Genomic DNA, 57,671 nt, shown 5'->3' with positions numbered 1-57,671 from the left:
GAAACGTCTTTACCGTATCTCTTTTCAACACGATCTTGAAGGTTTTTGGCAGCATCCACCTTAAAACTTATAGCTAAAATTTTTTTTGGATATTTACATACTCCCGTTTCAATTAGGTATCCAACCTTATGAGCTAAAAGCTCAGTTTTCCCAGCTCCCGGTCCAGCAACAATTGAAACATTATTAGGCTCTTTTATTGAAGCTAATGCATCATCCTCTAATCCTATGTTATCTGATGGCTTCCAATCTTGCTCAGATACTTTATTTTTCATCATTCCCCCCCTGTTCAATCTAATTTTTCTTTTATTTTATCTAAAAGTCTTAATAGTTCTTTGGGGGCATTCTCCAATAATGTAGTGTCTTCTTCATCCTTCAAGGCAGCAATATGTGTACTTGGTTTCCCTCTACCTAAAAATAATGAATTGTACCATATCATTAACTTTTTTTCCTCAAAAGAATATGTTTTGGCAACAGCCAGTTTATTTTTAAGAGAAGCTTGGATGGAGCCTTGCAATTTATTATGGTACTCTGTGGATTGTTCATCTGCTGGAATCCTCGGTCCATTAGTCATCGTGTTTTGGTATTTCTCTTGAAAATTTTTCAACATAGAGAAATCTATATCTAATGGATATGAAAAATATATATCTTCTCCTTCTAATTTGGTTATCCATGTGTTCATTGATTCTAATTCTTCTACATCTCTATTATGAAATTCTTTAATTTCTTCTAAGCTATAAATATGTCTTTCTTCTTCACCTCTATAAACTGTTCTAAGATCCTCGGAACATCTATTATTTTCGTTAAGTTGCTCTAATACATATTTGATTCTTCCCCAACCGCCTCCATTCCGCTCTCTGTCTAAATCTAACAAAGTAACATGAGGAATCGATAAATCATTTAGGAGCTTCCACATATGGTTAACATGTCTTCCACCTAGTGGCACTACTGAAATATTGAAATCGTCAAGATAAACATCAGAAGCACTTAATAACTTTGGCAATATAATCTCCTCACTATCACCTTCTCCTAAAACCACTAATTTTGAAAAGTACAAATCAGGATAAGATTTAACCGCCTCTTTAATATAAGTAAATGCTTCAGCATGTTTTTCAGGAAGTGAAATATTGTGGACCAGAGACTTTGAATCGCTTATTTGCACGTGTCTAATGTATTCGGGATCAATTTTTCCAATGATAGACGAATTATGGGAAGATAATATAACTTGTGAATTTTCTCTGTCAGATATTTCTTTTAAATTCCTAACTACTCTTCCTAATAAATGCTGTGATATATGATTCTCGGGCTCTTCTATAGCTAATATATTCAACAATGGTTTATCTTCTTTATCTAGTTTATTTTCAATTTCAAGCAGTGAAGAGACTAATGTTATATAAAATAATGATTTTAAACCATCACCCAACCCATCAACCCTCATAGAATTACCTTGAACAGCTGGACTAAACAAAATCTCGACGTTTTTTAAAAAATCATTCAAACTACTGCTATTAAACTTCAATTGACTTTTTGAATATCTTCGATCTTTATGATATTTATTCCATTGAATGTTTAAGATTTCTTGTACATTTTTAATTCCGTCAACACCACTAAACAACTCTTCAATTGGATTAGTTAATGATTCTATATCTTGGTTTATATTTTGCGGCCATTCAATTCCACCAAAAATACGCCAAAGTATTGTCCCAGAAGCATTTTTCAACTGATTAGCTGGATCTCTCATAGCAGGCACATACATCATTTGAATTAACTTTTTATGATGAACTGGCACCTTAACTAAAGCATCTTGTTCCTCATGTCCGTAAGGTACTTTTACATAAAATAATTCTTGATCAATATCACCTTCTGGAGTAGTACCCTGTACCCATTTCCCAACTAAACGTATTCTTAAATACGGCTCTTTTCCAGCCTCATCTACAACCAACTGTTTTATAAACTCAGGTATAGTTGTAATTTCCTGTGGTTCTTGAAAATTTAATTCTGGAAATGAAATTTTTGCTTCTATACTGAGATTTATTTCTTCGATATTAGATATATCTTCATCTTCAGAAACATGAAAATCCGTTTTAATCAGAGTTCTATCATTATTTCTCTGACCAAATAATCTTAACAAAGCGTAAATCATACTAGTTTTACCTGAGCTATTTGAGCCTATTAGAGCTGTTAAGTTATCAATTTTAACCGACTGAATATCTGCACCAAATGATCTAAAGTTACTTATGTGAAGTTCTGAAATTAACATTTATAAAATCCTCCTTTAAATTTACTCTTCAAGAAGTAAGTAGGCATACATTCCATCACGGTATACTCTTTCTTTGTAAAAACTTGTTTTGATACATGAAATATGAGCTTTAATATGTATTACATTCCCTTTTAAAAAATGTCAGCCATGTTTATAAAAGAAGTTTAACTACTTTTAAAGGGATGACTGACATTAGTTAAGTTAATCTATTTTTATTTCTGCTGTGGTTTCCAGTATATTTTCTCTCTATACTTCCGACCGCCATGTTTAAACATCCGCAGCTATATGCAAAGACAGTTTTAAAGTCTGAATCGCAAGTTCCAATTATTTTATGATTTCAGTTCCTTGAGAAACATCTTCTTTTTTCAATAGAATCAATTCTTCTTTAACAATACGTTCTTTTATTTTTGAAAGCCGTTTTGCTTGATTCATTGTGATATCATCAAATAAATTTCGAACTAGACGCCCATTAGAAAATTGTTCATTTTTTTCATCTAACTTTACTTTTAACAAGTCACGAACTTTTTCAATAGCTTCCTTTTCAGCTATATAATCATTATGCTTACAATTATAATTGAATATTTGAACAAGCTCCTCTAAAGAATAATCATTAAAGGAAATAAAAGTATTAAATCTAGACTTTAATCCAGGATTGGATTGAAAAAACTGTTCCATTAAATCTGCATACCCTGCCACTATTACTACTAGGTCATCACGATAATCTTCAAGTGCCTTTGTTAATTCAGTGAGGCTTTCTCTTCCGTAACTATCACTATGATCATTCTCTGTTAAGCTGTAAGCTTCATCAATAAACAGAACCCCACCTTTAGCACGATTAATTAGTCTTTTGACCTTAATTGCTGTCTGTCCTTGATATTCAGCAATTAAGTCAGTCCTACTAGCTTCAATAAAGTGACCTTTACTCAATAAACCAATAGCTTTATACATTCTTCCAACAATGCGTGCTACTGTAGTTTTTGCTGTCCCTGGATTCCCAAGGAAGGCGATATGATAAGTCTTATTGGATTTTTTTAATCCATTATCTACTCTCATCTGTTGTATTTTATTATAATCAATCAAATCACGGACTTGTTGCTTTACATTCTCGAGACCTATCAAATCTTCTAATTGAACTAATAAGTTTTCTAGTGAAACATACGATGAATCTTTTAAATCCTGGACAAGCCAATCAATCTTTTGAGCTCCTAGATACTTATATAATATCTCAACAATTTTTTCTTGCTTTTCCTCCATCTTAGGCAATGATTCTCTTTTTGTTAAAATACCTAAGTTTTTGATTAGCTCTAAAGCAGCTTTATCATTTTGTTCATCAGTTATTTCTTGAACTAGTTTTTGAAAGTCTGTATTTCGTCCTAAATAAACATCTAATTGCTTAGTCTCTTTAACAAGCAGGTGTTTATAATTTTCTGAAATCATCATATTACACCACTTATTATTAACGTTCCTAGAATACATGAGAAGGCAATACTAACATATGAAATAAGCTTAGTATTTTTTAATGATTTTGTTTGTGTCCTTAATAATTTATTAAGCTCTCTTACCTGTTCTTTTTCCTTTAACAACTTTGATTCAAAGTCAGCAGACATACTTTCATTTTGCTGTTTAAACATAACTTTGAAATCCTCAATAGCATTTTCAAAATCAGTCTTATTTTTAATGACTTCATTAGCTGTTGAATGGTGTTTCGTCTCAAACTCATTTCTTATTCGATCGATTTTATCATCTAGCGTTTGAATATCGTTTTGAAAAAGTTGTGTTACATCATTAAATTTCTCAACATGAATAGAAACTTTCTTATTCAAGGTTACAAAATCATCATAATTTTCCTTACTTAATTTCTCTATTTTTAATACATTTTTTTCTTGTTGTTTAGTCACCAACCTAAGTTCATTTATAACATTTTCGAAATCTGATTTGCACTTTAACACTTCGTTAGATATTGAATCAAATCTATAAATAAACTCAAGGTTCTTTTGATCAATTTTTTCAGTTAAAGATTGTAACTCATTCAGTATTAGGCTGTTTAGATTACTGATTTTCTCTCCTATAAAAGCAATTTCTTTACTTAAGCTTTCGATGTTACTCCTGTTATTTGTGATTATTAATTCTACTTTACTCAAACCTTCATGTTGATCTGAAGTTTGTTTGTTCAGTGTTTGAATTTGATCATTATAAATTTCTTTAAGAAGGTTCATTTCTTCTTGAAAAAATATAGACTTCGCTACTAATGATTTTATATCATCAGACAAGTTCGTTAACACTTCTTCCGTTAATTCAACTTCTTCTTCGACCACATCAAGATTGCTTTGGAGTTTTGAAAGTACATTAAACATTCTATCTACATCCGACAAGTGTTCTATCTTTTCAATTTTCAACTTAAATTTTTGCAAAACCTCAATTACCTGCTTTTGTTGATTAACAATTCCTTCAATCTTAATGTTATTTAAATGTACACCTTCTACTCCTTCTAACGCCTTTGTATTTGCTTTTTCAGCTGCTTTTACTGAGATCAAAATACCTTGTAAGTATTCTTTATCTAGTGCTGTAAACGTATCATAAATAGTATTAAACTCTTGAATTGTTCTAACGAGAACTTTATTCTGAGCGATCATCTTATTTTGTATACTTTCAGTTAGTCTATTTAAGTCTCCCCCCGTCACATCGTAATTAAATAAACCAAATAGCCCACCTGAATAAGGTACACTTGGTAACTCTCCTTGTTTAGGCAAGTCTTCGCTAAAAGCCTTTAACTTGTTTTTCTTCTCATTAAAATCATTTGAGTTAGTAGTAATAATTCCTTTATAATTGTTATTTTTAGGTACTTTAACACTCATTCATGACACTCCCTATTACTTCAAAGTAAATCTTCTAAATCCTTTTGCATTTGATCAAAGTCACTTTGATATTTACTTATACTATTTCTCTTTTTAATAGTATTAGTCTTATCTTCAGCAAAAATTTTATTTAGCGATTCTTCCATTTTCTTTTTTGCTTCTGCATGGTTATTACTAGTTTCTTTCATAGCATTTTCTTTTGATGCCGCTACTTGATTTTCAGATACAGAAAATTGAACCTGCTGAAAATTAATAATTTCATTTTTTTTGTTGATAATTTGTTTATGACTCTCATCATTTATCTTTTTAGATATGAATTTATCAATGAGATTTAAGACTATTGCACCGACTAATCCAGATACTAAACTTGATAAAAAAATGCCAGTTATATTAGCAAGAGTTCCCATCAGAGGGAATGTAATTTGCATTCCGGGAACTGTGAGCAAAAACTTTTCAAAAACTTCTCCCAAAAATATTGCACTACCTCCAAGTAGTCCAACTGTTATTATTTTCCCAACTTGAGCTATCAAGACAGTAAATGGTTTACCCTTATTCTCTTTATTTTTGAGATATTTAACTGCATCAACTATAGAAGATATTCCTTGTTTAATTAAACTTGATAATTTCTTAAAAAGGCTTACAATTGGTCCGAATATTTCAGACAAAATTGTACCAATGAGAGTCGTTGCTCCTGTCTGAACCACATTAAAAATTTTGGTAAAGAATGATTTTATCGACTCTTTCATTTCAGATAAAAACCCATTAAAAGACTTATGTTTTGATTTGAAAAACCGTACTAATCCATTCATAATTTCTTTCAATAGCGTAAAAAGTGCTGAGATAGCCATAGTTTTTAAAGCATCTTTCCCTGCTTTTTTGCCGACTTCTTTTGTTGCATTAATTCGAATATCTTTATCGATTGCTTTTCTTGCTTGCTTATCGGCTTGGACCATAAGTTTGTCATCAGCAGCAAGTTTATCCTTTAAACGGTTGTTATTTTTTTCTTTTTGCAAGCGTTTTTCAAGATCAGACTTATTTGATTCATCCACCTTTTTATTAGCTCTTTCATTTTGTTCAATAAGTGATTTTTCTCTAGTTTCACGACTTTTTATGTACTCTTTGTTACTCTTAGCACCTTTACTTTTATTTAAAGATTCGTTTGTAGGTTTTAGATTTTCTTCTTTGTTGGCAAGACCAGCTACATCTAAATTAGCTTGCTTTCTTCTTTGATTTTCAAATATCTCTTTTCTTGAGATTACATGATCTAAATTAGCTTTTTCATTAATTTTCATTTCTTTTCCTGTATATTCATCTATTAAATTTCCAGCTTGTTGTTGATCTTTCATCGCCTTATTAGTATCTTTATAACTTTTATCTTGCATAACTGTATTAGCAATATCTTTATATTGCTCAGGATGCTCTCTATCATATTTTTGAATTAGTGTCTCATTAGTCAAATCGAGACCTATCTGATTTCCGAACTGTTTCCAAACTTCATCTAATACAACTTTTCCTAATGAATCTGGATTAGACATTGTTTCTCTGTTGCTTTCAAGAAATTCTAAATTTAAAAAGCTTTCTTCTAACTGTTTTGATAACAGCCCCTCAACTTCTTCAAAATTAAAGTCATTATCAAGTATATCAATTTCAAGGTTTTGATTTGCATTATGATTAGCCATAGTATTAAGAAAACCTCCAATAAAATTTTCTAGTTTATTTGATTGTATTTTCATTACCAACATTTTAAATTTATTTTTCTAATTTATAGTATACTGGACCCTTTAAACAAATAGCACTATTTTCTCAATACTTTTCTTTAATATGTAAATTAAATTTGTTTTTCATCTCTATCTTTTTATAATTCATCCTATTCACAAATAAACAAAAAGAGTAACAGCACTTGGCCATCACTCTTATTTTTAACTACTTATTTTTTTAATGACTAGTACGAATCGTTTTCAGGAAAGGGAACTTTCGAGCCATGCCACACATTCAACGTGACTCGTCTGCGGAAACATATCCACTGGCTGCACCTCAACCGTGTGGTAGCCACCGTCTTCAAGCACCCGAAGATCGCGGGCAAGTGTACCGGGGTTGCAGGAGACATAAACGACGCGTTTTGGCTTCATTTCCAAAATCGTTTGAAGCAGGGCTTCATCACAGCCTTTACGGGGCGGATCCACCACGATGACGTCTGCTTTCTTCCCTTCTTTATGCCACGCCGGTATTACTTCTTCTGCCGGTCCTGCTTCGAATTCAGCATTGTGAATGCCGTTTAATTCGGCATTTTTCTTTGCATCTTCAATCGCCTGCTCCACAATTTCCACGCCGTACACTTTCTTGGCTTTTTGAGCTAAGAACAGGGAGATGGTTCCAATTCCGCAATAAGCATCGACAACCGATTCCTCCCCGGTCAATTCCGCGTATTCGAGTGCTTTTTTATATAACACTTCAGTCTGAACAGGGTTGATTTGATAAAAGCTGCGTGCTGAAATGGCAAAGCGGATATCGCCTATTGAATCATAGATGACTTCACTTCCCCACAGCACGTTGCTGCTCTCACCCATAATGACGTTTGTTTTCTCTGCATTGATGTTATGAATAATAGAAGCAAGTCCCTCAATCTGTTCCTTTAAAGCAGTAACTAATTCTGCTTCATATGGAATCTTCTTCGTTCTTGTGACAAGAACAACCATGACTTCACCTGACGTTCTGCCACGGCGTATGACCACATGCCGCAGCACGCCTTTATGGCTGGCTTCATCGTAGGGCTGAATTCCAAGTTCGTTCGCCTTTTCTTTTACAATCTGCATCACCTGGTCGCTCACCTGGTCCTGTATGATGCATTGATTCACATCGACAATTTCGTGGCTCCGTTTTGCATAAAAGCCGGTGATTACACGGCCTTCGCTTAAACCAACCGGAACCTGGCTTTTGTTGCGGTAACGCCAGGGTTCTTCCATCCCTATCGTTGGGTGAACCGGCACGTCAGGGAGCTTGCCGATCCTCGCCATCACATCCTGCACCTGTTTCTGTTTGGCGGCAAGCTGGCCTTCATAGCTTAAATGCTGAAGTTGGCAGCCTCCGCATCGGTCATACACTGGGCAGGGCGGCTCCACGCGGTCTGTACTTTTTTTATGCCAGTCCATCACGCGTCCAAATCCAAACTTTTTAGTTGTCTTAAGGACTTTTACTTGAACGCGCTCTCCTGTTAGGGCATTTGGAATAAAAAGTGGATAGCCATCCACTTTCCCCACCCCGTGGCCTTCATGGGTTAAATCTTCTATGTTAACGTCTATTACATCATTTTTTTTAACGGGCAAAGGGTTTACGCTTAATTTTTTTGACATTCTACTCTTCCTTTTCACTAGGATCTCGTTTATTCGTACCTTTCATTTTAGCACAACTTTAAAGCTGCTGCGATTTTCTAACAGGTTTACAGGTGACTGAACAAGGGTATAAATAATTCACAACATACGTGTATCGGAAAAACTAATTTGATTTTCGATTTAATATTGTGTAAAATAAATAAAATATTCAATTTATTCTAAAAATTATAAAAAGGAGAATGAGTATGAGACAGTCACCGATGGTAAAAAGAAAAGTACTTGCCTATATTACACGCGAACAGGGAGGCCATAAAGAATTGCTCGTCTTCACTCATCGCGATTACCCGGAGGCAGGTTTGCAGGTGCCTGGAGGGACGGTTGAGGATACAGAGCTGCTGATTGATGCCCTTTACCGTGAAGTGGAGGAAGAAACCGGTTTAAAGCGGGACGATCTCCAACTTCAAGGCAAGCTTCATAAATACATGTACTATGCAGAAGACAGGGAAAAATATTATGAACGAAACTTCTTTCATCTTGAAGTAACAGCGGAGACAAGCGACGAATGGGAATATGTTGTGGATGGAGACGGAGAAGATGGCGGTCTTCATTATCAATTTCAATGGACGCCGGTAAAAGAATGTGCACTTGCTGCAGATCAGGACAATGCAGTTGAATGGCTTTATCAATAAAACCAAAAAAAGACCTTTGCGGGGTCTTTTTTTTTGTGGAAATATACAAATAGTTCATTCGTACAAACTGTTTTTAAGGGTAACGGTTTTATCCGCATCAACGCGATCTTCCTTGCGCAGCTGATCTAAAGGAGCAAACACGGTTAAATGACGGTAAAGATTTTGAAATTCCGCAGGAAGCAAACCGCCATATTCTCCATCCAGATTTAACTGGACCTTTTCCTTTGCTGTTACTTTAATGTGGTTCGCTTTTACATACACAAGATGAGGATCATTGAGATGCTCTCCTCGTAAAGCAAGTGAAATGATGCGAATGGTTTCTGCCAGGTTTGTTTTCTTTAAAAACAGCAGCGTAAACAGTCCGTCGTTGATTGAAGAATCCGGCGCAAGCTTTTCAAATCCGCCTACAGAATTCGTCAAGCCCACGAGAAAGATCATAACCTCTCCTTCAAAAACCTTTCCGTCATATTCAATACGAACATCTGAAGGCTTAAAGGAAGGCAGCATTTCAATCCCTTTGAGGTAATACGCAAGCTGGCCCAGCATGGTCTTCAATTTGCTTGGTACTTCGTATGTTAATTCAGTGATACGTCCGCCCCCGGCGATATTAATAAAGTATCGATTGTTCATTCTGCCAAGATCAACGGGGATCGTCTCGCCTTTAATAATAATATCAACTGCTTTTTCAATATCGCGCGGGATATGAAGCGCGCGGGCAAAATCATTGGTTGTACCCATCGGTATCAGGCCGAGTTTGGGACGGTTCGGCTGCTCTGCTAAACCATTAACAACTTCATTTAACGTGCCGTCCCCGCCAGCTGCAATAACTAAGTCATATCCTCGTTTAACAGCGGTCTCTGCTGCAAGGGTTGCATCCCCTTCTGCCGTTGTCGCATGACAGGACGTTTCGTAGCCGGCTTGTTCAAGTTTCATCAGTACCTCAGGAAGATGCCGTTTAAACAGCTCTCTGCCTGATGTTGGATTATAAATAATACGGGCTCTTTTCATTAGGGTTCATCCTACTCTTTGTAAAATAAGGCGCTTAACGATCGTGGTGTGAAAGTCAGTTCTGCCTGAAATCACAGGATATACACATATTCTATGCTGCAGAAAGCTGAACTTTATTCCTTTATTTCGCCAAAAAAAGACAAGCTGGAATCCCAGCTCATCTCTATCATAACGCGAGGGGAAAAAGATTTCCACCTTCTTCTTGCATAAGCTTATGTCGTTTGAAGTGTGTGCTTTAATTCGGCGTACACTTCCATCCAAAAGTCTTTGCGTTCCACATAGGCTGAAGTAAGGTGTTTAATGAGAAGATCCTGACCATCTTTAAAAGCAGGGTCGTCCTTTGCAGGCAGTGAGCTTCTTGCTTCATCTACAAAGCTCTGCACTTTTTTGGCTCTTGGCCCCCATTTGGCTACTTCCCTGCCTTCTTCATCAATAAATATGAAAATGGGAATCGACCGCGCTCTTCCATTCGTTAAGTACTGGTCCATCAGTTCCAGATTTGAATCACGGAGAAGGAATCGGACCTCGACATCCGCAGCTTTTCCCAGTGCAATCAAAACCGGATTATTCATCATGGCATCTCCGCACCAATCTTCCGTTAACACAACGGCGCGTAAATGACGGGCAGCCAGCTCTGAGAAAAACTCCTGATCGTCAGGTAGAGAAAATTGTCTGCTCACTTCATCCATATTTTCTTTATGAGCAGTCATCTGATCTTTGTATTCCTCGACAGTTAATCCTTTTTGAAACCATTCATTTAATGCTGACATTTCAATCACCTCATCGACTGGATTTTCTTTTAAGAATGGCATACCCGTTGAATCTTTACCATTATTTTGCTCAAAAAAAGCCTGAGACACAAATATGTCTCAGGCTGTTTGACCGGTTCACTGCGCTTCAGACGGACGCTTTCCGCAGGGACGGCGCTGAGCCTCCTCAGGCTTAGCCCACAGCTCACCTTATACTATAAAAATTTTAGACTTTTTAGCTAGTTCCTATCTTTTCTGAATTTCCTGGTTTAAAAGCTTATTGACCTTTGGCGGATTTGCCTGCCCTTTTGAGGCTTTCATAATCTGACCTACTAAAAAGCCAATCGCACGGTCTTTTCCGTTTTTAAAGTCTTCAATGGATTGAGGATTTGCATCCAGTACTTCCGTTACGAATTTTAATAGTTCGCCTTCATCTGAAATTTGCACGAGCCCTTTTTCTTTAACAATTTTTTTCGGGTCTCCGCCTTTTTCGATCAGCTCTTTAAACACTTTTTTCGCAATCTTGGAAGAAATGGTTCCATCTTCAATCAATTTAATCATTCCAGCTAATCCTTGAGGGGTTAACGCGACATCCTTCAATTCCTTCTGGCCTGCATTTAAGTAGGCTGATACTTCTCCCATGAGCCAGTTTGAAGCAAGCTTCGCATCTGCTCCCTGTTCAAGCGTCAACTCAAAGAAATCAGACATTTCTTTTGTCATCGTAAGCACCATCGCATCATAGCCTGGCAGACCAAGTTCCTCAACATACCTTTTTTTACGGGCATCTGGAAGCTCAGGAATTGAAGCACGTACCGCCTCTCTCCATTCCTCATCAATCAACATCGACACAAGATCCGGCTCCGGGAAGTAGCGGTAATCATCTGATCCTTCTTTTACACGCATCAGCAGCGTTTTTCCTGTTGATTCATCAAAACGGCGTGATTCCTGCTGGATTTCTCCGCCGGACAGCAGCACTTCCTCCTGACGGATTTGTTCGTGCTCCAGACCTTTTTTTACAAAATTAAAGGAGTTCAGATTTTTAAGCTCTGCTTTTGTTCCAAACTCTTCCTGACCGATCGGACGAAGGGAAATGTTGGCATCACAGCGGAGCGAACCTTCTTCCATCTTACAGTCGGAAACTCCTGTATATTGAATGATTGATTTTATTTTCTCAAGATAGGCATAAGCTTCAGCAGGTGTTCGCAGATCGGGCTCCGAGACAATTTCAATCAGGGGCGTTCCCTGACGGTTATAGTCACAAAGCGAATAGCCTTTATCTGTGTGCGTCAGCTTGCCTGCGTCTTCTTCAAGGTGAAGGCGTGTGATGCCTATTTTCTTTTTGTAGCCATCCACTTCGATTTCCACCCAGCCGTGTTCTCCGATTGGCTGATCAAACTGAGAGATTTGATACGCCTTTGGATTATCCGGATAAAAGTAGTTTTTACGGTCGAATTTCGTGTGCTCGGCAATTTCACAGTTCAACGCCATCGCTGCTTTCATACCCCATTCAACTGCACGCTTGTTAATAACGGGAAGTACACCCGGATAGCCAAGGTCGATAACATTCGTGTTCGTGTTTGGTTCTGCACCAAAATGAGCAGGCGCAGGCGAGAACATTTTTGAATCTGTTTTTAATTCTACGTGGACTTCAAGTCCAATGATCGTTTCAAAGTTCGTCATGGTCGTTCTCCCTCCTACAGTCCCGGTTTTTGTTTATGATGATCTGTTGCTTGCTCATAGGCATGAGCTACCCTGTAAACAGTGCTCTCATCAAAATGCTTCCCGATGATTTGAAGGCCGAGAGGAAGACCCTGCGATGAAAACCCTGCAGGAACTGAAATTCCGGGAACGCCCGCAAGATTCACGGGGATTGTCAGAATATCGTTGGCATACATGGTCAGAGGATCATCTATTTTTTCACCAATCTTAAAGGATGGTGTAGGCGTTGTCGGACCAACCACTACATCATATTTCTCAAAGATCTGATCAAAGTCCTGCTTGATTAACGTCCGGACTTTCTGTGCTTTTTTATAGTACGCATCGTAATAACCGGAGCTTAACGCATACGTTCCAAGCATAATCCGGCGTTTCACTTCATCGCCAAACCCTTCAGAACGCGTTTTCTTATATAAATCAATGAGGTTTTCCGCATTTTCAGCACGATACCCGTAACGAATCCCGTCAAAACGGGCCAAATTCGCAGATGCTTCAGAAGAAGAAAGCAGGTAATACGTTGCTACACCATACTTGGAGTGAGGAAGGGATACTTCATCCACCTCAGCGCCAAGTCCTTCAAGAACGTCAAGCGCCTTTCGGACAGATGCTCTTACTTCTTCACTAACGCCTTCACCCAGGTACTCCTTCGGGACTGCCACTTTCAAGCCTTTAATATCGCCCGTTAACGCAGCACGGTAATTCGGCACGTTGACATTGGCAGACGTGGAATCATTCGGATCCAGTCCGGCAATTGCTTCTAATAAATAGGCATTGTCCTCGACATTACGCGTGATCGGGCCAATCTGATCCAGGGAAGAAGCGAATGCGATTAATCCAAAACGGGAAACACGTCCATATGTAGGCTTAAGACCAACAACGCCGCAAAAAGATGCCGGCTGCCGGATGGAACCGCCTGTATCAGACCCTAGAGAAAATGGAACCTCGCCAGCTGCCACGGCTGCAGCAGATCCTCCAGAAGAACCGCCGGGAACGGTTTCCAGATTCCAGGGATTTTTTGTTTTTGCCCAGTGTGAATTTTCAGTTGAAGATCCCATAGCAAACTCATCCATATTTAATTTCCCAATGGTGATCGCATCAGCTGCCTGCAGTTTATCTACCACTGTAGCATTATAAATCGGATCAAAGTTGCCAAGAATTTTACTGGCCGCTGTCGTCCGGAGACCTTTTGTGACAATATTGTCTTTTACGCCAATCGGCATTCCAAACAGCATGCCTTTGGAATCTGAGGAAAGCTTGGACTGAAGCTCTTCAGCCTGAAGAAGTGCACGCTCTTCATCCAGCGTGACAAAAGCCTGAACTTTGTCGTCCACCTCAGCAATTCTCTTGTATGATTCACGCACAAGATCAGTAACGGTAATTTCTTTTTTATTCAGCTGGCCTTGAATATCTGCCAGTTTATGATCAAATAATGACATCTGTTTCCCCTCCCTATTCCAGAATCGTCGGCACTTTTACTTGGCCATCCTGATGATCCGGTGCGTTTTTCAATACTTCTTCACGGGGAAGACCGCCTGTTGACTTGTCCTCACGCATGATATTTTTCATCTCAAGAACATGTGTCGTAGGCTCTACGTGATCTGTATCCAGTTCATTCAGTTGCTCAGCAAATGTAATAATGGATCCCAGCTGCTCAGCAAATTGTTCTGCTTCCTGTTCTGTAATAGCTAGACGCGCCAAGTGGGCTACGTGCTTCACTTCATCTGTTGTTATTTTTGTCATTGTGTCAGTCACCTCCGCGATTGTTCGAACACTCACAATACTGTTTATCATACCAAAAAGCCTCTTTAGAAGGCAAACTGCTTGGTGAAAAAATTCAACCCATATAATGCCTGATCTATTTATTAACTCTTTTTAACCAAATTATTTGCCCAATCTCTTATGGGCTACTATTTAAATAGAAGAAATTTTGTCATTTAACAGGACATCGAATCATATCTAGAAAACATCAAAAAAGGCCGTGACAAATATGTCACAACCTTCTGTAGACTGCCCTGCATGCTAACGCATTGGGTCCTCAATGCTTAAAATTTACTTCTGCCATTACTAAAAGAGCTCCCATCCTTCGCTCATTCATCCCAAAGCTTTTCGTGTGGCGGGAGTCCCCGCCTTCCGCTTCAATGAACCTATTCCTAAAATACGGTAGTAAAAAGCTTCTTCCAGGAAGGAGTTCCATACTGACGGGGTAGGCTATTTCTTTATATGACTTTGTTCTTGTTAGAAGCACTTACCCAAATAATCGTTTAAAGAAAGATGGCTTTTCTTTCTTCTTTTTTTCTTTTTTTCTTTTTGGCAGTTCGATTTCAGCTTTTTCTACTGCATCATGGTGCGCCAGGACGAGTCCATATTCAGCGTTATGCTCTTTATTTGAGACAACCGTATATGACAGCTTGTGCTCATCTGCCAGCTGAATGTATTTTGAATAAAAACGGTAGTTCATGTTCCCATTTATGAACATTTTAAGATTGGTGTGCTTCTTTGCAGCTTCTTTTATTTCCGGATAAACAGTTTCTTCTCTTACCTGATTTTGATACAGAACAAATTCGATTCGTTCCCTGATTGTACCAAGATATTTCCTGCGTTCATCGGGCAAGGTTTCTTTTGCTCCGTAAATGCCATCCTGAATATAGTCATCAACGCTTTTTTGCTGCTTGCTCATGTTGCCACCCCGCTTTGACTTGGTTCATTTTATACCATTTATTCTAACTCATATTATGCTACTATTCACGTCAAACAGCCGCATTAAACGTGACAGGTGATGCAACTTTTGACCCTGCTTCTATATTTGCTGAAATGGATGCATAAAAAACGGTTTATTTGTGACAATAGGTATAGGAGCATTTTTGATTATTTTTTGAAAAATCTTAAAATAGTCTGCTTTATTGCAGGTTTTAGTTAATTACATGATTTACCAAAAATCGTTCGAAAGTATTGTTAGAATTGTTAGAATAGTTTTATTTTAATTTTACAAAAAAACCGCGTTAACCCTTGATACCATAAGGAAGTAAGTCTAAATTACCATCCTTTACCTAGTTTAGCCTGCTTGAATAAAGGTTATTTGTTTGTTAGGTTATTCAACTGTAAGTGTCTAGAACGTGTATAGACAAAAATAAACCTATGAAAGGGGAGATATTGTGGAAGCCGTTACGATTGGATGGGAAGTTTACGTCTCACTAGCGCTTTACTTTATCGGAATGCTGGGCATTGGATTATATGCCTATAAAAAATCAACTGGGGATTTATCAGAGTATATGCTTGGGGGAAGAAAAGTCGGCCCTGCAGTCACGGCGCTATCTGCCGGAGCATCTGACATGAGTGGATGGATGCTGCTTGGTTTACCAGGCTCGATCTATGTTTCCGGACTTTCGGGCATGTGGATTGCGGTTGGTTTATCAATTGGTGCGTATTTAAATTACATTCTTGTTGCACCTCGCCTTCGAACCTATACGGAGGTGGCAAACGATTCGATTACAATTCCGGATTATTTTGAAAATCGATTTGTGGATAACACGAAAATTCTAAGATTTGTTTCTGCTATTGTCATCATCATTTTCTTTACCGTGTATACGTCTTCGGGCATGGTAGCCGGAGGTGTTCTTTTCCAAAGCGCATTTGGAATGGATTATTTAACCGGTTTAATTATTACTGCTGGCGTGGTTCTTGCTTACACATTGTTTGGAGGATTCCTTGCAGTTAGTATCACAGACTTTGTTCAGGGCTGTATTATGTTTCTTGCACTTATTCTTGTGCCAGTGGTTGCCTTTATGGAGCTTGGCGGAATAGGCCCTACTTTTGATACGCTTGAAGCTGTAGATCCTACACTTACATCATTTTTTGAAGGAACTACTGTTCTAGGAATGATTGGGCTGTTAGCATGGGGACTTGGTTATTTCGGACAGCCTCATATTATTGTCCGCTTTATGGCGATCCGGGATGTTAAATCTCTAACCGCTGCCCGCAGAATCGGAATGACCTGGATGGTTGTAGCCATCATTGGAGCACTTTTTACAGGTCTTACCGGTCTTGCCTACATTACAACAACCGGACAGGAATTAGCGGATCCGGAGACAATATTTGTCTTCTTCTCACAAGTCTTATTTCACCCAATTATCTCAGGGTTCCTGCTTGCTGCTATTTTAGCTGCAATTATGAGCACCATCTCTTCTCAGCTTCTTGTAACATCAAGTGCGCTGACAGAAGATTTTTATAACACGTTTCTAAAGCGTGGAGCTTCCGATAAGGAACTCGTATTGGTTGGTCGTATTGCTGTACTTCTCGTTGCGATTGTGGCGGTATTCCTGTCACTCGATTCAGACAGTACGATTCTTGATTTAGTAAGTAATGCATGGGCAGGATTTGGTTCTGCATTTGGACCTGCCATTCTGCTGAGCCTTTATTGGAAGAGAATGAACCGCTGGGGCGCTCTTGCAGGAATGCTGACAGGGGCCATTACAGTTATTCTGTGGGTATATGTATTTGATTTGAGCGGTTTCTTATACGAAATGGTTCCAGGATTCTTCTTGAGTATGCTGGCTATCATTGTAGTGAGTTTGACAACTGGAAATTCACGCAAGCCTGTACGAGAAGGCTATGATGAGTTTGAAAAAGTACATGAAATTGAATCAAATAAATAAGCGCACGTATACTTCAATCTGTCCGGGCTTGCTTTCGTTCAGATAATAAATAAAGATGATTAGAAAAATCCGAAAAGGAGAATATTCCCTTTTCGGATTTTTTTATCTTGTGATTAACCTGGAGAAAATAGGGGTACAGAAAGATAAAACTATTTTCTAATAGCTGCTAAATATTTGAAATGCTGTAATTGGTTTTTTGTAGACTCTCCCTTGCAGAAGGTCTTGCAAATACAGAATCACCATTGTGGTTTTAAGCAGCTTTTTTCTCATTTATCCAGATTTAAAGGGAGAATAGTATAAAAAGTTCTAAAACCACGTCCATTAAATCTTTTTTTACTAAAAATGCTTTTCTTTTCAAGGGTTTTACTCTCTTCATGTAGAATAGCTATTTTATACACTCCTAAGAAAGGATGAGGGCCTCTAATGATTGCTGCACCAAGCGAATACGATGTTCATTTGTTTCACGAAGGCACCCTGTACCAAGCCCATAAACTTTTTGGGGCACATTTAATAAAAAGAAGATCTGCTACTTTGCTCACCCGTTTCACTGTCTGGGCGCCTCATGCTGTTTCTGTATCGGTAGTAGGAAACTTTAATAACTGGAACCCTGATTCTCATCCTCTTGAAAAATTAAACAATGAAGGAATCTGGAGTACAGGAATTGAACAGGATCTTGAGGGCGAAGTATATAAGTACTCCATTCAGACATCAAATGGGGATGTGGTGCTTAAAGCGGACCCCTATGCGTTTTATTCAGAGCTTCGCCCAAATACGGCATCTGTTGTGTATGACACAAAAGGGTACGTCTGGAATGACAAGCTTTATCGGCAGCGCGTGCGCAGAAGACGCCCTGTTTACGAAAGACCTCTTGCCATTTATGAACTGCATTTAAATTCCTGGAAACAAAAGGAAGATGGCTCCTATTATACGTATCGTGAGCTGGTGGATGAGCTCATTCCTTATATTAAGGAAAGAGGCTTTACGCACATTGAAATTCTTCCGCTGACCGAGCATCCCCTTGATGCTTCCTGGGGATATCAGGGCATAGGCTATTTCTCTCCAACAGCCCGATTTGGAACCCCACACGACCTGATGTACTTTATCGATCACTGTCATCAGGAGGATATAGGCGTTCTACTTGATTGGGTGCCCGGCCATTTTTGCAAGGATGAACAAGGGCTTTATATGTTTGATGGAGAGCCAACCTACGAATACGACACGTTTGCAGATCGTGAAAACATCGAGTGGGGTACCGCCAATTTTAATTTGGCAAAGGGAGAGGTCAGAAGCTTTCTTATATCCAATGCCTTATACTGGATTGAAACATTTAAAATTGACGGACTCCGGGTTGATGCGGTTGCAAATATGCTCTATTGGGCCAACAGCGAACCTTCAGCCGTAAATCCCTATACAATTGAGTTTCTTCAGGAGTTAAATACAGCCGTATTTAAAGAACATCCTCAATTTCTTATGATGGCAGAAGATTCTACTGACTGGTCAAACGTTACCTCCCCTGTTCATGAAGGCGGCCTTGGATTCAATTATAAATGGAATATGGGCTGGATGAATGATGTGCTGGATTATATGGAACGTCCACCATTTGAGCGCAGGCATCATCATCATAAAATGACCTTTTCACTTGTGTATTCTTATTCGGAAAATTTTATTTTGCCTCTTTCACATGATGAAGTTGTGCATGGTAAGCGTTCTCTATTGCATAAGATGCCGGGAGACTATTGGGAAAAGTTTGCCCAGCTCAGATTGCTTTTATCTTTTATGATGGTTCACCCTGGAAAAAAGCTCCTGTTTATGGGAGCTGAGTTTGGTCAATATGATGAATGGAAGTTTGTTCAAGGTCTTGACTGGTTTTTAAAGGACTACGAATCACATGCAAAAACAGATGTTTTTACAAAAGAGCTGCTGTCCTTTTACCTCGGACAAAAAGCCCTGTATCAGCTTGACCACGATCCTTCCGGCTTTGAATGGATCGATGCAGATAACGCAGAGCAAAGCATTTACACATTTATCCGTAAAGGAAAAAGAAAAAGTGACACGCTCGTGATTGCATGCAATTTTACGAATGTCACTTACGAGGCATTTAAAGTCGGAGTTCCAATGAAAGGAAAGTGGAGTGAGGTTTTCAATAGTGATCTGGCTGAATATGGCGGTTCGGGACAGCCACATCAAACAAAAACAGAAACTGAAAACGTTTCGATCCATAACCGCGATCAGGCGATTACCATTTCGATCCCGCCTTTTGGAATGACGGTTTGGAAGCCATCCAAATAATCGGGCAGATTATAATTATTAAATAAGGGGTGTGACATGATGGTAAAGAAAAAATGTGTTGCCATGTTATTAGCAGGAGGACAAGGAAGCCGTCTTCAATCACTTACAACGAGCATTGCAAAACCGGCTGTTCCATTCGGAGGAAAATACAGAATTATTGATTTCACCTTAAGTAATTGCACAAATTCAGGGATCGACACAGTAGGCGTTCTGACGCAGTACCAGCCGCTTGTGCTGAATTCCTATATCGGCATTGGAAGTGCATGGGATCTTGACCGTCGAAATGGCGGTGTTACCGTCCTCCCTCCTTATACAGAAGCATCGGAAGTTAAATGGTACAGCGGAACAGCGAATGCCATTTACCACAATATGAAATACATTGAGCAGTACAATCCTGAATATGTTCTTGTGCTGTCAGGTGATCATATTTATAAAATGGATTACTCAAAAATGCTTGACTATCACATCCAAAACGAAGCTGAAGCCACCATTTCAGTAGTTGAAGTTCCATGGGATGAAGCCAGCCGTTTTGGCATTATGAATACAAACAAAGACTATGAAATCCTTGAATTTGATGAAAAGCCGGCTGAACCGAAAAGCAACCTGGCGTCCATGGGAATTTATATTTTCAACTGGAAGGCATTAAAAGAGTTCCTAGAGGTTGATAATGTTAACGAAGAGTCCAGCCATGACTTCGGGAAAGATCTTATTCCGCTTTTCTTAAACGAAGACAAGCGCCTGATGGCTTATCCTTTTGACGGCTACTGGAAAGATGTTGGTACAGTAAAAAGTCTTTGGGAAGCCAATATGGATCTTCTTAAAGAAAATCCCGGCTTGAATCTATTTGATCACTCTTGGAGAATTTATTCACGTAACCCGAATCAGCCGCCTCAATATATCTCACACCATGCAGAGGTCAAAGAATCTCTGGTCAATGAGGGCTGTTTCATCGAAGGAAAAGTACAGCACTCCGTTATTTTTCAGGGAGTGAAAACCGGAGAAGGTTCACTGATCGATGAAGCTGTGATCATGCCGGATGCGGTTATTGGCAGCAATTCAGTGGTCAGAAGAGCAATTGTTCCGGAAGGAATTCACGTGCCGGATGGAATTACGATTGAGCCTGAAGACAATTCTTCAGACATCATTCTTGTAACGGATGAATTGATTGAGAAACTAAGAAAGGACGTGACTGCATGAGCCGTTTATTAGGAGTGATTGATGCTACCAATGTGGTTGGAGGACTCCAGGATCTTTCCCTGAACCGTTCCGTTGCCTCAATTCCATTTGCGGGAAGATATCGGTTTATCGATTTTATTTTGTCCAATATGGTGAATTCAGGAGTCGAGAGCGTAGCTATATTCCCAAAACATCAATATCGATCGTTAATGGATCATATCGGATCGGGTAAAAATTGGGACCTGGATCGAAAAAAAGATGGATTATTCTTTCTCCCGCCATTTTTTGAACCAAATGAAAACAGTACTGTGGGCTCCTTTGCACGCCTGGATCAGCACTTAGACTTTTTTAAACGCAGTCACCAGGACTATGTCTTTATCGCAAACAGCTATGTCATCACCAATATCGATATTGAGGAAGCACTGGCTGAGCACCTGATTCATGATCATGATATTACTGAACTGGTGAATCATACACATTCCCTCGATATGTATATTGTTAAAAAATCATTGTTGATTGAGCTTATTGAGAACCGGAAAAACTCGCAGTTTATTTCTGTATCAGATGTGGTCAACCAGCCGCTTCACAACTTTAATATCGGCACATACACCCACACAGGGTATGCTGCTATTATGAATTCAATCGAGGCGTATTTTCACCATTCAATGAAGCTGCTTGACCCTACTGTCTGGAATCAGCTCTTCCCTGCTGACCGTCCTGTGTTTACAAAGGTAAAAGATGAGCCACCTACCCGTTATTCTTCAGCCTCTACTGTCACGAATTCCATGATTGCAAATGGTGCAGTCATTGAAGGCAGAGTGAACAGCAGCATTATATCAAGAGCGGTTAAAATTGGCAGAAACTCACATGTTACGAATTGTGTTGTGATGCAAAAAAGTCAAATTGGAGAAGGTTGTACGCTTGAGTATGTGATTCTTGACAAAGATGTCAGGGTCTTAGACGGTGTAACCTTAAAAGGTTCTCCTGAAAAACCGCTTGTTCTGCGTAAAGGAACAGTTCGTGAAATGGCGGTGAGCATGTGAAGATATTATTCGCAGTATCCGAATGTGCTCCATTTGTAAAGTCTGGGGGCCTCGGCGATGTAGCCGGGGCTCTTCCTAAAGAGCTGAAAAAAATGGGATCAGATGTACGAGTAATGATGCCGAAGTATTCGATGATTGCAGAAGAGCTCCGTCAAAAAGCAAAGAAAATCACATCTATCTCCATCCCTATGGCGTGGAGAAGCCAATATTGCGGAATTGAAACGCTTGTACATAATGATGTGACCTACTACCTCATTGATAATGAATATTATTTTTACAGGGATACGCTATACGGTCACGGAGATGACGGCGAGCGATTTTCTTTTTTCTGCCAGGCTGTACTTGAGGCGCTTCCCGTCATTCCATTTAAACCGGATTTGATTCACTGTCATGATTGGCATACAGGAATGGTCCCTTTCTTACTTGATCGAAAATACCGGAACGATCCTTATTACCGGGATATGAGAACGGTATTTACCATTCATAATCTTCAATTCCAGGGCTGGTTTACACCTGAAATATTAGGGGACTGCCTGAATTTGGACGATTATCATTATTACTCAGGAGATCTTGAGTACAATGGCTCAGTCAATTTTATGAAAGGCGCGATTTTAAGTTCAAATGCTCTGACTACGGTAAGCCCCACCTACCGGGATGAAATTTTGACTCCTTTTTTTGGAGAACAGCTGGATGGCATTTTGCGCGAGCAGTCGTTTAAACTGCACGGGATTCTAAATGGAATTGACACTGAGAGCTACAATCCGGAAAGTGACCCGCTGATTGAAACGAATTACACACTGAATTCCATCGAAATGAAAGATGAAAATAAACTCGCTCTTCAGCGGCAGTTTAATCTGCCTGAGGATAAAGACATTCCCGTAATCGCCATGGTTACCCGCCTGACGGAACAAAAAGGTCTGTCTTTAGTTCAGCGGATCATGCATGAACTGCTTGAGGAAGAAAAAGTCCAGCTGATTGTTCTTGGCAGCGGTGAATATGAATATGAAGATTATTTTAATTACCTTGCGGGCACCTACCCTGAACAGGCGGGGGTTTATATTGGATTTAGCGAAGCCATTGCCCATCAAATTTATGCTGGTGCCGATTTCTTTTTAATGCCTTCACTTTTCGAACCATGTGGATTGAGTCAATTGATTTCCTTTCAATACGGTACCGTTCCCATCGCCCGGGAGACTGGAGGACTCAATGATACGGTCCATTCTCTTGACGAGACGGATTTAAGCGGAAACGGCTTTACATTTGCTCATTACAATGCACACGATATGAAACACACAATCCTTCGTGCCCTCTCTTTTTACCGGCATGAACAGGCATGGCCAGCTTTAAGAGAAAATGCCATGTCAGGAGATTACAGCTGGGCAAAATCTGCTGCTCAGTACCACGAGCTTTATTCAAAGCTCAAGAGGAGGCATTAATTCATGTTCCATAGCAAAGATGAGTTTAAAGCTTCTTTTTCCCAAAGGCTGGAACAAACAGCCGGGGTATCATTCGCTAATTCCACAAAACAGCACCAATATCAGGCCCTTGGCATGATGGTGCGTGAATTTGTCAGTACCAACTGGATTGTTTCCAATGAAGATATTCGCAAGAGCGGCCAAAAGGAAGTGTATTACTTATCAATTGAGTTTTTACTTGGAAGACTTTTGGTCAGTTCACTGATTAATCTTGGTGTGAAAGACATTGTAGAAAAAGGGCTGCGCGAATTAGGTATTGAATTAAGTGAACTGGAAGAAGCTGAGGTGGATGCAGGATTGGGAAATGGCGGGCTTGGCCGTCTGGCTGCCTGTTTTCTTGATTCGATGGCTTCGCTGAAACTCTCCGGCCATGGACATGGAATCCGTTATAAGCACGGGTTATTCGAACAAAAAATAATTGATGGCTATCAGGTTGAATTGCCGGAGCAGTGGCTTCGAAATGGCAATGTCTGGGAAGTCCGAAAGCCTGACCTTGCCATTGAGGTCCCTTTTTGGGGTGATGTTCAATGGATTGAAAAAGATGGAAAGCTGGTCTTTGTTCATGAGCATGCTGAAACTGTACTCGCGGTTCCGTTTGATATGCCGGTTCTCGGCTATGACACAACCCGGGTGAACACGCTTCGTTTGTGGGGAGCTGAACCCGCAAAGCATTATCCGCCTCATAAAGATTTTATGCAGTATAAAAGAGACACCGAACAAATTTCGGAATTTCTTTATCCTAATGATATGTCAAATGACGGAAAAATCCTTCGCCTGAAGCAGCAATACTTTCTCGTTCGCTCAAGTCTGAAAAGCATCATAAATGACTACAAGGAAAATCACAGTGATTTATTCGATTTTCATGAGCATGTGGCCATTCATATTAATGATACGCACCCTGCACTTGCGATTCCTGAGCTGATGAGAATCTTCATTGATGAAGAAGGAATGAAATGGGATCAGGCCTGGACGATTGTTACGAATACTATTTCGTATACAAATCACACAATTCTCTCAGAGGCGATGGAAAAATGGTCAATTGAACTTTTCAAGCCGCTCTTCCCTCGTATTTTTATGATAGTTGAAGAGATTAACGAGCGCTTTTGCAAAGAGCTTTGGAGGGAATATCCCGGTGACTGGGACCGCATTGAGGAAATGGCCATTATTGCACACGGCTTTGTTAAAATGGCACACCTATCCATCGTCGGCAGTCACAGTATTAATGGTGTAGCAAAGCTCCATACTGAAATACTTAAAAAACGTGAGATGAAAAATTTCCACGAATTTTATCCGGATCGTTTTTCTAATAAAACGAACGGCATTACACATAGACGCTGGCTCCTGCAGGCGAATCCAGAGCTAACCTCATCCATTTCAAAAGCCATAGGAACAGCATGGATTTCTGAGCCGCAGCGATTAGCAGAGCTTGAAAAATTTGCAGACGATTCTTCATTTCAGCTTGAAATCGATGAAATGAAACAGAAGAAAAAAAGAGAATTGGCGAAGCTGATCTTTGAAAAGGATTTTCTTCCTGTAGATGAGCACTCTATTTTTGATGTGCAAATCAAACGGCTTCATGCATATAAAAGGCAGCTTCTTAACGTGCTCCATATTATGCACTTGTACAATCGCATGAAAGAGGATTCATCCTTCAGGCCGCATCCACGGACATTTATCTTCGGCGCAAAAGCAGCTCCGGGATATGATTATGCTAAAAAAGTTATTAAGCTTATTCATTCAGTTGCTAACATTGTAAATTATGATCCTGTTTCAAAGGATACACTTCGCGTGGTATTCTTAGACAACTATCGTGTGTCACTTGCGGAGAAAATCATTCCAGCCACTAACGTTAGTGAGCAGATTTCAACGGCAAGTAAAGAAGCGTCCGGTACAGGGAACATGAAATTTATGATGAACGGGGCTGTGACACTCGGGACGCTGGATGGAGCGAATGTGGAAATAGGCGAGCTGACAGGTCCTGAGAATATATTTATCTTTGGATTAAAAGCTGAAGAAATTATGCACTTTGAAAAGCATGGAGGCTATCATTCTCATGACTACTATCATAATGACCGAAGAATCAAGCAGGTCGTAGATCAATTAACCTCCGGATTTTTCCGTGATTCTTATTACGATTTTGAAACACTGTCTGATTCTTTATTAATGGAAAATGATCAATACTTTTTGCTGAAGGATTTTTCCGCTTATGCAGATGCACAGGACCAGGTCGCAGCTGCATACACCGATCGAAAAAGATGGCTTAACATAAGCATTCATAATATTGCTCAGTCCGGCTTTTTCTCGAGTGATCGAACGGTCAGTGAATATGCCAAAGAGATCTGGAATGTCCAGCCGCTTTCATAGATAAACATACGTGACATATCTATGACTCTGGCAGTTTCTCTTGTAATAAACCAGTTCATACAAAAGAAGAATGTCTTTACGAATAAATTTTTCGTAAGGACATTCTTCTTTTTATATTGATTTATGTTTTCCTTACATTTAGTGCTCATACAAATGAACAAACGGCTCCGTTTCTTCCGGCTCTTTTAGAATCAGGGCTTCTGGACCGTTTACCGATGTAATGCTTACCTCTATGGCAAAATAAGAAGGAAACTGATCAATTAATCTTCCTGCTATAAATTGGGTAAAGCCGACAATTTCTGCTTTTCCGTAAAACTGAATAGGGATATCGATTTTTAAATTTGTCAGCTGGTCGCCTTGATAGCGTCCCGTCCCTATTACACTATTAAAATTTGGAAAATAGGTTTCGATATCCTGTTTGAAATTTAAGAACGCTGTTTCATCATCTCTGAAGTTTTCATTTGCTTCAGCTGAAGGAAACAAGACATAGTTTTCATTCATAGCCTTCCAGTCTCCGAGTTCATCCGATCCGCCTGCAGCTGATGAATAACCAATAAAATTACCTGGTATGACAGCATTTCTTGGCTCCTGTTTAAACAAAGCCACTGTGATCGGAACGTCAGCGAGGTCAGCTTTTTCAGGATCTTCAGCAGCCATTGCCCTCATTCGCTGAACAACTTCCTGCGCCATCCTCCGGCCCTCTTCCTCAATTTTGTCCTGAGGAATGGGTTCTTCATAGGTCGGGCCATATGGATTATTATCATCCTGGTAATAATAAACAGAATTTAATGCCAAACCAACTACGACTCCGCCAAGCTGAACCTTGCTTTCGTCTTCACGGGATTTAGCAAAATAATTATGCTCCTGAATATGTGCCAGATAAATAGGGCTGTTTTTTGCACGCTGCTCCCTGTTTCCTTCGCCTGAGTCAATTGGATTCAAGCCGACATTGTCTTCAGGAGCCATGTCATTTTCTCCAAGCTGTTGTTCATTGTATTCACGTGAAAGCCAGCTTGTAATCGTTCCGCTGTCAAGAAACTGACCAGGCTGAAAAAAGTAATCAGCCGGATCAAAATTCTGCTGGGCAATTCTCATTAAGCCGCTTTCAAGTTCTGCAACATCAAAGTTTGATGCAACATTGTTCACAACCATTCCTCTTGAGGGTGATGGTTCAAATGGCAGAAGCGTCCGATAGTAGTCATCTGAAATTTGGAAATTCGGAATGATAACCGTCTGACTTTCTGCTTCTTCAGGCAAATTTTCTTGAACGACTTCATCTTCCTGCTGAAAATCAGGCACACATCCGCCAAGTACTAACACAGCTCCAAATGCAGCTGCTGACCATTTTTTCATAGTAGCCTTACACCTCTTGTCCGTTTATTTCTTCCAGGAGCCTGTTTTCATCCCATACCGTGATCCCCAGTTCCTGAGCCTTGGACAGTTTTGAACCAGCTTCTTCTCCTGCAACAAGCAGATCCGTTTTTTTGCTGACGCTGCCTGTTACTTTACCGCCAAGTACCTCTATTTTCTCTTTCGCTTCATTTCGTGTCAATTGTACTAATTTCCCAGTCAGCACAACAACTTTTCCTGAAAAAGCAGAATCAACGTTTTCACTCCTGTGAAGCTTAGGTCCTTTGTAGGTCAGATTCACTCCTGCTTCTTCAAGCTCACGAATCAGTTCCTTTACTTCTTCCTGGTTAAAATAAGTGACGATGCTTGAAGCCATTTTGTCACCTATTTCGTCAATATTAAGTAAATCTTCTTCAGAAGCTGTCATGAGTGCGTCCATCGTCTCAAAATGCTGGGCGATGGTTTTAGCTGCTTTAGCTCCAACATGACGGATGCCAAGTCCAAACAGCAGCTTTTCCAGGGAATTTTCTTTAGATGCCTCTATCGCTTTCAGAAGATTGGCTGCCGACTTTTCTGCCATGCGCTCAAGAGCGATCACGTTCTCCATTGTTAAGCGGTAAAGATCTGCTACATCCTCAATTAATTCTTCCCGATACAATTGGGCTACGACCTTTTCTCCGAGACCGTCAATGTTCATTGCATTTCTGGATACGAAATGAATGAGCCCCTCTTGAATTTGCGCAGGACACTTCGGATTAAGACATCGCAGCGCCACTTCCCCTTCCAGCCGTTCAAGCTCACTGTCACATGCAGGGCAATGGGTTGGCATCGCAAATTCTTTTTCGTCACCTGTGCGGCGTTCTGTAATGACACTGACGACCTCAGGAATAATGTCCCCTGCTTTTTTGACCACCACATGATCTCCAATGCGGATGTCTTTTTCCCGTATTAAGTCTTCATTATGAAGAGAAGCACGCCCTACCGTGGTTCCTGCCACCAGAACCGGCTCCAGAAGTGCAGTAGGTGTCACGACTCCTGTACGGCCGATACTGAGCTCAATATCATTTATGACGGTCACTACTTCTTCTGCAGGAAATTTAAACGCGATGGCCCAGCGTGGACTTTTTACGGTTGTGCCAAGCTCTTCCTGCTGAGAAAGTGAATCCACTTTAATAACAATTCCATCAATATCGTACTGCAGATCCGCACGCTTTTCTGTCCATTCGTTTATATAATCAAGCACTTCTTCAATGGAAGAGCATTTTCGGCGTTCCTTATTCGTCTTGAAACCAAGCTCCCCTAAAAGGTCCAACCCTTCACTTTGTGCTTCCAGGCCCGTTTCTCCAGGATCCCCTATGCCGTATAAAAATAAATCCAGATTTCTTGATGAGGCGATTCTCGGATCCAGCTGTCTGAGAGAACCTGCTGCAGCATTTCTTGGATTGGCAAATGGAAGCTCATTGTTTTTTTCTTTTTCTTCATTCAACGCAATAAAAGAGGAACGGGGCATAAAAGCCTCCCCTCTTACTTCAATACTGAAAGGCTCTTTTAAACGCAGCGGAATGGAGCGGATCGTTTTTAAATTGACGGTAATGTCTTCTCCCACCGATCCGTCACCCCGCGTAGCTCCCTGAACAAAAAGTCCGTTTTCGTAGCGCAGCGATACGGCAAGTCCATCAATTTTCAGTTCACAAATGTAGGAGATATTATCGCCTACCGCTTTTCGGACACGTTTATCAAAGTCACGCAAATCCTGCTCATTAAAGGCGTTCCCCAGACTCAGCATCGGATTTTTATGATTGACTTTTGAAAACTGCTCCAAAATGGACCCGCCGACTCTCTGTGTAGGAGAGTCCGGTGTTTGCAGGTCAGGGTAGTCTTCCTCAAGCTTTTTCAATTCATGAAGAAGTTTGTCATATTCAACATCGGGAACAGACGGCTTGTCCAGCACATGATATTCATAGTTATATTGCCGCAGTAAATCCTGAAGTTCTTTTACTCGCGACTCTGCAGTTGCGTAATCCATTTATCGTCTTCCTCTCATTCCGTTACTTTATTAACAGGAGCAAATTTTGCTAAAAGACGTTTAATGCCGGTAGGACTCGGAAATGCAATATCGAGTTCCATTGAATCGCCTTCGCCTTTAACGCTGACGACAGTTCCTACGCCCCATTTGCCGTGGGAGGCTTTATCTCCAACACTCCAGCCAATACCGCTTCCGCCTGTATCTTTAGGAGCAGGACGGCTGACTGGTTTTCTCGGTGCCGGTCTCTTTTGACCAAAGGTTCCCCCGCTTCTTGTGCTGCCAAATGGATTAGACGCGGATTCTTTTTTCATCGGCTCTTCAATCAGCTCACTTGGAATTTCTGCAATAAAACGAGACACCGGATTCATATTGGTTCGCCCAAAAAGGGTTCTCATCTGTGCATTTGAAATAAACAGCTCTTCTTCTGCTCTGGTTATTCCTACATAGGCCAGTCTTCGTTCCTCTTCCATTTCCGCTTCCTCCATCAAAGAACGGCTGTGAGGAAACACGCCTTCTTCCAGTCCAAGCAGAAACACAACCGGGAACTCCAGCCCTTTTGCTGAGTGAAGAGTCATCAGTGTGACAAGCTCAGATGATGACTCTTCCTTGTCAAGCTGATCAATATCCGCGACTAACGCAAGATCCGTTAAAAAAGCAACCAGGCTTTTGTCGTCGTTCGCCTGTTCAAATGCCTTGGTAACCGATAGAAACTCATCAATGTTTTCGAGCCTGCTTTGCGCTTCAATTGTTTTTTCCGCTTTTAAAGCGTCCCTGTAGCCGGATTTGTCGATGATGTCTTCAACTAATTCAGTGACTGATAAATACTCCTGCATCTGAGTATAATTTGATAGAAAATCACGGAATGCAATGACTGTCTTGGTGATTTTAGGACTGATGTCAATAAAATCTCCCAATCCAAGCGCATCATACATCGACATATCATGATCCCTGGCATAATTCGCAATTCGGTCTACTGAAGTTGAACCCACCCCGCGCTTTGGTACATTGATAATTCTCGTTAAACTGATATCATCAGCCGGGTTCGCTACTAATCGCAGGTAGGCAAGGATATCTTTAATTTCTTTTCTGTCATAGAATTTTGTTCCTCCAACAATCGTGTATTCGATGTTGGATTTCATCAAAACTTCCTCCATTACCCGTGACTGAGCATTTGTCCGGTACAGGATGGCGAAATCAGATCTTTTTCTTTTTCCTGACATGACAAGTTCATTAATTTTACCTGCCACAAATTGAGCTTCTGCCTGTTCGCTGTCCGCCCGATAGTAGGAAATTTTCTGACCGTCTGAATTTTCGGTCCATAAATTTTTCGGCTTGCGGTTAGGATTGTTTTGAATAACCTGATTGGCCGCATCCAGAATTTTTTTAGTTGAACGATAATTTTGTTCTAGCATAATCACCGTCGCATTGGGATAGTCTTTCTCAAAGGACATGATGTTCGTGATATCTGCTCCACGCCAGCGGTAAATCGACTGGTCGGAATCCCCTACTACGCATAAGTTTTTAAATCGTGAGGCAAGCTGCTTTACCAGCATATACTGCGCACGGTTTGTATCCTGATACTCATCTACGTGGATAAATTGAAATTTGCGCTGATAAAATTCAAGCACTTCCGGGATTCGTTCGAATAAGTGAATGGTTTGCATAATCAGATCATCAAAATCAAGCGCAGAGTTTTTCCGCAGCCTGCTCTGATATTCAGTGAAAATGTCACTGATCGTCTGGTCAAAATAGCTTCCAGCCTGTTTCGCAAACTGCTCAGGGGTGGTCAGCTCATTTTTAGCGGAGGAAATAACAGAGAGAATGGCTCTCGGATCAAATTGCTTTGGGTCCAGATTCTTATCCTTCAGGATCCGTTTAATCACAGATTGCTGATCGGTAGAATCCAGAATGGTAAAATTCCGATTAAATCCAATGCGGTCGATGTCTCTCCTTAAAATTCTTACGCACATCGAGTGAAAAGTGGAAATCCAAACATCCTCTGATGCACCGCCTAGAATCTCGCCCACACGGTTTTTCATTTCTCTTGCAGCTTTATTCGTAAAGGTAATCGCTAAAATATTATAGGGTGCGACTCCTTTTTCTATCATTAAATAGGCGATCCTGTGGGTCAGGACTCTCGTTTTTCCTGACCCGGCTCCGGCCATTATTAAAAGAGGGCCTTCTGTTGCTTTTATCGCTTTCGCCTGTTCAGGATTCATTCCGTTAAGTAATCGATCAGTTAAAAATTGCATTCCCTCACCACCTCGAACATTTGTTCTTATTATATAGTATCAAGCTGAATATTTACAGGACTGTTTTTAAAGCCTCTTTCAGGTTATCGTACACCAGATTGCCTACGACGATTACATCAGCCCGTTCCGCCATTTCTGCTGCTCTTTCTTTTGACGTAATGCCGCCTCCATAAAAGAATACCGTTTTTGAAAGTTCCTGTCCTACAGCTTTTACAATCGCCGGATCTCCATATATGCCGCTGTACTCCAAATAAAAAACCGGCAGTTGAAAAAGCCGCTCTGCCATTCGTGCGTATGCCACGATATCTTCTTGGGTCAGCGCTGTGTCTGCTTGGGTCAGGCTTGCCGCTTTGCAATCCGGATTCACGATGCAATAGCCCTCGGCCATGATTTCTTCCCAGTTCATGAGATCCCCATGTTCTTTGACTGCATCATGGTGAAGTCCCGTAATCCATTTTGGATCGCTGGCATTTAGTACTGTAGGAATAAAATACAAATCAAATCCAGGTGTGACCGAATCCAGAGTAGACACTTCAAGCACGCACGGAACAGTGTATCGGCGAACCCTCGCCATCAAGTCCAGTACATTTTCAAGTGTCACACCATCTGTGCCTCCTATTATGACCGCATCGGTGCCAGACTCACAGATTTTTTCTAAAGCATCATCTGAAAGCTCCTTATTCGGATCAAGTTTAAATACATGTTTCCATTCCTGGACGTCATACATATTGGATCCTCCATTTCACTGCGTTCCTTTTCAAACTTATCCGTATCATTATAGCATCCTATGAGGGAAGCTTAAAGCGTGGGCAAGTGGTCAAATAATTCGGTATTTTAAACATCAGCGCAAAAAAAAAAAAGACTGAGACAAAATTGTCTCAGGCCTTTAATCGGTTCACACCGCTTCATGCAGACGCTATCAGCAAAGACAGTGGCTTGAGCGCTTTTTTGACCAAGGTCCTGAAAAGTCTCAGCTTGCCGTCATTTCCTGCAGGGATCCTGCACTTTACGCTCCATTCAATACTGCTATATACTGCCTCTTACTTATTTCGATTATCTCCAAATCTTTGTCCATGACTGCGCCTGTTCAGTATACATTTGTACTGATACTAAAGGGGTCTGTCCTTGTGATTGAATCTGTTACTTATTATCCTCTGCTTCTTCACTTGAGTGGATGCGCCCTAAAACAAGTGAATACGTATCGTTGCCATAGTTCAGGCATCTTTTTACGCGGGAAATCGTCGCTGTGCTTGCGCCGGTTTCTGTTTCAATCTTATGATACGTCTTACCTTCACGGAGCATGCGGGCAACTTCCAGCCGCTGAGCCAATGATTGAATTTCGTTTATTGTACATAGATCGTCGAAAAATCGGTAGCATTCATCCAGGTCTTTTAGTGAAAGAACGGCGTTAAAAAGCTGGTCCAATTCTTTCCCTCTGAGTTTATCTATTTGCATAATGTCGGAACGACTCCTTTTATGATTAATCATTTATGGTAACGAGTTCTTCAAATCCCTTTTCTTCAGGAATGATGTGAATCCAGCTGAGTCCCGGTGTCAACGGGGCAGGTTCTCCCTTATAATAAGGAACCACTCTTCCATCTTCTTCCTTCCACTCCATTTTAAAATACTCGCCTTTGGTAAAAAGATGTGCATTGCCTCCAGTTGAGAGGTCTATATCCAAACGGCCCTGATCATCAACGATGCGATGTTGGGCTTCTGCTATTAAAACATTGGCAATCGATACAGGCTCACCAGATTCTTCATCGAGCGTGATTTCACCGGCACTCTTTCTTGTATAGGAACCATCAGAGTGATAAAAATAACTGCTCGTATACATTTCATTTCCATCATATGTCACAGAAAATTCAGGAACAGCTTTGTCCGGAACAAGGTCACTTTCAGATGAAAATACCATTGCTGCAGGTGCTCCTTCAAGCGAAACTCCTCTTCTTTGGGCTCCCTGTTCAAAGTACCCGGAACCGCTGTAAGAATTATGAGGGGCTGCACGGTCTGATGAACGAATAAACAATTCTCCATCATACTGGATCCCATTCATATGTTCAATTACACCTTGTTCAAGCAAGTTAAAAGCATCCGGACTATAGCCGTGAGCCACAAAAAAGCTGTTATAGGCTCCTGCAAGCGCTATATGATAATCCCGTGCACTTCTGATCGGGCCGACACGCTCAGGATACTGACTCTGATAAATGGCGAGAAGGCGTGTAATTCCACCTTCAGCCAGAACTTCATAAATTATATCTGCTTCTGATAAGCCGCTTTGGGGACGGGCTTTAGGATGATTATTTAAAATAACGGAAATGGCTCTTTGATTACTTACCTCATTTAATTGTTCTCCGGATAAAGGGGACACCGGGGAAGCAGCAGGTGCATGAACTTTTTCTGTTTTATCCGGCTGCTGTATTGCAGTGGATTGATTTTCCTGGTTATTAAGCTGATTTTCTGCTTCATGATTACCGCTGCAGGCTACCATCAAACTTGAGATCGCTACCAGTAAAACGCGCTTCATACTGTATACACCCCATAATTCGTTTCTCTTACTTTCTCATTTTAACGCATTATCGTTGGAAAGAGTACCGTTTTCTTTTTAACATCATAGAGTCCTTTTTGAGTAATCCGGACATAAGGTAAATGAGTTGATGATAAAAATAGCAGCGTATAGACCGGATCCCCGTGACTGTACCCTCTTTCTCTTACAATTTCTCTTAATGTTTCCTCCGCATTCATTACTATCTCCATGGGTTCTCTTGACATGATGCCGCCGATTGTAAGAGGAATTTCATGAAGTACTTCCCCCTTATCCACAAGCACAATTCCTCCCTGAAGGTTCTGAATGCGTGAAAAAGCGGTTTGAATGTCTTTTTTTGATTTTCCAATAAAAAGTAAATCTCCTGTATTTGAAAATGAAGATCCAATAGCACCAAGGTTCTGAACAAACCCCTTAATCACCGTGCAGATTTTCCATTTCCCATTCCGGTCGATCAGCATTAAAAAGCTTTCGTCACTTTCCCGGTGCAATTCATCCACAGAGGTATCACTATTTATAGAATATGGTTTTGTAATTACGTTATTCACCATTTCAATTCCAAATGGCATTGAAAACTGCAGATCTTCATCCGTCAATTCCCACTCAAGCTCTAATGGAGGAATCAATGACCAGTCAGGCTGTTCAATAAAGGGCGTTCTCTCCCCTTCTTTTTTTACCCATTGTCCCTTTGATAGAACTGATTCCGGAGTTGGACAATCGGCGGAACTCAATACATTCAAGGTAGCCTGTCTTCCGGTTGCGATCATCCCCTGCATAAATTCCAGGCGGTAATATTTCGCAATCGAATAAGTGGCCATATGGTATGCCTCAATCGGATCCACCCCTGAGTCAAGCGCAATTTGGATTAACCGGTCCATAACTCCATCACGATAAAAAGAAGGTGTAGATCCATCGGTTGTCATCATCAGCGAATCAAAGGATTGAAGGCCTTTTTCTTTTAATTCTTGAATAAGTTTTGGCAGATCGGGCCGTATGGAGGAGTGACGCAATGTTACTGCCAGCCCTTGCTCCAAGCGCGTCCAGGCCTCATCACCTGTCATTGCCTCGTGATCTCCTGTCACACCTAAAAGCGTCATTTTTGCTATGGTTTTTTCAGATGCACCAGGCAAATGCCCTTCAACACGCTTATATTGAATTCTTGCTTCCTGCATCCAGCTTAAAATCATATCGTCTCCATCAGCCAGTTTTGGCCAGCTTGTCAGCTCTCCTGCAAGCAGAACACTGGGATCAGCCAGCCACTGCCGGATTTCTCCATTTGTAAACAGCTCCTGTTCATTGCTGATTTCTGTCTGGGCATCAAGCCTCGCCCACCAGTAAAAAGAGAGAGAGGATTTCTTAAACTGCTGTATAAAAGGAAGCGCTTTCTTTTTATTATTTAATAAAAGCATCATCAAGTTGTCCGAAATAAACGTTGTGGTCCCGCTTTGAGATGCATATTCAGCAAAAGATTGGGGATTATATAGCTGAAAAGGATGTACATGGGGTTCTATATAACCGGGTACAACCCATTTATCCGTTAAGTCTGTGATTTCTGTATTCTTCGTATTTTCCGGTAGTTTATCCCCTACATAGACAATACGATTGCAGTAAATCCATATATGCCCTTTTTTCCACATCTTCAAGGAAGAATTAAGATAGGTGGCATTTATTAAAAGCTTCGTTGGGGCAAGGCTGCCATCAAGAACAGCGGTATGTTCTCTTAAATGCTCAATCTTCCAGGGAAAACGTTGCTCCATCTTACCAATTCCTCCTGACATGTAAACAATAATACCCTTATGATGCATCTGCACTTGCTAAAGATATGTGCAGGATGAAAATAATGGTTTAATCGTATCATATTTTACATGTCACCGCATTAAAGAGCTGCTGATTCACAAAAAAGACATAGGAGTGAAGAGAATGAGACCAAATATCGGAAGAACAAATTCTTATATTCGAACTATTGCAGGTTTTTCAATTTTAAGTATTGCCACTGCCAGAATGGCAAAAAAACCTTGGAAAAAATCGTTCATGCTGCTTGCCGTTCTAGGTGCGATGAAAGTAGCGGAAGGTCTTATGCAGTTCTGTCCGCTGGTTGCTCTTTGGGACAAACGGAAAGGCTGGATGGACGATGCTTTGGATTGGGACAATGAAACCAGCAACTATCTACACCATTCAGAGGTGGGAGCTGGAGAGTAAGGAAAATAGTGGGTCTTTTAAACCATCATTCCCCCTGCATCTCCCTATCTCCATGACCAATCATCACAACTTTTTAAAAATTCGTGCGTTATAGTGTCCATTATCTTAATTTATGATAAAATGGAGAAATAAGTCGAAATTTAATACTTCAAGGTGTGTGATGGTTATGATTGGTGATCGCGTAAAGGCACTTCGTAAAGAAAAAAACATGTCCCTCTCTGAATTAGCGGAACAAGCTGGCGTTGCTAAATCCTATGTCAGCTCACTTGAGAGAAATCTCCAGCAAAATCCTTCGATCCAGTTTTTAGAAAAAATTGCTCCTGTTCTAGGAGTGACGGTTAATACTTTACTCGATCCTGATGACAATCAAAAGGACGTCGACACCGACTGGGTTAATTTAGCTAAATCAGCAATGGAATCTGGAATTTCTAAAGAGCAGTTTAAAGAGTTTATTGAATTTAATAAGTGGCGCATCAACAAAAAATGACCAGTGCATAGTCAAGATGCACCGGTCATTTTTTCATCCTGCTGCCACTTTTCTTCTTTCCCTTTCACGATGAAGATTTTTCCCCTTTAAAAAATCTTCAATCTCGCATTCAGAGATCCCCGCCGTAAGTGCTTCATTAATTAGAGCCACCCATTCCAAATCCACTTCTGCCGCACGACCCATTTTCCGTCCCCTCCCAAAATACTATTTTTCAGTACCTCAGGCGGCTCAGCCGTCATAGCACTCTCCTTCTAAATGCCTTAGACCCGTAAGCTTTGCGTCCCAGTTTTTCAACTGGTTTGCCCTTATCTGTTCTTGCTCGAAGCTGAAGCAATAACAATATTCATTCCTCCATGGCCAATGTGATTTATAATTAATATTATCTTATCACCATTTAAACTGTTGACATATAGGAGTTTAGAACCAAGTGTTCTGACTTTTCCGACAACAAAGGACATAAAAAGAATGTTTTAGATTATGTAAAAAGAGATATTCTCTATACCCCATTTATTCCATTTCCCTAAATAAGTAAAAAGTAAACATAAGTTGGTAAAAAAATGTGAAAAAACATGGCGGTGATCGTAGTCTAGTATAAATATCACTTGTTCTTTATTAAGAAATTCATACTGTTATTATACGATTTTTCATAATAATGTTAAATAGCCATATTCTCTTTTATTCTTACATTTATAAGTCTATTTCCCTCATATGCTACATTATTCTCGTTTTTCCTAAGAATCCCTTTTTTTCTGCCAATTGTTCTCTATAATGAATAAAAGAACCTGAATAGGTTCTTTTATTCTTTCTTCATGGCATGATGGCCAATATCTTTTCTGTAAAATAGTTTTTCCGATTGCTGCTTATTTAGGTAGGAGTACACTCGATTCCTTGCCTGCTCAAGATTTTCTCCACTGCTTGCAGCCAGCAATACTCTGCCTCCTGCAGAATATAAATCATCCCCATCCATCTCGGTTCCTGCATGAAAAAGCAGTTCCTCTTCTTTCTTAAATTGATTCAGCAGAATCTTTTTCGTGTATGCTCCCGGATAACCTTCCGCTGCCAAAACCACTCCAGCGATGGTATTCTCATCCCATTCCAACTCCGTTTTTTCGCGCTTTAAAAGCTTTAACAAAAGGGAGGCAAGATCTGTCTTTAATCTGGGCAATACCACCTGTGTTTCAGGGTCTCCAAAACGTGCATTAAATTCAATTACCTTTGGCCCGGTTTGGGTTAAGATCAGTCCTGCATATAATACTCCGGTGAAAGGTCTGCCTTCCTTCACCATAGCTTGAACAACAGGTTTGAGTACAGTGTCCATTGAAATCTCAGCAATTCCTTCAGGAAGATGAGACACAGGTGAATAGGCCCCCATGCCTCCTGTATTCGGTCCTTTGTCTCCATCAAAGGCTCTTTTGTGATCCTGGGCCAGTTCGAGAGGAATAATGATGTCTTCATGAACAAGAGCCATGAATGAAAACTCTTCTCCCACAAGAAATTCTTCAATGACAATTTGACGGGAGGAAGAGCCGAACTGCTCATCTACCAGCATGTCGTCGATTGCTTTTTCTGCTTCTTCCATCGTCATGGCTACCACTACACCTTTACCTGCTGCCAGTCCATCTGCTTTTATGACAATCGGCACTCCTTTTGTGTGCAAATAGCTCTTTGCTGAAGCAGCCTCCTGAAAGGTTTCATATGCTGCAGTTGGCACATTGTACCGCTGCATCAATTCTTTTGCGTAAGATTTGCTTCCCTCAATTCGTGAGGCCTCTTTGCTCGGGCCAAAAATAAAAAGCCCCTCTGCTAAAAATCGATCGACAATTCCTTCTGCTAATGGCTGTTCAGGTCCCACTACCGTTAACTCCACCTGATTTGTTTTTGCAAATTGGACTAGTGATTCCTGATCATTTTCATCGATGTTTACCCGCTCAGCGCACGCTGCGATTCCTGCATTGCCTGGTGCACAAAAAACCTGCGTAACCGATGGCGCCTTTGCCATTGCTTTACAAATCGCATGCTCCCTGCCTCCCCGGCCGATTACCAAAACATTCATCGTTAAACCTCCCTCATTATTTGAAAATCAAGCCTGCTGCTGCGCCTGATAAAAAGAGGCTGACCCAAAACCATTGAGTCAGCCAAAACATGGACATGAGTAAGATTGTCTGGACATGGAAATCTTACGTATTCATTAGTGTTTAAAGTGGCGTATTCCTGTTAGCACCATGGTGATTCCCCATTCGTTTGCTTTCTTAATGGAATCCTCATCCCGTATAGAGCCGCCTGTTTGAATAATGGACGTTATTCCGGCTTTAGCAGCAGCTTCAACGGTGTCATCCATAGGGAAAAATGCGTCGGAAGCAAGGCTTGCACCTTTTGAACGTTCTCCCGCCTGCTCGAGTGCAATTTTCGCAGCACCGACACGGTTCATTTGACCCGCTCCGATTCCGAGTGTCATTTGAGAATCCGCCACTACTATGGCATTAGACTTAACGTGCTTCACCACCTTCCAAGCCATTTTCATTGCTTCCCACTCCTCTTCCGTGGGCTGTCTGTCGGTTACGACTCTGACATCCCCATTTTCAAGCGTAAACTGGTCCTGATCCTGCACCAGCAGTCCGCCTTCAACTGAAGTAATAAGGTGTTCATGTGTCATTTTGCGATCAAATGGAACAGTTAGCAGGCGAAGATTCTTTTTCGCTGTTAGCACTTTCATCGCCCCCTCGGTGAAAGCAGGCGCAATAACGATTTCCAAAAAGATTTCAGCGAGCTTGACCGCTGTTTTTTCATCCACTGCGCGATTAAACGCGACAATTCCTCCAAAAATAGAAGTGGAGTCACTTTCATACGCTTTTAAGAATGCTTCATAAGCAGTTGAACCTCTTCCTGCGCCGCATGGATTCATATGCTTAACAGCCACAGCCGCAGGCTCCTCAAAATCTTTTACAATTTGCAGGGCTGCATCAGCGTCCTTGATATTGTTATAGGAAAGTTCTTTCCCGTGATGCTGTCTTGCGTGAGCAACAGAAAACTCAGAACCAAGCGGATTGCGGTAAAAAGCAGCCTGCTGATGCGGGTTTTCTCCATATCTGAGGTCCTGCTGACGTTCATATGTAAGGGTGAACCTCTCAGGGCTTTCTTCTCCTGCCTGATCAGTTAAGTAACGGGCAATATGTGCATCATACGCAGCCGTGTGCCGGAAAACTTTCGCAGCAAGTTTTTTTCTTGTTTCAAGATTCACAAATCCTTCCGATTCAAGCTGTGAAAGGACTGTATTATAATCAAGTGAGTCTACAATTACAGTAATGTGGGCATGGTTTTTAGCTGCTGCACGAAGCATGGTCGGTCCGCCAATATCAATATTTTCAATCGCCTCTTCAAACGTCACAGCTGGATTGCTGATGGTTTGCTGAAAGGGATAGAGATTGACGCACACTAAATCAAACGGTTGAATCCCCTGTTCATCAAGCTGACTCATATGCGCCTCGTTATCCTGCTTAGCTAAAAGTCCTCCGTGAATCGATGGGTGAAGTGTTTTAACGCGTCCTTCTAAAATTTCCGGGAACCCTGTCACTTCATCAACTCCAATGACTGGCACTCCCTCCTCCTGCAGAAGATTCTTTGTTCCGCCTGTAGATAGGATTTCGTACCCGATGCGCTGAAGTGCTGATGCAAATTCAACGACTCCTGCTTTGTCTGATACACTGATCAGTGCACGTTTTGCCATAGTATCATTCCTCCAACTGATCTCTGCCCGCTGATGTTTTCTTCCAGGCATTTAGTATTTAAATAGCTTTTGAAGTGTTTTGGGGTAAAGTTGGTGTTCGATTCGGTGAATTTGTTTTTGAATGTGATCTAGGTTCATTTGTTCCTTTACAGAAAATGCCTGCTGCGCAATAATGGGGCCTGTATCCATTCCCGCATCCACATAGTGAACGGTTACTCCCATTACTTTCACACCATAGTCCATCGCCTGACCCACTGCATCTTTTCCTGGAAATGCCGGTAAAAGAGAGGGATGAATATTAACAATTTTGTTTTCAAATTCAGTCAGCAAAACGGTGCCGATTAACCGCATGTAGCCTGCCAGGATCAGCCATTCCACTTCTTTTTCCCTAAGCTTTTCCAATATGAGTTTCTCATATTGATCTTTGCCGTTAAATGATTTTGCCTCGAACGAGAAGACTTCAATGCCCGAAGCTTCGGCCCGTTTTTTTACATATGCCTCCTGCCGGTCACACACAATAAGTGCAACTTGTGCATGCAGCTCTTTTCGTTCAATTGCATCGATTATGGCTTGAGCATTGCTGCCGTTTCCAGAAGCAAATAAAGCAATTTTTGTCATGAGTCTCTCTCCCTTTACTCCTTTGACTCGAACGCAACGCCTTCGTCAGCCGTAACCTTTCCGATCACATAGGCAGATTCATTTACCGCTTTAATTGCCGAGAGAGTCTGGTCCACTTCACTTTCCTTCACTACTGCAACAAAACCAATTCCCATGTTAAACACATGATACATTTCATCTTCTGTCATAGAAGCTGCATCCTGAATGATGGTAAAGACAGGAGGAACAGGCCAGGTGCCGGGTGTGATGGAAACGCCCAATCCTTCAGGCAGCATGCGCGGCAGGTTTTCATAAAAGCCGCCGCCTGTTATATGAGCCATCCCTTTAATATCTACCTGCTTTAATAAAGGCAGAATGGTTTTTGCGTAAAGTTTGGTTGGGGTTAATAGAACATCGCCAAGCGGCTGATCGAGTCCTTCGATTACATCAGAGAGCGAGAAGCCTTTTTCCTCAAGCAGCGTTTTACGAACTAGCGAGTATCCATTGCTATGGATTCCGCTCGAAGGAAGACCGATTAAAACATCGCCTTCTTCGATCCGTTCACCTGTAACAATATTGCTTTTTTCGCACGCTCCAACCGCAAATCCTGCCATGTCATACTCATCTTCAGGGTACATCCCCGGCATTTCAGCCGTTTCTCCTCCAATAAGTGCACAGCCGGATTCTACACAGCCGTCTGCAATGCCTTTTATCAGCTGTTCGATTTTTTCCGGTATTGCTTTTCCTACAGCCAAATAATCCAGAAAATAAAGCGGCTCTGCCCCTTGAGCGATGATGTCATTTACACACATCGCCACGCAATCAATGCCGATCGTATCATGGCGGTCCATCGCAAAAGCGAGTCGAAGCTTTGTTCCAACTCCATCTGTGCCGGAGATTAAAACGGGCTCTTTGTAGGGAAGGGAAGAAAGATCAAACATGCCCCCAAATCCACCAAACGGACCCATTGCCCCGGGACGTTTGGTACGCATCACATGTTTTTTCATTCGTTCAACGGAATCATAGCCCGCTTCAATATCCACTCCTGCTTGACGGTACGCATTCGACATCTTATTTCCTCCTAGTGTGTAAGCTCTTTTTCATAGGGGTGCAGTGTATCAGGGTAAATTTCTGTCGGATACTTTCCTGTAAAGCACGCCAGACAATGCCCTTTGTTTTCGCCGGAATCCGGCCGGCCTATTGCAGTGACCATGCCTTCAACACTTAAGAAGCTTAGTGAATCTGCTCCAATGATCTGGCGGATCTCTTCTACGGAATTTTTGCTTGCAATTAATTCTTCGTGCGTGCTGGTATCGATTCCGTAGAAACAAGGATTTTTAATAGGCGGTGATGAAATCATGACATGAACTTCCGTTGCGCCGGCATCTTTTAGCATATTAACGATCCTTCTGCTGGTTGTACCCCGCACAATCGAATCATCCACCATGATCACACGCTTGCCTTCTACTACTCCTCTGACAGGCGATAGCTTCATTTTCACGCCTTGCTCTCTTAGTTCCTGTGAGGGTTGAATAAAGGTTCTGCCAATATATCGATTTTTAATTAATCCCATTTCATAGGGAATATTTGCAGCTTCTGCATAGCCAATCGCTGCAGAAATACTTGAATCCGGAACGCCAGTCACCACATCAGCCTCAATTGGGAATTCTGCAGCCAGCTGTTTACCGAGACGCTTTCTTGCACTGTGAACATTGATTCCATCAATGTCGCTGTCCGGACGGGAGAAATAAACATACTCCATCGTGCAGATTGAGCGGTTTGTTGCATAGGTGAAACGTTCAGAACGGATTCCTTCATCATTGATAATCAACAGTTCACCAGGCTCAACAGAACGGATATATTCCGCCCCGATAATATCAAATGCACATGTTTCTGAAGCCACTGCATACCCGTCACCGATCTGGCCGAGAGACAACGGACGGAGGCCATTCGGGTCAAGGGCCACCATGAGCTCGGTTTCGGTCATAATGACAAACGCATAGGCGCCTTTTAACATGGTCAATGCATTTTTCACACGCTCTTTTACATTTTCGTATCCGCTCCGCTTAATTAAATGGGCGAGCACCTCAGTATCTGAAGTCGTTTGTAAAATACTGCCCTGACGTTCAAGCTGGTGCTTCAGTGCATTGGCATTAACCAGATTGCCGTTATGGGCTAAAGCAAGGCTGCCTGTCTGCGAGCGGAACAGCAGCGGCTGAACATTTTCATACCCGCCTCCGCCAGCAGTTGTATACCGGACATGCCCAACTGCTCCATGACCAACTAATTGATCCAGCTGTTGCTGACTGAATACTTCTGTAACGAGTCCTTCTCCTTTATGACTGGTGATTTCACTTCCAGTGGAAGCTACTATACCGGCGCCTTCCTGTCCGCGGTGCTGAAGACTTTGAAGAGCATAGTACGTCAGCTGAGCCGCTTGTTCATGACCCCATATGCCAAAAACGCCACACTCTTCATTCAGTCCTTTTAATTCAGCAAGCATGCGATCGCTCCTCTCCAGCTATCCTCAAAATCTTTAACAGGACGATTTACAACCAGCTGCCCTTTATTGCGAATCATAAGCGCTGCCTGTGCAGTCACCTGTCCAATATGCTTTCCGCCTGTTACAGCTTCAAACGCTTCTTTATGCTGAGGGTCAATGGAAACAATAAAACGGGATTGCGTTTCACTGAATAGCGCTGTTACAGCAGAATCTTCTGTGTCAACCTCTGCTCCAAGTCCGTTCGTGCCAAAAGTGGATTCAGCCAGTGCCACTGCAAGACCGCCTTCTGCAAGATCATGTGCTGATTTAACAAGACCCTGATGAATGGCTGCCAATAAATTTGCCTGATGGTTTTTTTCTTTTTCCAAATCAAGGGCAGGTGATGGGCCAAAAATTCTACCATGTACATATTTCTGCAGCTCACTTCCCCCAAATTCGGTTTCTGTGTCCCCGATCAGATAAATCAAGTCACCTGCATCTTTAAAGTGCTGCGTTGTAATATGCTTAGTATTTTCAATTAAGCCAACCATGCCAACTACTGGCGTCGGGTAAACCGCTGTACCATTCGTTTCATTGTATAAAGAAACATTTCCGCCGATTACCGGAGCGTTGAGCACGTTGCATGCTTCGCTCATGCCGTCTACTGATTTTTCCATCTGCCAGAAAATCTCAGGCTTCTCTGGATTTCCAAAGTTCAGGCAGTCTGTAATGGCCAGTGGAACTCCGCCTGAACAAACGATGTTTCGTGCCGCTTCTGCTACAGCAATCTTCCCGCCGGTTTCCGGATCTAAATAAAGATAGCGGGAGTTGCAATCTGTCGTCATGGCTAATGCTTTTTCGGTGCCGCGGATTCGAAGAACAGCTGCATCAGAACCAGGCGTTACAACGGTATTTGTCCGAACCTGATAGTCATATTGATTATAAACCCATTCCTTGCTTGCAATGGTGGGCTGTTTTAATAGAGCTAGCAGGGTTTCTTCAAGGTTTTCCACTTCAGGCTCTTCATTGTTCATCTGCTTAAATTCACGGAAGTACGCAGGTTCAGTTGAAGGCTTATGGTATACAGGCGCATCTTCAGCAAGTGCGTCAACCGGCACATCAGCAATTGTTTCACCTTTATGAATTAAGCGCAGATGCTGATCATCGGTAACATGTCCGACCGCAACAGCATCAAGATCGTATTTGTGGAATAGTTCCTGAATTTCATTTTCTCTGCCTTTTTCAATCACGATCAACATGCGCTCCTGTGATTCTGAAAGCATCATTTCATAGCCCGTCATGCCAGTTTCGCGCTGCGGAACAAGATCAAGATTCATTTCAATTCCGGATCCTGCTTTACTTGCCATTTCCGCAGAAGAACTTGTCAGGCCGGCTGCCCCCATATCCTGAATACCGATAAGAGCATCTGATTTAATTAGTTCAAGACACGCTTCAAGCAGCAGCTTTTCCATAAATGGATCCCCAACTTGAACAGCAGGCCGCTTTTCATCTGAAGAATCGCTAAGCTCTTCTGAAGCAAATGTTGCGCCGTGAATTCCATCACGCCCCGTTTTTGCTCCTACATACATAACGGTGTTGCCTACACCCTTTGCCTGGCCTTTTTGAATATCTTTATGATCAATCAGCCCTACACACATCGCATTCACCAGCGGGTTGCCGTCATAGGATGCATCAAATTGAATTTCCCCGCCAACAGTTGGTATACCGATGCAGTTGCCGTATCCCGCAATTCCTGCCACTACCTCTTCAAAAAGGTACCGAACACGAGCAGAATCCAATTCTCCAAAGCGTAAAGAGTTGAGGATCGCGATGGGTCTTGCTCCCATCGAAAATACGTCACGTATAATCCCGCCGACGCCTGTTGCAGCTCCCTGGTAAGGCTCGATCGCAGAAGGGTGGTTATGGCTTTCAATTTTAAATGCCACTGCCTGACCGTCTCCAATATCAACGATACCCGCTCCTTCTCCCGGTCCCTGAAGCACCCGTTCACCTGTTACAGGGAATTTTTTTAATAACGGCTTTGAGTTTTTGTAGCTGCAATGCTCAGACCACATAACAGAAAACAGGCCAAGCTCTGTCCAGTTAGGCAGGCGTCCAAGAATTGATTCGACCATTCCGAATTCTTCGTCTGATAAGCCCACTTCTCTATAAAGCTTTTCTTCTTTTATATTTTGAGCTGTTGGTTCAAGCAGTAATGACATTTGAGTCCCTCCAGTGCTTCACAATCGATTGAAACAGGCTAAGTCCGTCTGCGCTTCCAAGCAGTGCATCAACGGCTCGTTCAGGATGCGGCATCATGCCAAGTACATTTCCTTTAGCATTAGTAATACCTGCAATATTCCCAAGGCTTCCATTTGGATTAAGGCCCTCGTAAGTAAAGACAATGCGCCCATTCTCTTTTAATTCATTATAAACAGCGTCATCACAATAATAGTTTCCTTCACCATGTGCAATAGGGATTTGTATGACCTGATTTTCGCTGTATGCAGAAGTAAACATCGTGTTTGGATTTTCCACAACCAGGCCGACCGTTCTGCACATAAATTTAAGCTCTTTATTGCGGAGCATAGCACCCGGTAAAAGCCCCGCTTCAAGCAGGATTTGAAAACCGTTGCATACACCAAGAACCGGCTTTCCTTCCTCTGCCGCTTTCACAACCTCTTTCATTACATTTGAAAAACGGGCGATCGATCCGGAACGCAGATAGTCTCCATAGGAGAACCCTCCAGGCAGCAGAATACCGTCATAACCGCTTAAATCTTCTGCATCATGCCATACATACTCTGCTTCTTCACCCAGTTCATCTTTTATCGCATGGAACATATCAATGTCACAATTGGATCCCGGAAATACAATGACTGCAAATTTCATCGTGTGACGGCCTCCTCCACCTCATACTCATAATCTTCGATGACCGTGTTGGCAAGCAGCTTTTCACACATTTCTTTTACAACTTCTTCTACCGGACGATCAGATGGCTCAATCATCACTTCTAGATATTTTCCAATTCGTACGTCCTGTACTTCATGGTAATTCATCGCATGAAGCGAGCTCTTAACAGCCGTTCCCTGTGGATCAAGTACACTTTCTCTTAATGTTACGTGAATTTTAACCTTCATCATGATGAAACGCCTCCCAGTCTGGTAAAAACAGTTTGATAAGCCTCTGTTAAACTCCCTAGATCTCTTCTAAATACATCTTTGTCCAGTTTTTGCTTCGTTTTTGAGTCCCATAGTCTGCACGTGTCTGGCGAAATTTCATCCGCCAAAAGAATGGATCCGTCTTTCGCCCTGCCGAATTCAAGCTTAAAATCAATTAAGTCCACATCAATCTGCGTGAAAAATTGTGTCAGCACACGATTAATTTCAAGCGCTTTTTTTCTTAAAAGAACTAATTCTTCCTGCTCAGCAAGCCCTAATAATGAAATATGATCTTCATTAATTAATGGATCTCCGAGATCATCATCCTTGTAATACCACTCGACAATTGTGTGCTTGAGCTTACGTCCTTCTTCTAATCCAATTCTTTTGGCCAATGTACCAGCTGCTGTATTTCGAACGACGACCTCGATAGGAATAATGTCCACGTGGCGGACAAGCTGCTCATGATCTGAAAGCTTTTGTACAAAATGAGAGTCTATTCCTTCTTCTTTTAATCTCTCAAAAAGAAGGGATGTGATTAAATTATTTAATTGACCTTTCCCTTCAATAGTTGCTTTCTTTTCACCGTTAAAAGCAGTTGCAGAGTCCTTGTATTCCAGCCATAAAATCCCTTCCTCATTGGTAGAATACAATCTTTTCGCTTTTCCTTCGTAGAGCATCTGCCCTTTTTCCATGTGAAGTCACTCCCTGATCGTCGGAATTTTGAATCTTTTTACCTTATACCGTGAATGAAAATGCCAGATCCGCATTGTGAGGTACGGACTGGCCTTCATTCATTTTTCTGATATTCTTCCGGTCTTTAATTTAATCCTAAGCGGGTGAATATCGTATCCACATGCTGAAGATGGTAATGATAATCAAAGCAATCCTCTATTTCTTCCGGTGTGAGCTTTGATGTAATGGCATCTTCTGCTTCCACCAGTTCACGGAAATGCACCTGTCTTTCCCAGGCTTCCATTGCTTTTGGCTGAACGGTATCATACGCTTCTTCGCGTGAGAGGCCTTTGTCAATAAGAGCCAGCAGAACTCGCTGTGAGTAAATTAACCCTAATGTCCGATCCATATTGCGTTTCATATTCTCAGGGAATACGGTTAAATTTTTCACAATGTTTCCAAAGCGGTTCAGCATATAATTTAAGGCAATTGTAGCGTCCGGCAAAATCACCCGTTCCGCTGAAGAATGTGAGATATCGCGTTCATGCCATAACGGTATGTTTTCATAGGCAGTCTGCATGTACCCGCGAATCAGGCGCGCAAGGCCCGTCATGTTTTCAGATCCGATCGGATTTCGTTTGTGCGGCATAGCGGATGATCCTTTTTGGCCTTTTGAGAAGAACTCTTCCACTTCTCTCGTCTCACTTTTTTGCAGCGAGCGCACTTCAACAGCAAATTTTTCGATCGAAGTTGCAATGAGTGCGAGTGTTGCCATATAGTCGGCATGACGGTCTCGCTGAAGTGTCTGGGTTGAGATCGGTGCTGCCTGCAGACCCAGTTTTTCACATACATACGACTCTACAAACGGGTTGATATTTGCATACGTTCCAACCGCACCGGACATTTTACCAAATTCCACGCCGGATGCTGCCTGTTTAAACCGGTCCAGATTTCGTTTCATTTCTTCATGCCATAGCGCAAGCTTTAATCCAAATGTAGTCGGTTCAGCATGTACGCCATGCGTCCGCCCCATCATTACCGTCATTTTATGTTCTTTAGCTTTTGCAGCAAGAATAGCTACAAAATTTTCAAGGTCCTTCAGCAGAATTTCGTTTGCCTGGCGTAATATATAAGAAAGCGCAGTGTCCACGACATCCGTTGAAGTAAGTCCGTAGTGCACCCATTTTTTCTCTGCTCCGAGTGTTTCTGAAACCGCTCGGGTAAAAGCGACTACATCATGGCGGGTTTCTGCTTCAATCTCTTGGATGCGGGCTACGTCAAAAGATGCATTTTCGCGGATTTTCTTCACGTCTTCCTTTGGAATGTCTCCAAGTTCTGCCCATGCTTCACAAGCCAGAATCTCTACTTCAAGCCATGCCTGAAAACGGTTTTGTTCTGTCCAGATAGTTCCCATTTCAGGGCGGGTATAGCGTTCGATCATTGTGGTACCTCCAGTTATGTTGTCTTCCAAATAGGTGATTCGTGCACTTCTTTCAGCGTCATTTTCATATCATCTGTCAGGATAGTAATATGACCCATTTTCCTGTTCTGTTTTGCTTCAGCTTTGCCGTACAGATGGAAAGACCAGTCAGGGTGACGGCTTATTGCCTCATATGCCGGCTTAACATGCTGACCAAGAAGGTTGATCATGACTGCTGGCTTCAGCAGACCGGTTTTTTTAAGCGGCCAATTGCAAATCGCCCGGATATGCTGGTGAAATTGAGATGTTTGACATGCCTCAATCGAGTAATGTCCGGAATTATGCGGCCTCGGAGCAAGTTCATTTACCCAGATTTCCCCTGAATCCGTTACAAACATTTCCACTGCTAATGTGCCAACCAGCTTTAGTTCATCTGCGATTTGATAGGCAAGCTTCTCCGCTAACTTTTCGACGCCATGCTCAATGCGTGCAGGAACAATGGATTCATGCAGGATATGGTTAACATGAATGTTTTCAGCGATCGGCAGCGTGGTCGACTCTCCACGAGAATTGCGGTGAACGATAACTGAGATTTCTCTATCAAAGGAAATGAATGATTCCAGTACGCAGGCTCCATTTTTTCTTACAAGCTCCTGCGCTTCCTGTATATCGTCCATGGAACTCAGCTTAACCTGACCTTTTCCATCATATCCCCCTGTTAATGTCTTAACTACAGCCGGAAAGCCGAACGATTCTATAATATCATATATTTCTTGTTCGTGTTCAATGACATGATAAGGAGCAATGGGAACATCAGCTTTTTCAAGCATCTTTTTCTCCAGCAGGCGATTTTGTGTGATTCGGATCAATTCCGCTCCTTGTGGAAGGTGGGCGATGGAAGATAGCCACGAAAGAGCTTCTGCATCAATGTTTTCAAATTCATATGTGATCACATCACTTTTTTCAGCGAGTGTTTTAAGGGCATCCCGATCATCAAATGCTGCCTGTATCACAATGTCAGCAACCTGGCCGCATGGAGAGTTATGACCAGGGTCGAGAACTGCGACCACAAATCCTGCTTCTTTTGCTGCAAGTGCCATCATTCTTCCAAGCTGTCCTCCGCCAATAATACCGATTGTTTGTCCGGGTATTATTTTATTCATCCAGCTCACCGCTGCTATTTAGCACCTTTTCCTCGCTGTTTTTGCGCCTTTGCTCTAGGCGCTCTGCAATGACTGAATCAAATGCGGATAACATCTGTGCGGCAAGCAAACCTGCATTGACTGCTCCTGCATCCCCGATCGCGACAGTTGCGACAGGTACGCCGCCTGGCATCTGAACGATTGAAAGAAGAGAATCAAGTCCATTTAATGCTTTGGACTGAATTGGCACACCAATGACGGGCAGAGTCGTTTTTGCTGCTACCATCCCAGGAAGATGTGCAGCACCTCCTGCACCTGCAATAATTACTTTCAGTCCTCTTTCTCTAGCGCTGCCTGCATATTCAAACATTAAGTCCGGTGTACGGTGCGCACTGACTACCTGTTTTTCATATGGGATTTCCAGTTCATCCAGCAATTCACATGCTTTTTTCATTGTAGGCCAATCCGAAGTACTTCCCATAATTACACCAACTGCTGCGTTCATCTTCTCACTCCAATAGTTGAATTCAATAAGGCAATAAAAAAACCCAGGTCAACATTTTCCTCTATATTAAATAGAAGGAAAGCTGTTCACCTGGGTCCCGAATGCACCGTCTATACCTGAATAAAAAGGCATAGCGGATCCAAGGCATCACTTTCCCTCATAGTCCGGTCATTTACGGTAACCGGGTAGAAACTTTTGGGCCATATTCCCAACGATTATATGAGGTCGTATGCTTATTCGTTTTTCTCGTCTTTATCATAACAAGGTGACATGAGGACGTCAACCTTAAAACGAACAATTTTATTTCACTATAACTTATTGTTCGTTTTTCAACCCTTGAAATCGGATCCTTTGCCTGATCGGCTCATTTTTTACAGAAGATCCCTCTTTTACTTCTTTGAAAATAGGTTCTTCTATTCTCCTGACGGGAGTATAGCCAAGGTCAGACATACGCTTTAAGCAATCATCAATTGATTCGTCCTGTTCCACTTCAAACCATTCTTTACTGCTCATTCTTTTTTTCCTCCTGCGCAATGCGTTTTCGAACACTTTTCACCCAAAAACCGCCATGGATTGCTTTTGGTTCATACGAAATAATAAAGGCTTTCGGATCTACTTCTTTTATGCGCTGATAAAGCTTCAATTCATATTTTCTGGGAGTTAAGATCTGCATAGCCCATCTTCCGCCTTCAAGTCCGTTTGCTTCCCAATCGGTCACACCGTATCCCCATTCCCTGAGTTTTCGTGGCAGGTCGAGGCCGTTATCCATGGTAATAACATTGACTGTGATATAACCCAGTGCCAGTTTTTCTTCTATTTTCATTCCTATAATAACACCCATCCCATATCCTACTGCATATGCAATCAAATTCTGGATCTCGTTTAAATTATCAAGAACCAATCCCAGTCCAACTACATAAATAACGACCTCTACCATACTGACTCCTGCCGCTAAGTAGCGATACCCTTTCAGTGTCAATATCATCCGCATTGTAAAAAAGGTTACATAAAAAATATTGATGACAAAGATAATTACCATCATAATTAATCCATTTTCAAGCACTGCAGTTCCTCCTTCAGCTTTTGAGAAGAAACGGGAACTTCACATAAGCGTGTCTCCTCTAAATGACTCAAAAGCTATCCTACTAGTGAAATGGCAAAAAGTAAAGATGAAACATTGTACTGCGGTCAAAAAAACCAGGACTGAAATCTTCATCAGTCCTGGTTTTAAAATTGCTCTATTTTATCCTAATGCTTTTACGAAAGCTTCAGCCGTTTTTTGGCTTGACTGTGGATTTTGTCCTGTTATAAATTTCCCGTCTGTTACCACATGGTCTGCCCAGTTGCCTTGAGCAACAAAGTGGGCTCCCTGCTCCTCCAGCTTCGATTGAAGAAGAAATGGCATTAATTCATCTAATCCCGTCTCTTTTTCCTCTTCATCCGTAAACGAGGTAAGCTTTTTCCCTTTTACAAGAAATGTGCCATCAGATAATTCTACGTCTACGAACCCGGCAGGACCGTGGCAAACGGCTCCGATCACTTTATTATTTTCAGCAAAATGGGCCAGTCCGTCCTGAAGCTGAGGTTCGTTTGGCAAATCAAACATTGTGCCATGACCGCCAGGAAGAAAGACGCCATCAAAATGATCGAACACTACGCTTGAAAGCTGCTCTGTTTTAAGAAGCTGTTCTTCTGCCTCTTTCCACTCAGCAGGCTGTTCATCCCCAAGACTGTTTGGATCGAGCGGAATTCCTCCTCCTTTTGGACTGACTACTGTCACCTCATAGCCGTTTCGTTTAAATTCAACATAGGGTTCAGCAAATTCAGATAACCACAATCCTGTTGGGTGATCCTGGTCAATTTTTTCAGTATTGGTTAACACCATTAAAATATTCTTAGACATTTTTGCATTCCACCTTTATCTTGGTTTGCTCTCTTTACTTGAATTACCCCTTTGAAATTGGAATAAACATGAAAACGCCTTCATTTAATTTAGCAAAAGGTAAAAACAAATATAAAAAACGAGACTGGGACAAGTATGTCTCAGGCTCGTTAAAGGTTCTCAATATACGAATAATAGATACCTCTTCATTTTATCTTTTCTTTGATTTATACCTGCGTTGAAAACCGATAAATATATTACTTTACACTTCCAACATCTAAGATCTCAATTGGCCCGTGGTCATCACAATGGTTTCCATGAACATGATGTAAACGTCCGTTTACTAAGTAATCATAATGGTCGCCATGAGGAACCACCTCATGTCCGCAGTCACTGTCGTGTGAGCAGCCGCATTCAAATGGTTTACATTCGTCTGGATTCATTTCGGATACTTCGATTTTGCATTCATCCCAGTGCTCTTCATGCTTATGATGCAAATGGCCGTCATGTACATAGTCAATGTGGTCCTGATGTTTGATTTTCGTGTGGCCGCATTCTTCATTGTGTTCATGAGTGTGGTGGTCATGTTTATGATGTGTCAATTTTACGGCACCTCCTTTTATAATTCAGGCTTACTTTATATAGTATCCACTTCTTCATTAAGTAAACAAATTAATATGGTCATTTTAACGTAAGCATTTTATGCAACGCTTCCTTTGCATAAAAGGAAGTGGTACGATCCACTATTATTTGATTGTAAATAGTTCCTTTTTCAAGAGACTCAAGAATCCACGCGAGATGCGGGAGATCAATGCGATTCATGGTCAGGCACGGGCACATGGTTGGATTTAAGGATTGAATCTCAAGCTCCGGATAGCTTTGTTTTAAACGGTTAACGAGGTTCATTTCAGTTCCAATTGCCCATTTGGATCCTTTCTCTGCATTAGAGATCACATCAATTATATATTTGGTCGAGCCTGCATCATCTGAGAGGGCTACGACTTCTCTTGTACATTCAGGGTGAACAATAATGTTAATAGAAGGATCTTCCTTTCGCAGCTTCTGAATATGTTCAACTCTGAAGTTCATGTGAACGGAGCAATGCCCTTTCCACAAAATCACTTTAACATCCTCAAGGTTTTCTTGATATTCAAGTTTTTCCTGAATAGGATCCCAGATTGCCATGTTTTCCAGAGGTATTCCCAGATCATAAGCGGTATTGCGTCCCAGATGCTGATCCGGCAAGAAAAACAATCGCTCTTTTTGCGTAAAAGACCATTGTACAACCTTCCGGGCATTAGAAGAGGTAACTGTGGCTCCCCCGTTTTTGCCAACAAATGATTTAATGGCAGCAGTGGAATTCACATATGTAACTGGCAAAATCGTATCTCCAAACAACTGTTGAAGCTGTTTCCAGCCTCGTTCAGTTTGACTGATGTCTGCCATGTCTGCCATCGAACAGCCTGCTCTCATATCCGGAAGCAATACCTTTTGATGATCTCCTGCAAGAATATCTGCAGTTTCTGCCATAAAATGGACCCCGCAAAAAACAATAAATTCAGCCTGATGCTGCTTTGAGGCAACTTGAGCAAGCTGAAGGGAATCTCCTGCTGCATCAGCAAATTGAATGACTTCATCTCTTTGATAGTGGTGACCGGGTATAAACAGACGATCCCCCATTTTTTCTTTCACTGATTGCACTCGCATTTTCAAGTCTTCTATTGACGCTGTTTTATAAGCTGGCGGCATACCCGTCTGAAAATCCAGCATGATCTCTTCCCCCTTTTTTAATCTTTACATCTAAACTGATATCCAGGCTTTTCACAGAATGAGTCAGATAACCTAGGGAAATATAATCAACCCCGCATTGGCCATATGCCTGTAATTGATTCATTGTTATACCTCCTGATGCTTCTGTTATAATTTCCGGAGGAACCTGCTCTATCCATTTTTCGATGAGATCTGGAGAACAATTATCAAACATAATGCAGTCTGCTTTCGCTTCAATGGCTTCTTTCAGCTGTTCTTCCCTTTCAATTTCTACCTCAATTTTCACCATGTGCCCCGCATGTGCCTTAGCTTTTTCTACCGCTTCTTTAACTGACCCAGCAAATTCAATGTGATTATCCTTCAGCATGATTCCGTCATACAATCCGAATCTATGATTCATTCCGCCACCGCAGCGAACTGCATATTTTTCAAACATCCTCAGGCCGGGTGTTGTTTTTCTTGTGTCGCAGATCTTCGTGTGGGAGCTGCTTAATTTCCTTACCGCCTCATTTGTGAGAGTAGCAATCCCGCTCATTCGCTGAAGTAAATTTAAAATGACACGCTCTCCTGACAAAATGGACTGTACCGGTCCACTGACCGAAGCGATGCACCCGCCTTTTTCCACGTACTGTCCATCCTCTTTATGTATCTCTACTTTTACTTGCGCGTCTAGCAATTCGTACACAATTTCTATTAATTCCAGACCAGCAAGTACACCTGATTCTTTTAAAATAAAATGCGCTTCGCCAAACTCCCGTTTTGAAAACAAAGCTTCACTTGTCAGGTCCTGATCGTGAATATCCTCATGCAAAAAGAGCTCGACCATCTTTCTTGCTTTCATCTTGTTCATGCTTCTTATTCCTCCAATCCAGATTTTTATCTAATTTTTGAACAATCCGTACCCCATCCCATTCACCTTTTTTATCAGGATAGTCCAGGCAATAATGCGCCCCCCTGCTTTCTTTTCTTTCACAGGCTGATTTTATAATCAGATAAGCAGCGGTAACCTGGTGGAGAAAGGCCAGTACCTCCGGATGATACGCATAGATATCTTTATCAGTAAGTACAGGAAATTCATTTTCGAGCTTCTCCATTCCCCATTTCATTTTTTGAGTGGTACGTTCAATGCCTGCGCACTCCATCATCATCTTTTTAAGCTCCTGCAGCGTCATCGCAGATTTGGCGCGTTTTGTTCCTGATGCATGGTCCCCCTTATCTATATGCCTATTTTGCAGGGATGGCTGGCGGCGTAAAAACTCACCTGCTGCTTCCCCGTAAACAAGACCTTCAAGAAGGGAATTACTTGCAAGCCTGTTTGCTCCATGTGCACCTGTACAAGCGGCTTCTCCAATTGCATACAGGCCTTCTACCGACGTTTGACCCGTTTGCTGAACCTTGATGCCCCCCATATGAAAATGAGCTGCAGGTTTAACTGGTATTTTTCCAGTATTTAAATCAAAGCCTTCTCCCTTACACAACTGAGTAATGGTTGGAAACTCATTTGTGAATTCCTTCACATAATTAATCGCTAAATAGACTTTTTCTCCCTGCTGAATTCTCCTATACACCTCTCTAGCTACTATGTCCCTTGGAGCTAAATCACCCAGTGGATGATTCTCCATAATTCCTTTTCCAGTCTCTGTAATCAGCCTTGCCCCTTCCCCCCTTACTGCTTCAGAAATCAGAATTGAACTTGGGTGATCTCCTGCCAATGCTGTAGGGTGAAATTGAACAAATTCAAGATCCGCTAATTCTGCCCCTGCATAATACGCAAGCGACAATCCTTCCCCGTTCGCACTTGCTGCATTGGAAGTAGACTCAAATAAATTTCCGCAGCCGCCGGTTGACAGTACGATGTGTTCAGCCCATATAATTTCTGTTTTGCCTGCAGAGTTCATTATCTTTACACCCGAGCATCTTCCGTCCTTAATGACTAGTTCAATTGCTGAGTAATGTTCAATCCATTCTGCTTCTTCCGTGACCTGCTGCATCATAAAACCAGTCAGCTTCCTGCCGGTAGCATCTCCTCCTGCATGAATAATCCTTCTATGAGAGTGAGCTCCTTCTCTTCCAAGCTTTAAAGAAGCAGCATCACAATCGAATTCCATTCCTTTTTCGATGAGTTTCCTTAAGGTATTCGGTCCTCGTTTTACAAGAAATTCAGCAGCTTGTTTATCACAATGTCCATCCCCTGCCCTGAGTGTGTCCATTATATGCTCACTCACGTCATCTTCTTTACTGACGACCACAGCTACTCCTCCCTGAGCAAGCATAGAATTGCTCAAAAAGGGCCCATACTTGCTGAGAATAGCTACTTTTTTAAATGGAGCCACTTTATTGGCAGCAGCCAGTGCAGCGATGCCGCTTCCTATAATTACAACATCATAAGATTTCAATTAAACACCCCTTACTTTACATGTGTCTTGACACTTATCTTTACATAACATTAAACTAAATACAATAACTATTTAACAAAGATCGTAATTGAAACCTATAAAAGGAGTGTCATAATGATTTACTTAGATTACGCAGCTAGTGCCCCGATGAGGAGAGAAGCATTGGATGCATACTATAAAGCAGCGACTACTTTTCCAGGCAATCCAAGCAGCCTGCACGATACTGGCACCGCAGCACACGACCTATTGCAGGAATGCCGGAAACAACTTGCAGATGTTTTGGGAGGGGATCCAAACGGAATCTACTTTACGAGCGGCGGTTCAGAATCAAATGATCTAGCCATAAGATCCATAGTAAGAGGAAATAGTCACCGAGGCCGGCATATTATCACAAGCAAGCTTGAACATCCTTCTGTGTTAGGGGCTTTCGCAGTACTCGAAGAAGAAGGATTTAAAATTACATATCTTCCCGTTAAGCCAAATGGGCTACTATCTCTACAGGATATTGAAAAAGCCTTGACGAATGAAACAATCCTTGTAGCCATTCAGCATGTCAATCACGAAATTGGCACTACTCAGCAAGTACAAGAAATAGGCTCACTTTTAAAAAAGAATTCGATCGCTTTTCATTGTGATGCTGTTCAATCGTTTGGTAAAATCCCTATACAAGTTCAAGAAAACTATATTAGCAGTCTCAGTATTTCCAGCCATAAAGTAGGTGGACCTCAGGGGGTAGGCGCTGTTTACATCGATCCTTCCGTTCACTGGAAATCTACTTATAGATTTGCGACTCATCAAAAGGGCTTCCGGCCTGGTACATTGAACGTTCCGGGTATAGCTGCATTTACTACAGCTGCAGCGTGTGCTATTAATGAGATGATGGAGCATCATGAAAAAACCAGGGTGTTACGGGATATGTGGATTGATATGATCAAATCACATGATGAAGCGATTAAAATAGAAGGAATCAATCAGCTGCCATCCATTATTGGGATGACGAGTTCTTCTTTTCAAGGTCAGTGGCTTCTGCTAGAGTGCAATCGTCAGCAGCTTGCAATCTCCGTAGGCAGTGCCTGTCACATAGGACAGCAAATACCTGCCACAACGATTACGGCTATAGGTAAAACCATTGACGAAGCAAATCGGTTTATCCGTATATCTCTAGGCGCAGAGACTTCTCGAACTGATTTAGAGCATCTCTATCAGGCTCTTACTCCCTATTTGAAAATCGATAAAGCTATCTAATCGAGCAGTCAATTAGATGAAATAAGGTATAAGAGGAAGACAGGCAAGGAATAACTGCCTGTTTTCTTACCCGCTTTCACATTATTTTATAAAAAAAAAGCCATTCCCCAAAGGGAATGACTCTTTTTTTTAGTGCCTAGCGACGTCCTACTCTCACAGGGGGAGACCCCCAACTACCATCGGCGCTGAAGAGCTTAACTTCCGTGTTCGG

The 57,671-nt window shown here is 41.6% G+C and carries 49 protein-coding genes, 1 rRNA gene and 2 riboswitches (1 of these 52 running past the window's edge); of the genes, 10 read left to right on the top strand and 40 right to left on the bottom strand.

Features of this window, described 5'->3' with window-relative positions; translation table 11 throughout:
- The 6 genes from P6709_RS18000 to rlmD all read right to left on the bottom strand — a co-directional run.
- Positions 1-272 carry the 5' portion of a UvrD-helicase domain-containing protein gene (locus P6709_RS18000; RefSeq protein WP_278242311.1) on the bottom strand. Its footprint begins 1,654 nt before the window's first position, so 272 of the gene's 1,926 nt are visible here — the first part of the coding sequence; its start codon is at positions 270-272; its stop codon lies off the left edge, out of view.
- A 14-nt stretch (positions 273-286) separates the two neighbouring features.
- The gene (locus P6709_RS17995; RefSeq protein WP_278242310.1) at positions 287-2,257 is read right to left on the bottom strand and encodes an ATP-dependent nuclease; all 1,971 of its coding nucleotides are present in this window, start codon (positions 2,255-2,257) and stop codon (positions 287-289) included.
- Between the two features lie 324 nt (positions 2,258-2,581).
- Positions 2,582-3,697, bottom strand: coding sequence for an AAA family ATPase (locus P6709_RS17990; RefSeq protein WP_278242309.1), 1,116 nt, complete (start codon positions 3,695-3,697; stop codon positions 2,582-2,584).
- Positions 3,694-5,112 (bottom strand): hypothetical protein, encoded by a 1,419-nt coding sequence (locus P6709_RS17985; protein WP_278242308.1) that lies wholly within the window; start codon positions 5,110-5,112, stop codon positions 3,694-3,696. The genes P6709_RS17990 and P6709_RS17985 overlap by 4 nt, the downstream gene beginning before the upstream one ends.
- A 20-nt stretch (positions 5,113-5,132) precedes the next feature.
- Positions 5,133-6,791, bottom strand: coding sequence for a hypothetical protein (locus P6709_RS17980; protein WP_278242307.1), 1,659 nt, complete (start codon positions 6,789-6,791; stop codon positions 5,133-5,135).
- A gap of 279 nt (positions 6,792-7,070) precedes the next feature.
- Positions 7,071-8,462 (bottom strand): 23S rRNA (uracil(1939)-C(5))-methyltransferase RlmD, encoded by a 1,392-nt coding sequence (gene rlmD / locus P6709_RS17975; RefSeq protein WP_278242306.1) that lies wholly within the window; start codon positions 8,460-8,462, stop codon positions 7,071-7,073.
- A 224-nt stretch (positions 8,463-8,686) separates the two neighbouring features.
- Between rlmD and P6709_RS17970 the strand changes: the two genes are divergently transcribed.
- Complete coding sequence (locus P6709_RS17970; RefSeq protein ID WP_278242305.1) at positions 8,687-9,130, top strand: NUDIX hydrolase; 444 nt, start codon at positions 8,687-8,689, stop codon at positions 9,128-9,130.
- A gap of 54 nt (positions 9,131-9,184) precedes the next feature.
- Here the strand turns inward: P6709_RS17970 and P6709_RS17965 are convergent, their stop codons facing one another.
- The 6 genes from P6709_RS17965 to P6709_RS17940 form a co-directional block, all read right to left on the bottom strand.
- On the bottom strand, positions 9,185-10,138 hold the full coding sequence (locus P6709_RS17965; RefSeq protein WP_278242304.1) for a diacylglycerol kinase: 954 nt from the start codon (positions 10,136-10,138) through the stop codon (positions 9,185-9,187).
- 212 nt (positions 10,139-10,350) lie between these two features.
- Positions 10,351-10,998, bottom strand: a complete 648-nt coding sequence (locus tag P6709_RS17960) for a thioredoxin family protein (protein ID WP_278242303.1) — start codon at positions 10,996-10,998, stop codon at positions 10,351-10,353.
- A gap of 135 nt (positions 10,999-11,133) precedes the next feature.
- Positions 11,134-12,567 (bottom strand): Asp-tRNA(Asn)/Glu-tRNA(Gln) amidotransferase subunit GatB, encoded by a 1,434-nt coding sequence (gene gatB, locus P6709_RS17955; protein WP_278242302.1) that lies wholly within the window; start codon positions 12,565-12,567, stop codon positions 11,134-11,136.
- A gap of 14 nt (positions 12,568-12,581) precedes the next feature.
- Entirely contained in the window at positions 12,582-14,039 is a 1,458-nt protein-coding gene (gatA, locus tag P6709_RS17950; protein WP_278242301.1) for an Asp-tRNA(Asn)/Glu-tRNA(Gln) amidotransferase subunit GatA, read from the bottom strand.
- Between the two features lie 13 nt (positions 14,040-14,052).
- Complete coding sequence (gene gatC / locus P6709_RS17945) at positions 14,053-14,343, bottom strand: Asp-tRNA(Asn)/Glu-tRNA(Gln) amidotransferase subunit GatC (protein ID WP_278242300.1); 291 nt, start codon at positions 14,341-14,343, stop codon at positions 14,053-14,055.
- A gap of 505 nt (positions 14,344-14,848) precedes the next feature.
- Positions 14,849-15,280, bottom strand: a complete 432-nt coding sequence (locus P6709_RS17940) for a YueI family protein (RefSeq protein ID WP_278242299.1) — start codon at positions 15,278-15,280, stop codon at positions 14,849-14,851.
- A gap of 490 nt (positions 15,281-15,770) precedes the next feature.
- Between P6709_RS17940 and putP the strand changes: the two genes are divergently transcribed.
- The 6 genes from putP (at position 15,771) to P6709_RS17910 (ending at position 25,602) form a co-directional block, all read left to right on the top strand.
- Entirely contained in the window at positions 15,771-17,255 is a 1,485-nt protein-coding gene (putP, locus tag P6709_RS17935) for a sodium/proline symporter PutP (protein ID WP_278242338.1), read from the top strand.
- Between the two features lie 423 nt (positions 17,256-17,678).
- On the top strand, positions 17,679-19,544 hold the full coding sequence (glgB, locus tag P6709_RS17930) for a 1,4-alpha-glucan branching protein GlgB (RefSeq protein ID WP_278242298.1): 1,866 nt from the start codon (positions 17,679-17,681) through the stop codon (positions 19,542-19,544).
- Between the two features lie 39 nt (positions 19,545-19,583).
- The gene (locus P6709_RS17925) at positions 19,584-20,741 is read left to right on the top strand and encodes a glucose-1-phosphate adenylyltransferase (protein ID WP_278242297.1); all 1,158 of its coding nucleotides are present in this window, start codon (positions 19,584-19,586) and stop codon (positions 20,739-20,741) included.
- The gene (locus tag P6709_RS17920; RefSeq protein WP_278242296.1) at positions 20,738-21,763 is read left to right on the top strand and encodes a sugar phosphate nucleotidyltransferase; all 1,026 of its coding nucleotides are present in this window, start codon (positions 20,738-20,740) and stop codon (positions 21,761-21,763) included. Before P6709_RS17925 ends, P6709_RS17920 begins: the two co-directional genes overlap by 4 nt.
- Complete coding sequence (glgA, locus tag P6709_RS17915) at positions 21,760-23,199, top strand: glycogen synthase GlgA (protein WP_278242295.1); 1,440 nt, start codon at positions 21,760-21,762, stop codon at positions 23,197-23,199. The genes P6709_RS17920 and glgA overlap by 4 nt, the downstream gene beginning before the upstream one ends.
- Positions 23,200-23,202: 3 nt before the next feature.
- The gene (locus P6709_RS17910; RefSeq protein WP_278242294.1) at positions 23,203-25,602 is read left to right on the top strand and encodes a glycogen/starch/alpha-glucan phosphorylase; all 2,400 of its coding nucleotides are present in this window, start codon (positions 23,203-23,205) and stop codon (positions 25,600-25,602) included.
- A 138-nt stretch (positions 25,603-25,740) separates the two neighbouring features.
- On the opposite strand, the gene P6709_RS17905 is transcribed toward P6709_RS17910, so the two are convergent.
- From P6709_RS17905 to P6709_RS17875, 7 genes are all read right to left on the bottom strand, one after another.
- Positions 25,741-26,955 (bottom strand): CamS family sex pheromone protein, encoded by a 1,215-nt coding sequence (locus tag P6709_RS17905; RefSeq protein WP_278242293.1) that lies wholly within the window; start codon positions 26,953-26,955, stop codon positions 25,741-25,743.
- Between the two features lie 7 nt (positions 26,956-26,962).
- Positions 26,963-28,978 carry an NAD-dependent DNA ligase LigA gene (gene ligA, locus P6709_RS17900; protein WP_278242292.1) on the bottom strand — a complete coding sequence of 672 codons (2,016 nt, stop codon included), beginning with the start codon at positions 28,976-28,978 and terminating at the stop codon, positions 26,963-26,965.
- Positions 28,979-28,992: 14 nt separating this feature from the next.
- Positions 28,993-31,230 carry a DNA helicase PcrA gene (gene pcrA, locus P6709_RS17895; protein ID WP_278242291.1) on the bottom strand — a complete coding sequence of 746 codons (2,238 nt, stop codon included), beginning with the start codon at positions 31,228-31,230 and terminating at the stop codon, positions 28,993-28,995.
- 52 nt (positions 31,231-31,282) lie between these two features.
- Positions 31,283-31,957: a heptaprenylglyceryl phosphate synthase gene (locus P6709_RS17890; RefSeq protein WP_278242290.1), complete on the bottom strand. Its 675-nt coding sequence runs from the start codon at positions 31,955-31,957 to the stop codon at positions 31,283-31,285.
- Positions 31,958-32,370: 413 nt separating this feature from the next.
- Entirely contained in the window at positions 32,371-32,685 is a 315-nt protein-coding gene (locus P6709_RS17885; RefSeq protein WP_278242289.1) for a YerC/YecD family TrpR-related protein, read from the bottom strand.
- A 25-nt stretch (positions 32,686-32,710) separates the two neighbouring features.
- Positions 32,711-33,757, bottom strand: coding sequence for a DUF3048 domain-containing protein (locus tag P6709_RS17880; RefSeq protein ID WP_278242288.1), 1,047 nt, complete (start codon positions 33,755-33,757; stop codon positions 32,711-32,713).
- Positions 33,758-33,798: 41 nt separating this feature from the next.
- Entirely contained in the window at positions 33,799-35,532 is a 1,734-nt protein-coding gene (locus P6709_RS17875) for an adenine deaminase C-terminal domain-containing protein (protein ID WP_278242287.1), read from the bottom strand.
- 163 nt (positions 35,533-35,695) lie between these two features.
- On the opposite strand from P6709_RS17875, the gene P6709_RS17870 reads away from it, so the two are divergent.
- Positions 35,696-35,974, top strand: coding sequence for a YgaP family membrane protein (locus P6709_RS17870; RefSeq protein ID WP_278242286.1), 279 nt, complete (start codon positions 35,696-35,698; stop codon positions 35,972-35,974).
- Between the two features lie 166 nt (positions 35,975-36,140).
- On the top strand, positions 36,141-36,461 hold the full coding sequence (locus P6709_RS17865) for a helix-turn-helix domain-containing protein (protein ID WP_278242285.1): 321 nt from the start codon (positions 36,141-36,143) through the stop codon (positions 36,459-36,461).
- A 33-nt stretch (positions 36,462-36,494) separates the two neighbouring features.
- Here P6709_RS17865 and sinI read toward each other — a convergent pair whose 3' ends face one another.
- From sinI to nadB, 20 genes are all read right to left on the bottom strand, one after another.
- Positions 36,495-36,644 (bottom strand): DNA-binding anti-repressor SinI, encoded by a 150-nt coding sequence (gene sinI / locus P6709_RS17860; RefSeq protein WP_278242284.1) that lies wholly within the window; start codon positions 36,642-36,644, stop codon positions 36,495-36,497.
- A gap of 36 nt (positions 36,645-36,680) precedes the next feature.
- Positions 36,681-36,775, bottom strand: a riboswitch (cyclic di-GMP riboswitch).
- A 482-nt stretch (positions 36,776-37,257) separates the two neighbouring features.
- Positions 37,258-38,514: a phosphoribosylamine--glycine ligase gene (gene purD / locus P6709_RS17855; protein WP_278242283.1), complete on the bottom strand. Its 1,257-nt coding sequence runs from the start codon at positions 38,512-38,514 to the stop codon at positions 37,258-37,260.
- A gap of 135 nt (positions 38,515-38,649) precedes the next feature.
- Positions 38,650-40,185, bottom strand: coding sequence for a bifunctional phosphoribosylaminoimidazolecarboxamide formyltransferase/IMP cyclohydrolase (gene purH / locus P6709_RS17850; RefSeq protein WP_278242282.1), 1,536 nt, complete (start codon positions 40,183-40,185; stop codon positions 38,650-38,652).
- A gap of 51 nt (positions 40,186-40,236) precedes the next feature.
- Entirely contained in the window at positions 40,237-40,803 is a 567-nt protein-coding gene (gene purN / locus P6709_RS17845; RefSeq protein WP_278242281.1) for a phosphoribosylglycinamide formyltransferase, read from the bottom strand.
- Between the two features lie 14 nt (positions 40,804-40,817).
- Entirely contained in the window at positions 40,818-41,852 is a 1,035-nt protein-coding gene (gene purM / locus P6709_RS17840; RefSeq protein ID WP_278242280.1) for a phosphoribosylformylglycinamidine cyclo-ligase, read from the bottom strand.
- Positions 41,853-41,863: 11 nt separating this feature from the next.
- Positions 41,864-43,285, bottom strand: coding sequence for an amidophosphoribosyltransferase (gene purF, locus P6709_RS17835; protein WP_278242279.1), 1,422 nt, complete (start codon positions 43,283-43,285; stop codon positions 41,864-41,866).
- Positions 43,270-45,486, bottom strand: a complete 2,217-nt coding sequence (gene purL / locus P6709_RS17830) for a phosphoribosylformylglycinamidine synthase subunit PurL (protein ID WP_278242278.1) — start codon at positions 45,484-45,486, stop codon at positions 43,270-43,272. Before purL ends, purF begins: the two co-directional genes overlap by 16 nt.
- On the bottom strand, positions 45,470-46,156 hold the full coding sequence (gene purQ / locus P6709_RS17825; protein ID WP_278242277.1) for a phosphoribosylformylglycinamidine synthase subunit PurQ: 687 nt from the start codon (positions 46,154-46,156) through the stop codon (positions 45,470-45,472). The genes purL and purQ overlap by 17 nt, the downstream gene beginning before the upstream one ends.
- Positions 46,153-46,407, bottom strand: coding sequence for a phosphoribosylformylglycinamidine synthase subunit PurS (gene purS / locus P6709_RS17820; protein WP_278242276.1), 255 nt, complete (start codon positions 46,405-46,407; stop codon positions 46,153-46,155). The genes purQ and purS overlap by 4 nt, the downstream gene beginning before the upstream one ends.
- Entirely contained in the window at positions 46,404-47,120 is a 717-nt protein-coding gene (gene purC / locus P6709_RS17815) for a phosphoribosylaminoimidazolesuccinocarboxamide synthase (protein ID WP_278242275.1), read from the bottom strand. The genes purS and purC overlap by 4 nt, the downstream gene beginning before the upstream one ends.
- A 125-nt stretch (positions 47,121-47,245) precedes the next feature.
- A complete protein-coding gene (gene purB, locus P6709_RS17810) occupies positions 47,246-48,541 on the bottom strand; it encodes an adenylosuccinate lyase (RefSeq protein ID WP_278242274.1) in 1,296 nt (431 codons plus the stop codon).
- A gap of 14 nt (positions 48,542-48,555) precedes the next feature.
- Entirely contained in the window at positions 48,556-49,683 is a 1,128-nt protein-coding gene (gene purK / locus P6709_RS17805) for a 5-(carboxyamino)imidazole ribonucleotide synthase (protein ID WP_278242273.1), read from the bottom strand.
- On the bottom strand, positions 49,676-50,167 hold the full coding sequence (purE, locus tag P6709_RS17800; RefSeq protein ID WP_278242272.1) for a 5-(carboxyamino)imidazole ribonucleotide mutase: 492 nt from the start codon (positions 50,165-50,167) through the stop codon (positions 49,676-49,678). The genes purK and purE overlap by 8 nt, the downstream gene beginning before the upstream one ends.
- 140 nt (positions 50,168-50,307) lie before the next feature.
- Positions 50,308-50,410: riboswitch (purine riboswitch) on the bottom strand.
- A 72-nt stretch (positions 50,411-50,482) separates the two neighbouring features.
- Complete coding sequence (locus P6709_RS17795; protein WP_278242271.1) at positions 50,483-50,680, bottom strand: NETI motif-containing protein; 198 nt, start codon at positions 50,678-50,680, stop codon at positions 50,483-50,485.
- Positions 50,670-51,230, bottom strand: a complete 561-nt coding sequence (locus P6709_RS17790; RefSeq protein WP_278242270.1) for a DUF2179 domain-containing protein — start codon at positions 51,228-51,230, stop codon at positions 50,670-50,672. The genes P6709_RS17795 and P6709_RS17790 overlap by 11 nt, the downstream gene beginning before the upstream one ends.
- 180 nt (positions 51,231-51,410) lie before the next feature.
- A complete protein-coding gene (locus P6709_RS17785) occupies positions 51,411-52,070 on the bottom strand; it encodes a type 1 glutamine amidotransferase domain-containing protein (protein WP_278242269.1) in 660 nt (219 codons plus the stop codon).
- 236 nt (positions 52,071-52,306) lie between these two features.
- Positions 52,307-52,651 carry a hypothetical protein gene (locus P6709_RS17780; protein ID WP_278242268.1) on the bottom strand — a complete coding sequence of 115 codons (345 nt, stop codon included), beginning with the start codon at positions 52,649-52,651 and terminating at the stop codon, positions 52,307-52,309.
- 79 nt (positions 52,652-52,730) lie between these two features.
- Positions 52,731-53,819 carry a quinolinate synthase NadA gene (nadA, locus tag P6709_RS17775; protein ID WP_278242267.1) on the bottom strand — a complete coding sequence of 363 codons (1,089 nt, stop codon included), beginning with the start codon at positions 53,817-53,819 and terminating at the stop codon, positions 52,731-52,733.
- Complete coding sequence (gene nadC / locus P6709_RS17770) at positions 53,782-54,669, bottom strand: carboxylating nicotinate-nucleotide diphosphorylase (RefSeq protein ID WP_278242266.1); 888 nt, start codon at positions 54,667-54,669, stop codon at positions 53,782-53,784. Before nadC ends, nadA begins: the two co-directional genes overlap by 38 nt.
- Entirely contained in the window at positions 54,623-56,215 is a 1,593-nt protein-coding gene (gene nadB, locus P6709_RS17765; protein WP_278242265.1) for an L-aspartate oxidase, read from the bottom strand. Before nadB ends, nadC begins: the two co-directional genes overlap by 47 nt.
- A gap of 114 nt (positions 56,216-56,329) precedes the next feature.
- On the opposite strand from nadB, the gene P6709_RS17760 reads away from it, so the two are divergent.
- Positions 56,330-57,460, top strand: a complete 1,131-nt coding sequence (locus tag P6709_RS17760) for an IscS subfamily cysteine desulfurase (protein ID WP_278242264.1) — start codon at positions 56,330-56,332, stop codon at positions 57,458-57,460.
- Positions 57,461-57,594: 134 nt separating this feature from the next.
- Here P6709_RS17760 and rrf read toward each other — a convergent pair.
- Positions 57,595-57,671, bottom strand: a 5S ribosomal RNA gene (gene rrf, locus P6709_RS20580); the annotation flags it as partial.

This window comes from Jeotgalibacillus sp. ET6, assembly GCF_029667115.1.
Taxonomy (GTDB): domain Bacteria; phylum Bacillota; class Bacilli; order Bacillales; family Jeotgalibacillaceae; genus Jeotgalibacillus.
Note: the sequence above shows the minus strand (reverse complement) of the source record. Positions and strands in the feature narration are given on the sequence as shown.

Excerpts from the sequence above, each read along its gene's own strand:
- sinI (WP_278242284.1), bottom strand. The coding sequence starts at position 36,644 with ATGGGTCGTGCGGCAGAAGTGGATTTGGAATGGGTGGCTCTAATTAAT.
- P6709_RS17890 (WP_278242290.1), bottom strand. The coding sequence starts at position 31,957 with ATGTATGACGTCCAGGAATGGAAACATGTATTTAAACTTGATCCGAAT.
- P6709_RS17760 (WP_278242264.1), top strand. The coding sequence starts at position 56,330 with ATGATTTACTTAGATTACGCAGCTAGTGCCCCGATGAGGAGAGAAGCA.
- P6709_RS17910 (WP_278242294.1), top strand. The coding sequence starts at position 23,203 with ATGTTCCATAGCAAAGATGAGTTTAAAGCTTCTTTTTCCCAAAGGCTG.
- P6709_RS17870 (WP_278242286.1), top strand. The coding sequence starts at position 35,696 with ATGAGACCAAATATCGGAAGAACAAATTCTTATATTCGAACTATTGCA.
- P6709_RS17785 (WP_278242269.1), bottom strand. The coding sequence starts at position 52,070 with ATGTCTAAGAATATTTTAATGGTGTTAACCAATACTGAAAAAATTGAC.
- P6709_RS17905 (WP_278242293.1), bottom strand. The coding sequence starts at position 26,955 with ATGAAAAAATGGTCAGCAGCTGCATTTGGAGCTGTGTTAGTACTTGGC.
- P6709_RS17970 (WP_278242305.1), top strand. The coding sequence starts at position 8,687 with ATGAGACAGTCACCGATGGTAAAAAGAAAAGTACTTGCCTATATTACA.
- P6709_RS17880 (WP_278242288.1), bottom strand. The coding sequence starts at position 33,757 with ATGAAGCGCGTTTTACTGGTAGCGATCTCAAGTTTGATGGTAGCCTGC.
- nadA (WP_278242267.1), bottom strand. The coding sequence starts at position 53,819 with ATGCTGGATTTTCAGACGGGTATGCCGCCAGCTTATAAAACAGCGTCA.
- purK (WP_278242273.1), bottom strand. The coding sequence starts at position 49,683 with ATGAATAAAATAATACCCGGACAAACAATCGGTATTATTGGCGGAGGA.
- P6709_RS17980 (WP_278242307.1), bottom strand. The coding sequence starts at position 6,791 with ATGGCTAATCATAATGCAAATCAAAACCTTGAAATTGATATACTTGAT.
- P6709_RS17865 (WP_278242285.1), top strand. The coding sequence starts at position 36,141 with ATGATTGGTGATCGCGTAAAGGCACTTCGTAAAGAAAAAAACATGTCC.
- ligA (WP_278242292.1), bottom strand. The coding sequence starts at position 28,978 with ATGGATTACGCAACTGCAGAGTCGCGAGTAAAAGAACTTCAGGATTTA.
- P6709_RS17965 (WP_278242304.1), bottom strand. The coding sequence starts at position 10,138 with ATGAAAAGAGCCCGTATTATTTATAATCCAACATCAGGCAGAGAGCTG.
- P6709_RS17920 (WP_278242296.1), top strand. The coding sequence starts at position 20,738 with ATGAGCCGTTTATTAGGAGTGATTGATGCTACCAATGTGGTTGGAGGA.
- pcrA (WP_278242291.1), bottom strand. The coding sequence starts at position 31,230 with ATGCAATTTTTAACTGATCGATTACTTAACGGAATGAATCCTGAACAG.
- purC (WP_278242275.1), bottom strand. The coding sequence starts at position 47,120 with ATGGAAAAAGGGCAGATGCTCTACGAAGGAAAAGCGAAAAGATTGTAT.
- purN (WP_278242281.1), bottom strand. The coding sequence starts at position 40,803 with ATGACAAAAATTGCTTTATTTGCTTCTGGAAACGGCAGCAATGCTCAA.
- gatA (WP_278242301.1), bottom strand. The coding sequence starts at position 14,039 with ATGTCATTATTTGATCATAAACTGGCAGATATTCAAGGCCAGCTGAAT.
- purM (WP_278242280.1), bottom strand. The coding sequence starts at position 41,852 with ATGTCGAATGCGTACCGTCAAGCAGGAGTGGATATTGAAGCGGGCTAT.
- purD (WP_278242283.1), bottom strand. The coding sequence starts at position 38,514 with ATGAATGTTTTGGTAATCGGCCGGGGAGGCAGGGAGCATGCGATTTGT.
- P6709_RS17925 (WP_278242297.1), top strand. The coding sequence starts at position 19,584 with ATGGTAAAGAAAAAATGTGTTGCCATGTTATTAGCAGGAGGACAAGGA.
- P6709_RS17995 (WP_278242310.1), bottom strand. The coding sequence starts at position 2,257 with ATGTTAATTTCAGAACTTCACATAAGTAACTTTAGATCATTTGGTGCA.
- gatB (WP_278242302.1), bottom strand. The coding sequence starts at position 12,567 with ATGACGAACTTTGAAACGATCATTGGACTTGAAGTCCACGTAGAATTA.
- purH (WP_278242282.1), bottom strand. The coding sequence starts at position 40,185 with ATGGCAAAACGTGCACTGATCAGTGTATCAGACAAAGCAGGAGTCGTT.
- purE (WP_278242272.1), bottom strand. The coding sequence starts at position 50,167 with ATGAACGCAGCAGTTGGTGTAATTATGGGAAGTACTTCGGATTGGCCT.
- nadC (WP_278242266.1), bottom strand. The coding sequence starts at position 54,669 with ATGAACAAGATGAAAGCAAGAAAGATGGTCGAGCTCTTTTTGCATGAG.
- purB (WP_278242274.1), bottom strand. The coding sequence starts at position 48,541 with ATGATCGAACGCTATACCCGCCCTGAAATGGGAACTATCTGGACAGAA.
- P6709_RS17990 (WP_278242309.1), bottom strand. The coding sequence starts at position 3,697 with ATGATGATTTCAGAAAATTATAAACACCTGCTTGTTAAAGAGACTAAG.
- P6709_RS17795 (WP_278242271.1), bottom strand. The coding sequence starts at position 50,680 with ATGAGCAGTAAAGAATGGTTTGAAGTGGAACAGGACGAATCAATTGAT.
- glgB (WP_278242298.1), top strand. The coding sequence starts at position 17,679 with ATGATTGCTGCACCAAGCGAATACGATGTTCATTTGTTTCACGAAGGC.
- P6709_RS17940 (WP_278242299.1), bottom strand. The coding sequence starts at position 15,280 with ATGAGCAAGCAGCAAAAAAGCGTTGATGACTATATTCAGGATGGCATT.
- P6709_RS17985 (WP_278242308.1), bottom strand. The coding sequence starts at position 5,112 with ATGAGTGTTAAAGTACCTAAAAATAACAATTATAAAGGAATTATTACT.
- purQ (WP_278242277.1), bottom strand. The coding sequence starts at position 46,156 with ATGAAATTTGCAGTCATTGTATTTCCGGGATCCAATTGTGACATTGAT.
- purF (WP_278242279.1), bottom strand. The coding sequence starts at position 43,285 with ATGCTTGCTGAATTAAAAGGACTGAATGAAGAGTGTGGCGTTTTTGGC.
- rlmD (WP_278242306.1), bottom strand. The coding sequence starts at position 8,462 with ATGTCAAAAAAATTAAGCGTAAACCCTTTGCCCGTTAAAAAAAATGAT.
- P6709_RS17885 (WP_278242289.1), bottom strand. The coding sequence starts at position 32,685 with ATGCAAATAGATAAACTCAGAGGGAAAGAATTGGACCAGCTTTTTAAC.
- purL (WP_278242278.1), bottom strand. The coding sequence starts at position 45,486 with ATGTCATTACTGCTTGAACCAACAGCTCAAAATATAAAAGAAGAAAAG.
- purS (WP_278242276.1), bottom strand. The coding sequence starts at position 46,407 with ATGATGAAGGTTAAAATTCACGTAACATTAAGAGAAAGTGTACTTGAT.
- gatC (WP_278242300.1), bottom strand. The coding sequence starts at position 14,343 with ATGACAAAAATAACAACAGATGAAGTGAAGCACGTAGCCCACTTGGCG.
- P6709_RS17875 (WP_278242287.1), bottom strand. The coding sequence starts at position 35,532 with ATGGAGCAACGTTTTCCCTGGAAGATTGAGCATTTAAGAGAACATACC.